Here is a 52,745-nt window from a genome sequence, read left to right as displayed (position 1 = left end):
ATGCAGAGAATTGTTTTCCATGCCGACCGGTGGTGAGCGCGGTCGTCAATTCCGCTGCCGTGCTGCGCGTCGCATCGACGAATTCCTTTCGCTCCACGCGCGTCGTCGCAGTGCGCAGTGGTCCCAGCTGCACCTCGTAGGCCGCGGTGCCGCTCGCGTCGAAAACCGGTGCCCCGAGATAACTCAGCGGCAATATGTCGTCCGAATCGAGCTCCGCCCGGGTGAACGGCCGGGAGGTGAGCACGGCGAGCTGGCGAAGAGCGCGAGTGCGCAAGTGCGGTCGCGGCAATTCGGATTCGACCGCGCCGAGCAGATCGGCGAGGAGATCCACCATGCCGGCATCGTCGGCCCGCGGACGGAACACCGCGACTCCGCGTTCACGCACGAGCGCCAGCAGTGCACCGGCCATAGGTCGGTCCGCGTCGGTGGCGGTCGCCAGCCAGATGTTCTGCTCGTTCGCCGGACGCCACGGCATCACACTCGCTCCGGCCGGGAACTGCAGCGGAATGCGATGGCCCACCGGGATTCCCGGCACGACACGGTCGACGCCGTGCCGGACGTCGAGCACGGTGAGCCGATCCGGCTCGATGCGGCTGAACGTGGCACCGTAGCCGGTACGGGCGGCCAAGCCGGCGAGAAGTTCGCCCACACCCTGGGGCAGCGCGGCACCGTGCAGCGCCACCAGCGCCGGACCGATGCCGTAGCCCCGGGCCGGATCGCGCACGACCCAACCGGCGGTATGCAATTCGGTGAGAATCGCGGTCGCGGTCGCGCGGGCGATGCCCAGCCGTTCGGCGATACCCGCGACGCTGATCGGCTCGCCCGACGTCGCCAGCAGCGACACGATATCGACGACGCGACGCGTGGGCGGCGACGCGGATCGGTCCGGCATGGCGGCTACCCCTTGTCCCGGCTCGGGTGAGCCACTTACGATGACGAATATTAGATTACCTGCTGTCGAATATTCGTCAGTCGGCGCGTAGGAGCGCGAATGATTCTGGATCGGTTCCGGATCGACGATCAGGTCGCCATAGTCACGGGCGCGGGTCGTGGCCTCGGCGCGGCTATCGCAGTCGCATTCGCGGAGGCGGGCGCGGATGTCGTCATCGCCGCACGAACCAAGAGCCAGCTCGACGAGGTCGCCGAGCGGGTCGCCGCCACCGGACGGCAGGCCCACGTGGTGCCCGCGGATCTGAGCGACGTGGAGGCGGCGGCGGCACTCGCCGCCGCGGCGGTCGAACGCTTCGGGCGAGTGGACATTGTGGTCAACAACGTGGGCGGCGCGCTGCCGTGCCCGCTGTTGGACACGACGCCACAGGCGCTGCGGGACGCGTTCGACTTCAATGTCTCCAACGCGCACGCGCTGGTCCGCGCCGCAGTGCCGCGCATGCTCGAAACAGCGGGCGGCGGCTCGATTCTCAACATCACCTCCACGATGGGGCGGCTACCCGGACGCGCGTTCGCGGCATACGGAACCGCCAAGGCCGCTCTCGCCCACTACACCAAGCTCGCCGCCCTCGACCTGAATCCGCGGATCCGGGTCAACGCCATCGCGCCGGGCTCGATCTTGACCTCCGCGCTGGAGGTGGTCGCCGGCAACGACGCCATGCGCACCGAACTGGAGTCGAAGACACCGCTGCACCGCATCGGCGACCCCGAGGACATCGCCGCTGCCGCGCTCTACCTGGTCTCGCCGGCAGGGAAGTACCTCACCGGCAAGATTCTCGAGCCCGACGGCGGCTTGATCGGCCCCAACCTCGACCTCCCGATCCCGGACCTGTGACATGACATGTCGCGTAGTGCAATGGGGCACCGGCAATGTGGGCAGGCATGCCTTGGCCGGCGTCATCGCCCATCCCGAGCTGGAATTGACGGGCGTGTGGGTGTCCGGTCCCGCCAAGTGCGGTACGGACGCGGGGACGCTCGCGGGGCTCGATCATTCTGTCGGTGTCACCGCGACGACCGACGCGGAAGCATTGCTCGCGTCGCGCCCGGACTGCATCGTCTACTGCTGCATGACCGACAACCGGCTGTTCGAGGCGGTACAAGATCTGCAACGGATCCTGGCCGCTGGGATCAATGTCGTCGCGTGCGCACCTGTGTTCTTCCAGTACCCCTACGGCGTGCTGCCCGATGAGCTGCTGAGGCCGGTGCAGGAAGCAGCCGCGCAGGGCAACTCGTCGCTGTGGGTGAACGGCATCGATCCCGGTTTCGCCAACGATCTGCTGCCACTCGCGCTCGCGGGGACCTGCTTGCGCATCGACCAGGTGCGCTGTCTGGAAATCGTGGACTACGCCAGCTACGACAACCGCGCGGTCATGTTCGACATCATGGGCTTCGGCAGGCCCATGGACGAGATCCCCATGCTCCTGCAGCCCGGCGTGCTGTCGCTCGCCTGGGGTGGGACGGTTCGTCAGCTCGCGGCCGGGATCGGGGTCACGCTCGATGCCGTCACGCAGTCCTATGAGCGCGTCCCGGCACCGGAGTCGTTCGACATCGCGACCGGGCACATCGCCGAGGGAACCGCGGCGGCGCTGCGGTTCGAAGTCCAGGGCATGGTCGGGGACGTGCCCGTCACCGTGCTCGAGCACGTGACTCGGCTGCGCCCCGACCTCTGCCCGGACTGGCCGCAACCGGCGGATCCCGCAGGCTCCTACCGGGTCGAGATCACGGGCGAGCCCAGTTATGCACTGGACCTGGTGACTTCGAGCCGCAACGGGGATCACAACTACGCGACCGTCCTGGCTACCGGCCTGCGCATCGTCAACGCCGTTCCCGCGGTGGTCGCCGCCCCCGCCGGAATCCTCACCGCGCTGGATCTTCCGCTGATCACCGCTCCCGCGCACCGCCGTGGCCGGTGAGCCACCTCGCGGCGCACGCGGAAATAACCGGCGTGTCCTGGCCGCCTTCGATGGCCACAGCTGCGCGGACAGCGCCCGCTGCAGGCCCTCGGCGGCCTGCGAGCTCCGGCTGCGGTTCGCTGCCCGATTCGGGTCTCCGACCGGCTGTGCGGCGCGGCCGCCGCGACTAACCGGCTCGCAGCGCGGACAGCGCCCGTTCGACGTCGTCGGCGCTGTTGTAGAGGTGGAAGGCGAACCGCAGACCGCCGCCGCGAGCCGACGCGATCACGTCCGCCTGTTCGAGCCGAGCCGCCAAGTCGCCCGCGCCCGGGACGGCGACGATCGGCGAGCGCGCCGAGACGGGTTCGAAACCCAGCTCGCGCAGCCCGTCCCGGAAACGGTCGGCGAGTTCGAGGTCGTGCGCGCCGATCGTGTCCACAGTGAGTTCCTCGATCAGCGACAACCCCGCCAGCGCCGCCACGACGCCGAGCCAATCGGGCGTCGTGTCGAACCGTCGTGCCGTCGCGGGCAATGCGGTCGGGCGGTAGAGCTCTCCCCAGCGGTCCTCGGCGGCGTACCAACTGGACCCGATCGGACGCAGCTGCGCGACGAGTTCGGGCGGCGTGGCGAGGAACGCGACGCTGCGTGCACCGATCAGCCATTTGAAACTGGCGCAGACCCAGTAGTCGGCCTCGGCGAAGCGCAGTGGCAGCCAGCCCGCGGCCTGGGTGGCGTCCACGAGCAGGCGCGCGTCGTTGGCTCGGGTGACCGCGCGCAGTTCGGTGAGATCGGCGACGCGGCCGTCCGCGGATTGAACCACGCTCACCGCCACCAGTGCGGTCTCCGGACGTACCTGTGCGGCCAGCTCTGCCAAGGGCGCGAAGCGCACGACGAGGTCGTCCCGGTATACGAAAGGCATGGAGACCGAGGCGAATTCGCCTTCCGGCAGCAGGACTTCCGCGCCTGGCGGCAGTGCGGCGGCCACGGGTGCGATCAGGCCCGCGACACCACTGCCGAGCGCGACGTCGTCGGCGGTGGCGCCGTCGAGCAGCCGGGCGAACCCCGCGCGCAGGTCGGGTACCAGGAGGTCCACTTGTGATGTGGGCCCGTTGCGACCGGTCGCCCAGCTCGCGCTCGCATCGCGCACCGCGGCCAAGGCGCGAGCGGAGGGCAGACCGAACGAGGCGGTGTTCAGGTAGGTGATCTCGGGAGTGAACTCGTCAGGCGCTAGCGAGGGCATGTTCGCAGCATCCGCCGGGCGCCGCTGGACCGTCCAGCGCCAGCGGGCGGACAGTGGACCGATTTCGCACCTGTCACTTACCCGGCGCCCACATAGTGGACAGCAATTGGAAGCTGGGTGTGTCCGACAGCGACTGCGTGGATTCGTAGATGCGGCGTAGGGTGTCGAACCCGCTCGACCGGGTATCCGGAGTGTGGGGTATCAGAGCCCCCAGGTACCGATTTCTTCACGACCAGGGGAATCCGCGATGACCGACCGTCCCGCCACCCATGAGCCGAACCAGGAAACCGCCCTCGATCAGGACGTCGCGCTGAAAGCGGCCGCGCAGCGCTTGGAGAGAGAATTCGGCGGTGTCGTGAGTGAAGCCGCGATCGAGGACCATCTCCAGGCCTCCTACGAGCACGTCGCACACCACGCCACCATCGCCAATTTTCTGCCGTTGCTGGCCGAGCGGCACACCCGCGAATGGCTGTTCACCCTTGACGATTCCACGCACGGGTCCGCATAGCGGCCTCTAAGCTCTACGCGAGCACGCGTGGAGGTTGGCAATGACGGTCGAGGTGATGACCGATCCCGAGCCGGGAGAGTTATCGACCGGATCCGGACAGGCAGCACGACCGAGCCGCCCCCCGGCATCGATGATCGAGCGGATGACGCTGATATTGGAGGCGTTCGCCGGCGCGACGCCGACGCTCACCCTCGTCGAACTGGCCGAGCGCACCGGGCTGCCGCGATCCACCGTGCACCGCATTCTCGACCAGCTCGTCCGGCTGCGTTGGCTGGCGCACGCACCCGGCGGCTATCGGCTCGGCCTGCGCACCCTCGAAATGGGTGGCCTCGCCGCCGGCCACAACGAGATCCGCGATGCGGTGAGCCCGCTGCTGCACGACGTGTGCCGGCAGGCCGGGATGGTCGGCCACCTCGGTGTTCTGGACGGGCGCGATGTGCTGTATCTGGACAAGGTCGGTGGCCGGATTGCCGCGAGCGTGCCCACCCGGTTCGGCGGGCGGATGCCCGCGCACAGCACCGCGCTGGGCAAGGCACTGCTGGCGACGCTGGACCCGAGCATCGTGGATACGTTGTTCCGGGATCGCCTGCCCCAGCTGACCACTCGCACGCTCGCCGACCGCGCTGAACTGCATCGTGAGCTCGGCCGCATCCGGAACCGCCAAGGGGTCGCCGTCGACAACGAGGAAACCGTGCCCGGAATCATGTGCGTGGCGGTGCCGATCCGCGGTCGTGGCGCGGCGGTGGCCGCGGTGTCGCTGTCGGGCCGCACCGGCGCCGACGCAGCGGTGCCGGACACCGCGCGGCTGGCCCGGGCGCTGGCCGAGATCGCCCGTGAGGCGGGAAGAACCCTCTTCCCTCGGCACGCGCACAGGTGCTAGCCGTGTCGGTGTGCCCGGGGCCGGCCGAATCATTCTGCGCTCACAACGGCGGCGTCGACGAGATCATGGCGGACATCGTCGGCCGGAACCGGATCGAATCGAGACCATAGGACGGAGAATCAGTCGACCTCGCCGGTGTCACCGACGGCGATACCGGCCGTGAACAAGTCGACGAACTGCGCCGCCACCGCATCGATCGAGCCCTGGCCGGGCCGGTACCAGCGGTACACCCAGTTGACCGCGCCGAGAACGAACATCGACGCGAGCGGGGGATCGATCGAGGCGCGAATACTGCCGTCGGCCTGTCCGTCCTCGATCAAGCTCCGAATGAGTCCGGTGTAGTCGAGCATCGACAGTTCGTGCTGGCGTGCCTGCGACAGCTGATTGAACTCGTGCAGGAACACTGTGGTCGCGGTGAGATTATTGGCGAGGTGGCGGATATGGCCGTCGATGGCGGCGCGGAGCCGGTCCATCCCGGAACCGGGGCCCGCGCTGTGCTGGCGCAGGTCGGCCACACCCTGCCAGTACACGGTGCGGATCACCTCGTAGAGCAGATCGTCCTTGGTTTTGATGTAGTAGTAGAGGCTGCCCTTGAGTAGGTCGAGCTCATCGGCGATGTGCTGCAGCGAGGTCGCGGCGTATCCGCGTTCGGCGAACATCCGGGCCGAGACCTCCAAGATCTCCGCCCACCTCTCGTCGGAGGTCTTCCGCACCGCGGTGTCGGTCGCCGGGGTGGCCGTGGCAGCCGACCGGCCGCGGCGGGACCGCTCCCGGCGCTCGACGTGGCGCGCTCTGCTCGTGTCAGCCATTTCCGAAGTCTACCATTCGGTTGGCAGGCAAAATTGCGGGTGACAAGGGGTGTCACGGAGGCGATCGAGCCTGGCTCATCTTGTCTACCGTCCGTTTGTTATCTAGATGCGAGGTGTCCCGGCCGCGGACCAGGACATCGATGCCGCCGCGATGGTGGAGGAACTGCGGCGTGGCGGTGTTACTTCCCGGTGCCGGTGCCGGCGCCCGCGTGAGGGCGCCCGTCGGCCGGCCCGGACGTGCTCAGGCCGACGCCGGCCCTAGGGCCCCGAGGTGGCTCGCGAGCCCACTGCCGAGATTCCTGGCGTGACGATGTCCGCGAAGGCCGTACCGAGACCACCGCACCCGGCCCGGTTCCTGGCGGTGCGGGGCCGAGCGCCGGCTTCTGTTCGCGCCGGAAACCGTTGTAACGGTGAGGTTATGGCACCCGTGGGGCGCGGCTTCTGGGGTCCGACGTCCGCGGGCGCCTGTCCGTGTCGGCCTACTCCGTGGGCACATCGGCCACCGTGGCCGCGACGACACCGCCGTCGACGAGCAGATCGGTGCCGGAGATGAAGGAAGCTGCGGGACCGAGGAGGAAGTCGGCGGCGGCCGCGATGTCGGTGGGCGTTCCGATCCGTTTCGCGTTGGAGGTCGCGATCATCTGCTTCATCGTCCCGCCGTGCTCGCCCGCCAGCTCGGCGGCCGCCATCGGGGTGGCGATCACGCCCGGGCTGATGGAGTTGATCCGCGCGCCCCTGTGGCCCCACGTGACACTGCCCGCCTTGACCCGGATCAGGTTGGCGTACTTGGCGAACGAGTAGGCCGCGCCGGAGTCGGGGAAGGCCTCCGGGCGGGCGATCGGCAGCGCGAGCAGCTCCCGCGCCGGCGACGATGCCAAAAGCGCTTGCTCGTCCGGCCCGACTCCGGGGAAGAAGTGTCCCGCCATGCTCGCGATCACGACTCCGGCCCCGCCGGGTGCGATCACCTTGCCGAATTCCTCGATCACCAGCGCCACGCCGAGGAGATCAACGGCGAGGATCGTCGATACCGCCGAGGTCGCGCCGGACACGCCCGCGGTATGCGCGACGGCGCGGATGTCGCCCAGCGCCGACGCCTGCTCGGCGAGTGCCGCCACCGAGTCCGGTGCGCTCACATCGACGACGATCGGCGTCACCGAGTACCCCTCGTCGCGCAGTGTCGCGCCGGTCGTCTCGAGATTGCGGGCATTGACATCGGCGAGTACGAGATCAACGCCGGGCCCTTGACGCCGGGCGATCTCCAATCCCATTCCGCCGGTGCCGATGACGACGGCGACCGGTCGCCCGGATCGCTCGCTCACCATGCGTTCGTCGGCTCAACGCCGCCGTCCACGTCGACGATCGCGCAGTCGACGTAACCGGCCTGCGGGGACGCCAGGTAGGCGACCACATCGGCGACGTCTTCGGGCAGACACAGCCGCCCCATGCACGCGCCGTAGGCGGCTTTGGTCGCGGAGGGTGACTTCGAGGCGCCCGAGGACATGTTGACGATAGAACCTCTCTGGCCACTGTCGATCATGGCCGGCACGGCATGGCATGGCATGGCGCGCACCCCGCACCGCGGCCAGGACGACGATGTCGAAGGTGCGCCGGCGGTGGCCGCCTCGGTGTCCGCCTCGATGTGCGCTGCGGCGTTGTTGTGCGACCTCCTGCGGTCGACGAGACTGTACCTCGAGTTGAGACTGGGTATCGAATTTGGTCTAGTCTTGACGGCATGCGATCGACAGAAGCCGCCGGAGCGATTCCCCTCCGGGCTCGCACCCGGCGGATCGCGCGGTCCCGGGTCGCGCAGATCGGCCTCGACCTCATCCTGGAGAAGGGCTTCGATCGAACGACGATGGACGACATCGCGAAAGCGGCGGGCACGTCTCGCGCCACGGTCTTCCGGTACTTCGCCACCAAGGAGGACATCGTGCTCGACACGCTGCCCGACATCGCGCGGCAGAGTGTCGAGGCCCTGGTTGCGCGGCCCGCGGGCGAGCGTCCATGGGTGTCGCTGCGCCATGCCCTGCAGCCGGCGATCCGGAAACGGGGAAATGATCTGGCGATCGGACTCCGCACGACGCGGATGATCATCGGTTCCCCCTCGGTCCGCGCACGACTCGGCGAGAGGAACCGCGCGTGGCGTGATCTGCTCGTTCCGGAGGTCGCCCGACGGCTCGGTGCCGCCGGTGAGCGCGAGGCCGACCTCGCCGCCACCGCGCTCGCCGCGACCGCATTGGCGTGCCTGCAGGTCGCGCTCGAAACTTGGCTGCACGAGGAGGGAAAGCGGTCGCTGGCCGAGGTTTTGGACGACGCGATGGCGCTGGTCCAGGCGCTGGACCGTGATGCGCCCTGACTGTCGCGCCGGTTGCGTCGAGGCCGTGTCGTGAGGCTCGCTGCGCGGCCGGCGCTCGGAGAAACACGTGTGCATCGCCAGGGCGCGGTGCTATCGAATCTAACGAATGTCTGGTTGGTTATGGCGGGCTCGCCTGCACTCCGGGAGGCTTCGACCGAAGTATTTCGGCGAGTGGTTTCTTGGGGTTCGGCAAATTCAGTAGCGTGCGGCGCGTCGCGCCCGGTATTTCGCGCCCGAATTCCCGTGGCCCGTCGCGGCCGATGTGTGACTGCGCTTCGAATATATCGCACAGGAGGATCAAAGCCTGGACAGAAGCCGAAGGCGACAGATCGAGTCCAGGTTCTCTGTGTGATGAGCGAAATAGTCCGAACCAGTGTCCGCCGACTGCGTCGATAAATTCTCTGTAGGTTCCGTTCGTCATGTAGCGGGGCGGCCCGCGTGGGCGCAGGCGGATCTTTCGCAGCAAGGGCAAGGCAATCTGCACGCTTTTCGCTCGCGTCGGGATTTATCGTTGCCCATTTCCCCGGCCGGTCGAGGCAAATGGCGACAGGTCGATCCGGAGCCGAGTACGCACTCGGCCGATTCACCGAGGCGACCGCGGCCGGCATGGCAAGAAACGGCAGGTCCTGTTGTGACCATATCGGTCGGATTCGGCGTCCTCGTTCCGGGCGTCTGGATGATGGTGCGTCACATCAAGCGCAGGGCTCATAATTCGGACCGGGAACAGTGAGCTGGATGTGGGAATGACAGCTGTCGCGCCGTCCCGTATCCGGTTTGACACGCCTGTAACAGACCAAACGTTTGACAGTTGGTTGAGTGCGTTCTACGCTCGGTGGGCCGCAGGTGGCGACCCCCCGCGGGCGAAGACGCAGGTAGGCAGGCCGGAACCGGGCCGCCTGACGCCGATATGTCCGTTACTCGCAGTCGCGGCGTCCCCTCGCCGCCTCTCAAGCCTCTTTTCCCCCGAAGGAGAAATCCGATGACCGGCACTCGCGCACCCAGCGGCGACATTCGTATGCGGGGCCGCTTCAGCGGAGAATTGCTGTTCCGGGTGAGCAAGGTGATCGCGGGAGTGCTGGCTCCCGGCTTCGACACGATGGAGGGCCTGCAGAAGGCTATCCGGAAGAACCGCGCGCAAGGCCCTGCCCGACCGTCGAAAAGGCTTCTCCGGAAACTGGATTTCAGTGAAGAGCGGCGTGACGGCACGCTTATCTTCCACGCCGCCCGCCGCGACGGTGCGCCACAGAAGCCGGTGAAGCTACTGTATCTGCACGGCGGTGCCTTCGTGCTCGACTTGCAGAGCATTCAATGGAACCTGGTCGCCGGCTTGCTCGACCAGGTGGACGCCGACGTGATCATTCCGATCTACCCGCTCGGACCCGAGGCGCAGTGGCGCGAGACGACGGAGTTCATCAAGTCGCTGTATCTGGAGCTCGTGCGAGAGCACGGGGCCGAGAATATCGTCCTGACCGGCGATTCGGCGGGCGGCGGTCTGTCGATGCTGCTGGCGCTGGCCATGCGGGACGAAGGTGGCCCCGCCCCAGCCGCGCTCGTGCTCTTCTCGCCGATCTTCGACATGGGTGCCAGTGGTGCGGACCAGCCCGCGCTCGAACGGCGTGATCCTTCGCTGTCGATCAACCTGGTGCACAACGCACACACTCTGTGGGCTCCGGACGTCTCGCCCGAGGACCCCCGAATCAGCCCGCTCTACGCGGATCAACGGGATCTACCCCCCACCCTCGTCTTCTCCGGGGATCGCGAGATCCTGCATTCGGATGCCCTGCGTCTGAAGAAGATCAACCCGGACATCGATCACCGATCGTATGCGGAGATGGCGCATGTCTTCCCGGTCGGCGGAACTCGTGAGGGAGCGGACGCCTTCGCGGCGGCCGCCGACTTCATTTCCGCGCACGCGGCATCGGGCCGCTGACCGTCGAGTTCGATACGGAGAAACCGGTGACCTTCCTGTACGACCTGCGTCGAGTCGATGCTCACGCCCGAGACGAAGCCGGGATACGCCCGACGGTCGCAGACGGGACCTGCTGTGCGTGAGGCGATGAACCCGAGCGAGACCGCCGTGTCGAGGGTCGCTCGGCGCGGACTCCAGCACGGGCGGAGTATCCGGACCCGCTTGCTGGCCATCGTGCTGCTGCCATGTGTCGCTCTACTGGCGGTCGGTACCATCGCGGTCGGGTACCTGGCGAACGACGCCCGCTACGCCGACCGATGGTCGCGATACCTCAATGCCCAGCTCGACCCGCTGCTGGGGCTCGTGACGTCCGTGCAGGCAGAGCGGGCCCTCAGCCTCCTGACCCTCGCAGGAGATCCCACAGCCCGAGCCGGACTCCCGGCCGCGCGGGCCCAGACCGACCAGGCACTGGGCGGGCTCGGTGTGCTCGCGCCGCAGCTGGTGGAACTGAGCCCGAAGGCGATCGAGAGTTTCCAGGGCCCCTTCGAGTCCCTGGTAGCCCGCTCGCCCGATATCCGCAGTCGGGTAGATCAGGGCCGGGCCGACGTCGCCGCGGTCGACGACTACTACAAGCAGATGGCGACTCTCGTCGTCACCGGCTTCGAAGCCGGATCCCGATACAGCCCCGACCCCACCACCTCGGCCGAGGAGTCGACCGCCGCGGATATGCTGCGGGTGGCCGAGCTGCACGCCCGCAGCGTGGCGCACGCCGCGGCGGCCGCGGCGTCCGGCGAACCTGTCCCAGCCGAAGAGCGACGGTTCATCGGACAACTCGTGGGCGGCTACCGCTATCAGCTCGAGGGGTTCGACGCGCGACTGACCGCCGAGGGGCGCCGGCAGCTGACCGAGCTGTTCGCAACCCCCGAATGGCGGACCGTGCTCGCAGCCGAGGACCAGCTCTCCGTAGCGGGTACCCTCCCGGTTCCCTACGAGCAGTGGCTTGCCGCCGAGCGAGTCGTCGGCGATCGGTTCGTCGCGCTGTTCAACACGCACATGCGCTATGCGAACGGGCTTGCCGTGGGGTCGGCGAACCAGGCTCTGGAGCGCTCGATCTGGGCCGGAATCGCGGTGGCCGTGATCGCGCTCTGCACATTCGCGCTGGCTGTCGTATCGGCTACCCAGCTGGTCCGGCGTCTCCGCTCGCTGCGGTCGCGAAGCCTGCAGCTGGCCACGGAGACGTTGCCGTCCATCATCGATCGTCTCCGCGACGGCCAGGAGGTCGACGTCGACAGCGAAACCACCCTGCTCGACCGCGGCGACGACGAAATCGGCGAGGTAGCAGCGGCATTCAGCGCCGCCCAGCGTGTGGCGATGGAGGCGGCCGCCGGCGAGGCACGGACCCGCGAGGGCTTCAACAAGGTATTCATGGATATCGCCCACCGCAGTCAGGTGGTTGTCCGCCGCCAGCTCGACGTTCTCGACCTGGCCGAGTCGAAGCAGCAGGAGTCAGAGCACCTCGAGTTGCTCTTCCAACTGGACCACCTGGCGACCCGGGCCCGGCGCAACGCCGAGAACCTGCTTATTCTCGGCGGCGGACACCCCGGTCGTCGTTGGCGGAACCCGGTGGCGCTCGAGCAGATCGTGCGTAGCGCTGTGTCGGAGACCCAGGATCTGAACCGGGTCAGCGCAGTTCGCCTGCCGCACACCTTCGTGATCGGTAACGCCGTCGCGGACCTTGTCCACCTGCTGGCCGAGCTGATCGACAATGCCACATTCTTCTCGCCGCCCCAGTCCCCGGTGTCGGTGCACGGCAACCTCGTCGGGCGCGGCGTGGTCGTTGAAATCGAGGACCAGGGGCTGGGTATTCGCGCCGAGGAACGGGAGCGACTCAACGCCTTGCTACGCGATGCCCCCGACTTCCAGGAGATGGCTCTGGCGGGTCAACGCCATCTGGGCCTGTTCGTCGTCGGTCGCCTGGCGAACAAGCACGGGATCTCCGTCACGCTGCAGGATTCGGCGTACGGCGGGGTGAAAGCAATCGTGTTGATTCCGGCCGCGCTGCTCGATGTCGAGCAGGCCGCCGACGCGGGTGCGGGTCCGGAGCCCCGGCGTCTCGCGCAGCCGGCGGCGCAGGCCCATCCCGCGCTGGAGGCGGTCGCGTGGCCTGCGGAGCCGGTGGTCCGATCGACCCATTTCAATGAATTCCAACTACCGCCGTGGCCCGGCTCGGACGGGACGAGCGGCGTTGATCCCGCAGTTCCGCCGGCGCCGATCACGAACCCGAGCCGGTCGCGCGCCGCCGCCGGATCCCACGAGCAGCGGCGTTCCCGGACACCGCTGCCGCGGCGGAGGAGGCAGACGCATCTGGCGCCAGAACTGCAGATCGAGCACGAACAGGTGGATCCGTACCAGCAGGTCCCCGACCACCGCTCGGCAGATCAGGTCCGCCGCTCCATGGAGGCACTGCAGCATGGCACTCGCCAGGCACGTGCGGACATCCCGAACTCCCACCACTAGCACGAACGGTGCCGAAAATGAACAACGAATCCACACTGCACGCCCCCAGCACGCTCGACTGGCTCCTCGGCAACCTGGTGAGCCGCGCGCCGGGATCCGAGCACGCCGTCGTCCTGTCCTCCGATGGCCTGCCACTCGCTCGATCACATGGGCTCGGCCGCGAGGACGCGGAACATCTGGCCGCCATGGCTTCGGCCCTGCACAGTCTGGCGCGCGGGGTGGGGACCCGGTTCGACAAGGGCGGGCTCCGGCAGACCGTCGTCGAGTTGGCCGGGGGCTATCTGATCGTCATCGAGGCGGGATTCGGTGCCTGCCTCGCTCTGCTGGCATCGATCGACGCGGATCTCGGACTGGTCGCCTACGAGATGAACGTCATCGTCGGGCAGGTTCGTGATCATCTGAGCGCCTCGCCTCGGATGGAGTCCGGTTCGCAGCACATGAATCCGAGACCGTGACTGCCTGGGACGATCAGGAATGGGCTTATGAGGACGATCCCGGCCCCTTGGTTCGGCCATTCGCCGTCACCCGTGGCCGGGCCGGACACGACCTGCACAACCTCGACTTGCTGACACTCGTGGTCGCGGTGCGCGCGGAGAGCGAAACCTCCGCACTCGATCGCGAGTACGCCGAGATCGTGCGGCTGTGTCAGGGTAGGCCGATCTCGATCGCCGAGCTCGCCGCGCACCTGAACCTCCTCCTCGCCGCGGTGAAGGTCCTCGTCAGCGACCTGATCCACTCCGGGCACGTCATCTACAGGTCCCCGTCGGCACCCACCGGTGGCGCCGATCCGACACTTCTGCAGGCGGTATTGGATGGCATACGCAGAATCTGACTTCGCCGGCGCTGCCGCGCTCGGTTCGGTCACCGCGGTCAAACTCTTGATCGCCGGTGGCTTCGGGGTCGGCAAGACCACGCTGGTCTCGACGGTCAGTGAGATCACCCCGCTGCGCACCGAGGAACGGCTCTCCGCGTTCGGTGCCGGCGTCGACGACCTGACCGGCGTGGAAGGTAAGACGACGACCACGGTCGCGCTCGATTTCGGCCGGATCACGCTGAATCCGCAGCTGGTGCTCTACCTGTTCGGCACGCCGGGACAGGATCGGTTCTGGTTCATGTGGAACGAACTGTCGGTCGGTGCGCTGGGCGCCATCATCGTCGCCGACACCCGGCGTCTGGAGGACTGCTTCGCCGCGGTCGATTACTTCGAGTCCCGGCGGATTCCGTTCATCATCGCGGTCAACTGCTTCGACGGAGCCGATGTCTACGACGAAGACGAGATCCGCATGGCGCTGGACATACCCGACGAGGTGCTGATCCGGCTCTGCGACGTCCGGGATCGGGAGTCGGCGAAACAGATCATCATCTATCTGGTCGAACATCTCATGAACATGTCGGTCCGGCACGGACTGGCCCGCTGATACTGCACTGCCGCGCGCGCTCGAACTCCCCGATTCGATAACGGAGGCGATCCGGCGGCTCTGCGGCCGCTGATCGTCGACTTCCACGGCCGTGGCCGGACACTCGGAACGCTGGATGGCAACGACTGGGTGTGCAGCCCGGTGGCTGCCGGAATCGGTGCCGTGCCCTGGTAGCCACGCCTGCGATCGCCACGGCAGTGGGCAGGCCTGGTGTCGAAATATGTCGAAGAATTTTCGTTCGCCGTGCGCGCGCGTGGCCGGGCTGCTTTCCTGGTGAAGTCAGGATGGACAGTCCGTGAGCAGCCGAGCCGGAGTCGGGGAAGCGATGCACCGGGTACCGATCCACGAGCGGCCATTCCGTTCCGAATGGCTATGGTTCGCCGCAGGCGCACTGGCCACCGTCGCGGTGGTCGTCTGGCTGGTGCGGCCGTCGGCGCCGACCTGCGCCGCGGCGCGTCCGCTCGACGAGGCTTCCTCGCCGTCCCGATTCCCGGTGTCCGCGGTGACTTTCGCGCCGATCGGGTCGGACATGTCCGCGGAGGCACGCTACTACGCATTCGGCAAACAGGTGTCGTGTTCGTTTCGCGAGCTGCCGTCGGACGGCTACTATGCCGGGCTGTCCACTCCCGACTACGGGCGCGCCGACCTTTGCGGAGCTTATCTGGACATCGCGGGGCCGCGCGGGTCGGTCCGGGCGCTGGTGGTCGACCACTGCGCGGCATGCGCGGTGGGACAACTGGATCTCAGCGCGGCGGCGTTCGAGCGGATCGCCGATCCGCGCGACGCAGTGGCGCCGGTCGGCTACCACCTGGTCCGTGACCCGCAACCGGCGCAGGAGTTGACCTACGAGGTGAAGGCGGATTCGTCCGCCTCCTGGTTCGGCCTCCTGTTCGGCGATACCGGAAACCCGTTGCGCGAGGCGGCTGTCCGCCCCGCCGAAGGCGGGCCGTGGCGACAGCTCACCCGCCGGGCGGACAACTACTGGATCCTGTCGGGTGCGGGGCCGGGCCCGTTCACCGCGCGGGTGACGGACGTCTTCGGCAACGAGGCCGAGATCACCGGCGTGCGGGTGGAGCCGGGACGGTACCCGACGGGTGCCCGGCTCTATTCCGGCGCGCCGTCGTTCATCTCGTCGCCGCCCGCGACGGGGCCGGTCACGGGCGCCTCCGGCTGCCGACAGTAGCGGTCAGGCGAGTTTCGCGGCCAGCGCACGCCCGGCGGCCCGGCCGGAGAAGATGCACCCACCGAGGAAGGTGCCTTCGAGCGCGTTGTACCCGTGCACCCCGCCGCCGCCGAATCCGGCGACCTCACCCGCGGCGTACAGACCCGGGAACGCCGTGCCGTCCGGCCTGATCACCTGAGAATTCAGGTCGGTCTGCACGCCGCCCAACGTTTTCCGGGTGAGGATGTTGAGCCGTACGGCGATCAGCGGACCCGCGGCGGGATCGAGGATCCGGTGGGGTTTGGCGACCCGGCCCGCCTTGTCGCCGAAGTACCGGCGCGCGTTGGCGATCGCCATCAGCTGGCTGTCCTTGCCGTATTTGTTCGCCAGTTCCCGGTCGCGTGCGACGATCTGGCGTTCCAGGTCGTCGTAGTCCAGCTGGGGGCCGCGCGCGATCTTGTTCATGCCCTCGACCAGTTCGCGCAGCGTGTTCGCGACGACGAAATCGACACCGTGCTGCTTGAACGCCTCGACCGGGCCAGGGGCGCCCTTGGCGACGCGGCTCTTCAGGGTGAGTGTGAGATCCTTGCCGGTGATGTCCGGGTTCTGCTCGGAGCCCGACAGCGCGAACTCCTTCTCGATGATCGACTGGGTGAGCACGAACCAGGAGTAGTCGTAGCCGGTCTTCAGGATCTCCTTCATCGTCGTGTTCGTATCGAATCCGGGAAAACACGGCGCGGGCAGCCGCTTGCCGTTGGCGTCGAACCACAGCGAGGACGGTCCCGGGATGATCCGGATCGCGTGGTCGGGCCAGATCGGATCCCAGTTGATGATGCCCTCGGTGTAGTGCCACATGCGGTCCCGGTTGACGATGGCGCCGCCGGCGGCCTCGGTGATGGCGAGCATCCGGCCGTCGACGTGCGCGGGCACGCCGGAGATCATGGTCTCCGGGCACGGGCCCAGCCGCTCGGTGGGCCAGTTGCGCCGGATCAGCTCGTGATTGTGGCCGATTCCGCCGGAAGCCACGATCACCGCTTCGGCGCGCAATTCGAACTCGCCGACTTCGGTCCGGGACGAGGCGCGACCGCGGTCCAGATCGGTGTCCTCGAGCACGGCGCCGCGTACGCCGACCACCGCGCCGTCCGCCACGATCAATTCGTCCACCCGGTGGCGGAAACCGAAACGAACCAGTCCGCGCCGCTCGCCCTCGAGCACGGGCTCGGTGAAGACCCGGACCACCTCGGGGCCGGTGCCCCAGGTGAGGTGGAAACGCGGCACCGAGTTGCCGTGTCCGTCGGCGCTGCCGCCGCCGCGTTCGGCCCAGCCGACCAGCGGCGTCACGCGCAGGCCGAGATCGCGCAGATAGTCCCGTTTCTCGGTGGCCGCGAACCGCACGTACGCCTGCGCCCACTGCCGGGCCCATTTGTCCTCGTCGTCGCGGTCGAATCCGGCCGAGCCGAGCCAGTCCTGCAGGGCGAGATCGTAGGAGTCCTCGATACCGAGCCGCCGCTGCTCCGGGCTGTCGACGAAGAAGAGCCCGCCCAGCGACCAGAACGCCTGGCCGCCGAGGTTGTTTCGGTTCTCCTGATCGAGCACGTGCACCGTGCGACCGGCCTTGACCAGTTCATGGGTGGCGACCAGGCCGGCCAGCCCGGCGCCGACAACGAGGACGTCCGCCTCGGGACTGCTGTGGGACATGTTCATCCTTCGGTTGCGGTGCTGTAGGCCAGCACGACGTGGCAGAAGAGTTCGGTGCGGCGCTCGCGGACGGCGTGGCTGTCCGGCTCCATCAGCACTTGGACGCTGGTGCCGTCGTGGACGGCGATGAGGGCTTGCCCGAACGCCTCCGGATCGGGCACGATGCGGCCGCCGCGGGCGAGCGCCGCGACGATCGTGGGCATGAGCGCCGCGACGATAGTCTCCTCGCGGGCGGCCATCACCCGGCGCAGCGCGGGGGTGCGCAGAGCGTGTGCGGTGAATTCGGCGGTGATCCGGTACCAGCCCTCGTCGACCGGGACCGCCTGTTCCAGTCGTTCGACCGCGGCGTGCACGTCATCGGTACCTTCTGCCGCGATCTCGTCCAGGATGGCGCTCGCCCGGGTGAGCATCGCCGTGGAGCGCTGCTCCCACATGGCCAGGAACAACTCGTCCAGCGAGCTGAAGTTCGAGTAGAACGCGCCGCGGGTGAACCCGGCACGCTCGCATACCCGCTCCACGGTGGCGCGGCCGAAGCCCTCCTCGGAAAACGCCTCGTACGCGGCGGTCAACAGCCGGTTCCTGGTTTCGGCGCGGCGGCGAGAGACCCGGACGGGCGCTACCTCGGACGTCATCGCGTACCTCCTCGGATCGGGTCGGTCCGGGCATTGGATACAGACATGTACTCGATACAGAAATGTATCAGACGTCGTCGGGCGGCGTGGCCGTACTGCCCGAGTAGGGTGATTTCGGCACAGCCGACGCGGTCGGGGTACGCCGTCGGTGTCGATCCGATCGGTGCGAGGTGATCCTTTGAGCGACGTCCACAGCGGTACCGCCGCGATGCGTTGCTGGCGGGTGCGCAGGCCGGCCCCGATCGAGAGCGGGCCGTTGGCCGCGGAGCGGACACCCGTTCCCGAACCAGGTCCCGGCGAGCTGCTGGTGCGTGTGCTCGCCTGCGGTGTGTGCCGGACCGACTTGCACGTGGCCGAAGGCGACCTTCCGGTGCACCGGCCCGGAGTGGTCCCGGGACACGAGGTCGTCGGCGAGGTGGTCGCGGTCGGGCCCGCCGCGGATGGGGAGGGTTTCGCGGTGGGACACCGGGTGGGCATCGCCTGGCTGCGGCACACGTGCGGCGAGTGCAAGTTCTGCCTACGCGGGGCGGAGAACCTCTGTCCGCAGTCGGCCTACACCGGCTGGGACGCCGATGGCGGCTACGCGGAATACGCCTGTGTACCAGCGGCGTACGCGCTGCACCTGCCCGCGGGTTACGCCGACGCCGACACCGCCCCGCTGCTGTGCGCGGGCATCATCGGGTACCGGGCGCTGCTGCGGTCCGCCGTACCGCCGGGCGGGCGGCTGGGCATCTACGGTTTCGGCGGCAGCGCCCACATCGCCGCTCAGGTAGCCGCCGCGCGCGGAGCGGAGGTGCACGTGATGACCCGGGATCCGGCGGCGCGGGAGCTCGCCGCCGCGCTCGGCGCCGCTTCCGTGCAGGGGGCGGCGGATCCACCTCCGGTGCCACTGGATTCGGCGATCCTGTTCGCACCCGTCGGTGAGCTGGTACCGCCTGCGCTGGCGGCGCTCGATCGGGGCGGGATCCTCGCCATCGCCGGTATCCATCTCAGCGACATTCCCTCGGTGAACTACCAGCGGCATCTGTTCCAAGAGCGAGAGATTCGCTCGGTAACGGCCAATACCCGCACGGATGCCCGCGAATTCCTGGCTTTCGCGGGCGAGCACCGGATACATCTGACCACGCACGGGTACTCCCTGGACATGGCCGATCGGGCGTTGGTCGATCTCGCGCACGGACGATTTGCCGGCGCGGCGGTTCTACTGCCGTAGAACACGATTCGGCGCTGACTGCGTATCGGTCGGATGGAGTTCCTTGACGGTCCGGCCGAGCCGTTCTTACCTTCGCGGATATAGCCGAGTAATTGTCACTGACAAGTGTCGCTCGGCTGTCTCACAACGGCGTGAGTAGGTGAGCGCGATGGCCAACCGGAAGGTGATCCAGTTCGAAAAGTGGCGTGTAGTAAGGGCGTTCGCTGTGCTACTGCTCGTCGCGGGTTTCGGGGCGGCGACGGGGATGCACGCATGGGCCGCGTCCTGTGCGGCGGTCGACGTCGTCGTCGCCAGAGGCACGCATGAACCCGGGTATCTGGGTTCGGTGGTGGGCGACCCGCTGTACGACGCGCTGTCGCGAGCGCTTCCGGTCGATTCGCAGGCCTACCGGGTGGACTATCCCGCCGACCTGCTCGACCCGTCCTCGATCAGCCGCGGCACTCAGGACATGACCGCCCATGTGATGGGGCAAGCGGCGAGGTGCCCGGACCAACGGTTCATCCTGGTCGGCTTCTCGCAAGGCGCGGTCGTCACCCACGGGGTGCTCGGCACCGGCATCGTGACCGTGCTCGGCGGCATGCACACGCTGCCTGCGGATCTGGAATCCCGGGTGGCCGCGGTGCTGTTGTTCGGCGATCCGATCCGGCTGATCGGCTGGAATGTGCCGGACCAATACGCCTGGCGAACCGGAAACTACTGCGCGAGTGGTGATCCGGTGTGCGAAGGCGGCATCCGCCCGGCCGCGCACACCGACTACCGATGGGCCATGAGGCCCGCGGTGGAGTTCGCGGTAGACCGGATGTGACATCCCGGGACGGGAAATTCGCGGGATGGGACCAGCCCCGAGGCCGGTCCCACCCCTAGCCGTGCACAGTTACCACTGCAAGCCCGGAACGACGCGTGCGACGCGTGCCGCGGGGCCGGGCAGCGCCATGAGCGGCATGATCACCGGAGCCAGCGCGGACAGCGCGCCGCCGGGCGCTTCGGAGGAGGCCGGCGATGGATCGGCCGAACGGCGGGACGAGTCGCCTCGCGCCGCCCGGGACTCTCCGAACAGTCGGAAACCCTGGTGCATGATCTGACGCTTCACCGATGGCATCAGCAGCTCGACCGCCTGAGCGAAGGTGCCGACCGGAGTGTCGATGCGATGCGGCCGGTCCTCGAGCGCACGCACCACGATCGCGGCGGCCTGATCGGGGTCCGGCACCGGAAGCGAGCGGTACAGGTCGGTCGGCGCGATCATCGGGGTCCGCACCAGCGGCATCCGCACCGAGGTGAACGTGATCCCGGCATCCCGGTTCTCCACCGCGGCGATGTCGCTGAAATTGTCCAGCGCCGACTTGCTCGCCACGTAGGCCGCGAACCGAGGCACCTTGGTCTGCACCGCGATCGAGGAGATGTTGACCACGTGCCCGAAGCGGCGCGCCCGCATCGACGGCAGCAGCCCGAGGATGAGTCGCACGGCGCCGAAGTAGTTCACCGCCATGGTTCGCTCGAAATCGTGCATCCGGTCGGTGGAGTTGAGCACGGAGCGGCGGATCGAGCGGCCCGCGTTGTTCACCAGGTAGTCGACGTGGCCGTGGTCGTCGAGGACGCACCGCACGAGCTTCTCGACCGCTTCGGACTCGGTGATATCGCACGGGTAGATATGCGCGACACCGCCTTCCGCGCGCACCGCCGCGGCGGCGGCAGCCAGGTCGTCGTGACCGCGAGCGACCATCAAGACCGTGGCGCCGCGCCGGGCGACGGCGTGCGCGGTGGCCAGCCCGATGCCGGAGGACGCTCCGGTGATGAGCACGATCCGTCCGGCGAGCGGATCGCCGGTGATCGATACGCGGCCGCGCTGCGGGTCGAGGTGGTCGCGCCAGTACTGCCACAACCGCTCGGCATAGCTGTCGAACGACGGCACGGTCAGACCGGAGCTGCGCAGCTGGGCTCGGGTGGAGTCACTGATGAACTCCGCGGAGAACGAGGTGTGCGGAGCCACCTCGGCGGGGATGTCCACCTGCTCGAGCAGGAAATCGCGCACGGCGGTGACACCGGGGATGTGCGCGAGGCCGCTTAGCGCCAAGCCGCTGCCCGGCACCGTGCCCACGCCGGTCGGGGCGCCCGCCGCGGCGGCGAGCGCGCGGTACACCTCGCCGAAGGGCTGTGGGGCGGGGTTGACCAGGTGGAAGGTCCGTCCGTCCAGGCCCGGGCGACGGATCAGTTCCCCCATCGCGGCCGAAACATAATCGACCGGAACGATATTCGTCGCGCCGAGATCGGGCAGCGGCAACGGCAGATCGGACGGCAGCGTGGCCAGCCGCGCGATCGCGCCGAAGAAGTAGTAGGGGCCGTCGATCTTGTCCATCTCGCCGGTGCGGGAATCGCCCACGATGATCGCGGGCCGATAGACCCGCCAGCGCACGCCGTGCGACTCGCGGACCAGCTTCTCGGCGGCGAACTTGGTGCGGTGATACGGCGAGGTCAGCCGCTGTCCGAGGTCGAAGTCCTCCTCGAAGAACTTGCCCTTGTGGTCGCCCGCCACCGCCACCGAGGACACGTGGTGCAGCACGGCGCCCAGTTCACGGGCCAGATCCAGCACCGAGCGCGTGCCGGTGACGTTGGCCGCGTGCGCGGTGTCCTCGTCTGCCGTCATGTCGTAGACGGCGCCCAGATGAACGATGTGGTCCACCCGCGGCGCCGCGCACGCCAAGCCGAGCCCTTCGGCGGTGAGATCGCCGATCAGCGCGTAGACCCGTTCGGCGCCGCGCCAGCCCGCCGCGATATCGGTGAATTTGCCGAGGGACGTCTCACGCACCAGCACATGGACGATCGCCGCGGCATCGTTGTCCAGCAGGTCTTGCACGACCCGCCTGCCCAGGAAACCGGTTCCGCCCGTCACGATGTAAGTGGCCATCGCACTCTCCTGCTGTTCAGTCGAACCTTGTTGTCGCACAAGTCATCCGGCATGCGGCAGTGGATGCGGACAGCGTCGATTCGGCCCCCGGCGACAGACGTCGGGCCGAAAGTGGGAACACCTTCATCCTGGCTTATTACCGAACAGTAATCGACCGCGTACGGTCCGGCAAGCTGTCGGGGGCCGTTCACCCTGTGTGGCTGGTCACCGTCTGCGCAGGTCAAACGGTATGTGTTACAAAGATTTTCAGTTACCGTGCTCTGGTCGGATGCCCAGCAACCGGACAGCGTCCGATTCGGCTACTTTTTTTCGACCCGGGCGGGCGGCGCTTGCAGTGGGGGTTTGTCGCGCAGGAAGGTCTCGAAGGCGTCCAAGTCGGTTGGGCCCACCGCGGTATCGGCACCCTCGGTGAAGACGGTGAATCCGTCGCCTCCCGAAGCGAGGAAATTATTGGTCGTGATGCGATACGTGGCGACCGGATCGAGTGGCCGACCTGCGATGCGGACGGTGTCCGCGATGACCTTCGCGCCCGGAGGAGCGGTATCGGAGTAGGTGTAGCCGATCCCTGCCGGGGACAGGATCGTCGACTTGCCGGAATTGTTCCACTGCTGCTCCAGCAGGCGCAGGATCTGGCTGCCGGTCAGCGTGAGTGTGACGACCTGGTTGCCGAACGGTTGGACGGTGAAGAGGTCGCCATAAGTGACCGGTCCCTGCTGCAGATCGGCGCGCACGCCACCGGGGTTCATGAAGGCGGCGACGGCGGCGGCCGGACCCGCCGTGACCGCCAACATGGAATCGGCGATCACATCGCCCAGTGGTGAGGTGCCCGCCGGGCGCGGGTCGTGCGGGAGGGCGCTCGCGGCCACGCCGACCACGCGGCCCGCGCGCGGCCGGGACTGCTCGGTGTAGAAATCGATCAGTGCGGTCGTCGGGGCGTCGGGTGTCACCTCGCGGGTCACCACGCGGTTGACCGCCGAGGCTTGCACACCGTCGCCGCCGAAACGCAGCGTGACGTCGGTGACCAGCCGCCCGTACGAGGCCGCCTGGGTGATCACCTTGCCGCCGACGGTGCACACATAGGGCTGGTGGCTGTGGGCGGTGAACACCGCCCGGACCGCGGGGTCGATCCGCTCGGCCAGTCCCGTCACGTTCGGGGTGATGTTCGCGCACCCGTTGTAGTCCAGCGCGGTGTTCGGCTCCGGCCGCTGAGAACCGCCGTCGTGCACCAGCGCAACGATCGCCTCGGCGCCCGCCGCCTTCAGTTCCGGCACGTAGCGGTTGATCGCGGCGGCCTCGTCGCCGAAGAGATAGCCCCGGATGCCCTCCGGCAGAACGATACTCGCGGTTTCAGGCGTGACCGTGCCGACGACGCCGATCCGATGGCCGCCCACCTCCAGCATCGTCCACGGGCGCAGGGCGGGGGGAAGGTTGCCGTGCGCGTCGGTGACGTTCGCCGCCAGATAGGGAAACTTCGCGCCGGTGAACGGGGCGCCGGGAGAACAGCCGTCGTAGGCACACCCGCCTTGTTGTAAGCGCGCCAATTCCAGCACGCCGTTGTCGAACTCGTGATTGCCGACCGCGGACGCCGCCACGCCCACATTGTTGAGGAAGTCGATCGTCGGCTCGTCGTGGAACAGGCTCGAGATCAGCGGGCTGGCCCCGATGTCGTCCCCCGCCGCCAGCACGGCGCTGGCCGGATAGGCGGCCTTCAACCGTGCGAGATGAGTGGCGAGATACGCGGCGCCACCCGCGTCGTAGTTCGCGATCTTGCCGTTGGATCCGCTCGGTGGCTGTAGATTCCCGTGCAGATCGTTGAAACCGAACAGGTGCACCTCGTCCGGTTGGGCCGCACGCAGGTCGTTCGTCGAGATCAAGGGCACGACGACCCGCGCCGCCGTGGACGGGCCGGGACCAGTGCCGGGATCGGACGTTGTGCCGCAACCCCCCACCAGACCGACACCGACAAGACCGACAAGAATCACGGCGATGCGGCGGCGCGCTCTCATACCATGACTGTCCCACGTCCGCGACGTTCGCGCACGGCGGCCGAAAAGCCTGCTGTGGCAGCGCACCGTGCCCGAGGCCGCTACTGCGCGGCCGGGAATTCCTCGGCGAGCTCCTCGAAGACCGCGGTGTTCATCGCGAAGGCGCGCCTGCCCTCGTCGAGCACGCGGCGGCGCTCCAGATCGTTCAGACGCAGCTGATCGAGCAGGCCACGGTATTCCCGTTTGAACGCCGCGGGATTGCCGACGCCATCGAACACGTAGAAGCGGACGCCGTCGCCGCGATGCGGCAGGTTCCACAGCTTCTCCGCGGTGCCGCGGATGACCTGCCCGCCCGACAGGTCGCCGAGGTAACGGGTGTAGTGATGAGCGATGTACCCGGCGGGCCAGTCGCGCGCGCACTCGTCGATGCGTTCGGCGTAGGCGGCGGTGGCCGGCAGCGGTTCCAGACCGGTTCGCCAGCCGGGACCGAGCAGATGCGTGAGGTCGCGCTCGAGTTCGGCGGTGCGGGCCAGCTCGGGCCGGATGAACGGCCCGGCCACCGGGTCGTCGGCCAGCGTCGCCCACCGCTGTTCGAGCGCGCGGTAGATGAACCAGAGCTGACCGGTGTAGCGGTGATACGAGTCGACGCCGAGCGCCCCGCCGAGCATGTCGCTCATGAAGCGGGAGTTCTCCGCCGCCGCATGCTGTTGCGCGGTGGCGGTGCGGATCTGCGCCGAGAACGGTACTGCCTCCGACATATCCGAACCACCTCACCTCACCCCGGGGCCGCCACCGAATCGTGTGCCCTGACCAGTTCGATAAGAGGGTACCGGGCCGAGGTTCGGCGCGCATGCGCCTCGCGGGTCAGTGCGCGGGTGACGATCGGCGGCGGCGCCGGACGATCGGGCGGCGCAGCGAGCCGAACCGGCGCAGTATCCGCGGCCTGCGCACGGTGCGGTCGCACCACTCGCCGAGGGTGACGCCCGCCGCCAGCGCGCAGCCGATACCGAAAGCCGACAGCAGCTGGTTGCCTCCGATCAGCAGTTCGTCGTTGAGCAGCGCATAGAGCCCGCGGTAGACCTTGAGGCCGGGAAGCAGTGGCGTGATGCCCGCTACGGCGACGACCAGCGGTGGTGTCAGCGCGCGGCGGGCCATCAGGCCACCGGCCAGGCCGACCAGTGTCGCGGCGACGCCGGAGGAGATCACCGGGCCGAAACCCGCCTCCTGGATGAGGAGGAAGCAGATGATGCCCGCGGCGCCGCTGCCCGCCGCCGCGGCCAGCGCCCGGCGTTCGGCGTAGCAGGCGAGCGCGAACGCCAGGGCCGCCACCGCACCGGCCAGGATCTTCACCGGCAGGTCGGTGATGTCGCGGGCGGAGGTCAGGTAGACCGGCGGCACGGTGGCGTCGACGAGATCGGCGATGCGCAGGGTGAGCGCGATACCCGCGATGATGCCGCCGGTCATCATCATCACCTCGAGCATGCGCGCCGTCGCGGTGATAGGTGCGCCGGTGATCGCGTCCTGCACCGAGCCGACCAGTTGCAACCCACTCAGCAACACGGTGATCCCGGCCGCGATGATCAGGGTCGGGTCGACATCGATCCGCAAACGCGCGGCCAGACTCGCCAGCACGATGGCCGGGATCGCCGCGATGGCGCCGCCGACCATGTGCTGGAAGAAGAACGGCAGCCCGTAGCGATTGAGAATGCGATTGGTGCGGTCGATCGCCGCGGTGGTCGCGAAACTGACCGCGGCTACAAGGGCGCCGCCGCCGAGCAGCGCGGCGATCGCCGCGGCCATCAGCGACCACGCCGCGGTGGCGGTCCAGCGGTGGTACGGGTGCGGCGCCGAGGTGATCGCGTCGAGTGCGGAGCGGGCCTGATCCGGGGGGACCACCTCGTTGCGGATTCGGCGGGTCAGCCGGTCGACGGCGGCGAGCCGGGTGAAGTCCAGGGCGCGGTAGTGCACGATCCGCATGGTGCTGGCCGGTGGCAGCGCGGGGCCGCGGTCGGCCCAGATACGGATGGCGTCGTAGGTGACGTCGATGCTGCAACGGGACAGCCCGTAGGTGGCGGCGATGAACCGCACCGTCGTGGTGGTGTCCACCACGCCGGTGCCGGAGGCGAGCACCACTTCGCCGACCCGGACCGCGAGGTCGAGGACCTCGGCGACCCTGGCGTCGTCGGTGAGGTCGATCGGCTGCAACGGCGTCGGCGCGGTGACGATGGTGTCCGCGGTCGCCTGCCGGTCCGCGACCAGCATGCCGACGGCCTGGGTGACGACCGGAATCGGCCGGGCGCGCCGCAGGCGAAGCCCGCGCCGCCAGCCGAGGTGATCCACCCGTCCGGTGCTGACATCTTCTACGGAAGTTGCCTCAGGACTCATGGACGCGAACCTAGTCATCCGATGACTTCTCGGCATCCGTGCGGGTAGCGGCGGGTGCGCCGCCCGCTACCCCCCTTGGTCGGACCGCTTCTTCCGTGGTAGAACTTGTTCTAATTCCGGCGATGGGAGCGCGTACGGTGCGGTACGGAATCGTGTTGTTCACCAGTGACCGGGGCATCACCCCCGCGGATGCGGCGGTGGCCGCCGAGTGCGCCGGATTCGACACGTTCTATGTACCCGAGCACACGCATATCCCGGTGGTCCGGGCGGCGGCGCATCCGCGCACCGGCGACGCGAGTCTGCCGGACGACCGTTACCTGAGGACCTTGGACCCGTGGGTGGCGCTGGGCACCGCCGCGTCCGTGACCGAGCGCATCGGGTTGTCCACCGCGGTGGCGCTGCCCGCCCAACACCATCCGATCACGCTGGCCAAGACCATCGCCTCGCTGGATCATCTGTCCGGTGGCCGGGTCCGCCTTGGTGTCGGATTCGGCTGGAACACCGACGAACTGGCCCACCACGGCGTACTCGCGGGCAAACGCAGGACGGTGCTGCGGGAGCATCTGGAAGCCATGCGCGTGCTCTGGACCGAGGAGGAAGCGGGCTTCGCCGGCGAGTTCGTCACCTTCGGCGCCAGCTGGTCCTGGCCGAAGCCGGTGCAGAAGCGCATTCCGGTACTGCTCGGCGCGGCGGGTACCGAGAAGAACTTCACCTGGCTGGCGAAGCACGCCGACGGATGGATCACCACGCCCACCGAGGACGACCTGGACCAGAAGATCGCTCTGCTGCACCGGATCTGGTGCGACCAAGGGCGCCCGGACAGTCCCGAGGTGGTCGCGCTCGCCGGGCGGTACGAGGCGGCGCGTCCGGCACGCTGGGCCGAATCCGGTGTCACGGAAACGGTTTTCGGACTGCCCGACCGTCCCGCGGACGACGTGCGGGCCTACCTCACGCGCCTGGCCGGGAAGCTGGGGATCGAGCACGCCGGGTGACACGCTTCGGTGCGGCGGCGCCACCGGCCGCGTCTGCGGAAACGGTCGGCGCGTACCGTGGCGGCCGGAAGTGGCCCGCGCGACGCGAGTTCGCGCGGGCCGCGGAGGAGGCCGTCAGCGCAGGTCACGCCGACGGAAGGCGGTGATGCCGATGGTGAGCAGAACGGCGGCGGTCGCGAGCAGCCACAGCAGTGGCCGGGCCTGGAATTCGGCGCCGGGCACCTTCGGTGGGTGGACGAACGGCACGAGGTCGAGCATCCAGTGCGGCAGGCCGTCGAGCGAGCCGACGAAGAAGATCACCACCATGGCGCTGAGCACACCCCACGCGACCGGGGCGAACCGTGGTGCGATGCCGTAGAGCGCGACCGCGATGCCGGTGACCACCCAGACGGCGGGCACCTGCACGGCGGCTGCGCCGAGCGACTGGCCGAGCTTGGTACCGAGATCGCCGTCGCTGATGCCGTACACTATGCCGATCGCCGTGCCGGAGACCAGCAGTGCCGCCGCGGGACCGAGCAGCGCGAAGCCGATGTGGCTCAACGCGTAGCGGACCCGGCCGACAGCGCCGGACAGGGTGGCCTCGACTCTGGCGCTGGTTTCCTCGTCGTGCAACCGCAGGGCGGCGGAGATCGAGTAGGCGGCCGCGGCCGCGGCGAGCATCGTGATCGCGTAGGTGATGAAGGACTGCTGCAGCTGCTGGGAGCCGCCCATCTTGGTGACCATGTCGCGGATGGACGCGCTGCCGTCGAGCATGTCGCCGACGCTGTTGACCGCGCCGCCGATCAGCAGGCCGTACAGCGCGAAGCCCACCGTCCACGCCAGCAAGGTGCCGCGCTGCAACCGCCAGGCCAGTCCGACCGGGCCGGCCAGCATCGCCGCCGCCGCGGACGGCCCGGGACGCTCGGCGATGAGCCCGGAACCGACGTCGCGATGGCCGAGCAACGCGTAAGAGGCAGCGGTGCCGAGCACCGCGAGGGCGGCGAAGAGCAGCAGCACCCACCAGCGTTCCTCGGCGTACGGGCGGATCTGCAGCGACCAGCCGATCGGCGAGAACCAGGACAGCACACCGTTTCCGGCATCGCCGACGGCCCGCAGGGCGAAGGCCGCGCCGAGGGCGCCGAACGCCACCCCGCGCGCCACCCTGGCGCCGGCGCTGACCTGGGCGGCGACCGCCGCGACGGCCGCCCAGACGATGCCGGACGCCGCCAAGGCCGAGCCGAAGGCCACCGATCCCGCGCCGGGCAGACCGGTGCTGTAGAGCGACACGGCGCACACGACGCCGGCGAGCAGCGCCCCCGAGTAGGTCATGAGCAGGGTGGCGGTGAGACCGGCGTAGCGTCCGATGCTGGTGGCGCCCACCAGTTCCGCGCGGCCGGTCTCCTCCTCGACCCGGGTGTGCCGGATCACCGTGAGCACCGTGGCGATGGCGATCATGGTGTACATGGCGCCGGCCTTCCAGGTGCCGATCGACCCGAGCGCCGAGCTGAATACCGGGCCGTACATGGCGATCAGCGCGGGACTGTCGGCCGTGGTCCGCGCGAAGCTGTCCAGCGACGCTTGGTTGTCGTAGAGACCCTTGATACTGACGATCTGGAACGCGGGCATCAGGCCGATGAGCAGCGTCCACAACGGCAGCACGATCCGGTCGCGCCGCAGGTACAGCCGCAGCAGTTGCCCGGTGCCGGCGAAGTCGCCGGATACGCCGAATGCCGGCGCCGCGGCACGGCCGGCGGTGGCGGTGGTCATGCTCGCACCTTCTCCCCGGTGGCCGCGCCGGATTCGGCGCCGTGGCCGTCGACGTGGTAGTGCCGCAGGAACAGCTCCTCGAGCGTCGGCGGCGTGCTGGTCAGGCTGCGCACTCCCGCGTCGCCGAGCACCCGGATCAGCTCGCCGAGGTGCTCGTTGTCGACCTGGCAGCGCAGCGTGTGATCGTCGAGTTCGATGTCCTCGACACCTGGAATCCGGCTCAGATCGCCCGCGTCCCCGACCAATTCGGCGGTGATCGACGTGCGCGACAGGTGGCGCATATCCGACAGCGACCCGCTCTCCACCGTGCGCCCGGCCCGGATGATGGTGACCCGGTCGCACAGCGCTTCGACCTCGGACAGGATGTGGCTGGACAACAGGACGGTCGCGCCGCGCTCCCGCGCCTCCCGCACGCACTCCCGGAAGACCTGCTCCATCAGCGGGTCCAGCCCCGAGGTCGGCTCGTCGAGCAGCAGCAGCGGCGCGTCGGAGGCCAGCGCCGCGACGAGCGCGACCTTCTGACGGTTGCCCTTGGAATAGGTGCGCGCCTTCTTCCGGGGATCGAGATCGAAGCGATCGATCAGCTCGTCGCGCCGTTTCTCGTCGAGGCCGCCCCGCATCCGGGAGAGCAGATCGATGGTCTCCCCGCCCGAAAGCGACGGCCACAGCGTGACATCGCCCGGCACATACGCCAATTCACGGTGCAGCGCGACCGCGTCGGCCCACGGGTCGCGGCCGAACAGCCGAGCCTGCCCGCCGCTGGCGCGCAGAATGCCGAGCAGAACCCGGATGGTGGTGGACTTGCCCGCCCCGTTGGGGCCGAGGAAGCCGTGGATCTCGCCTTCGGCGACCCTGAGATCGAGGCCGTCCAGGGCGGTGACGTGACCGAAAGTCTTACGCAGATCGCGGACTTCGATGATGTCGGACATCACTTCTCCTTGGTGAATGTGTCCAAGATTGTGGGATCGGTGAGCAGTCCCTGGGTGTAGAACTCCAGGGCCGGTGGGGTGAGTTCTTCGGTGAGCTCGCGAATCGCCTTGCGATAGTCGATCGTCTCGTCGCGGTTCTGGCGCATCTGCATGTACAGCATGGTCGCGCCGACGTTCAGCATCGTCAGGTATCGGGCGCGCGCCGCCGGGTCCCGGCTCGGCTTGATCCTGCCCGCCGCGACCGCCTTCTCCAGGTAGCCCTCGGCATCGGCGGCCATGTGCTCGAACAGCGATTCCGCCATCGGTCCGCCCGCCTGCAGGCTGCGCACCATGTAGGCGACCAGCGGCGCGTACGACTCGATCTCGGCCAGCGCGTCGAGCATGCCCGCTTTCACGGACGACGCGGTGATCGCCTTGACCTTCTCATCGCGGATCAACTGCAGAACCCGGTCGTCGCAGGCGGCGCGCAGGCCGTCCTTGGAACCGAAGTGATGGTTGACCAAACCCGGGGAGACGCCGGCGGCGGCGGCGATCTTGCGGACTCCGACCTGGAATCCGTGTTCGCCGAACACCTCGATCGCGGTATCGCGAATGCGGGCCGCGGTGGTCAGATCCTCGGCGGATCCTTGCGGAACGGGCTGTTTGCTAAACACATGTTCAGTATATTAAACAGTCGTTCAACCGGCTGGCAAGGGGTGCCGCCGACTTGTCGTGCGTCACGGTGTGCCGCCCGTGTACGCGGCTATCGTCGAGACATGACTCGTGGCACGGCAACGACAGCGGACCACCTGCGCACGGCACTCGACGGCCCCTGGGCGGCCGTCCGGGAGGAAGCCCGGACGCTGCTGGCGGGGGAGGAGTTCATCGCCGATCCGTATCTGGACTACAAGGCCGCTCGAGCGCGGGTGCTCGAACAGATGAAGGCGATCGCCACGATGGGCTTCGCCGAGCGCGGCTTCCGCCGGGAGAACGGCGGTACCGGTGAGCCGGGCGCCGCCGTGGTCGGTCTGGAGATGCTGGCGTACGCGGACCTGTCGCTATGGGTGAAATCGGGCGTCCAGTGGGGTCTTTTCGGCGGCGCCGTGGAGAATCTCGGCACCGAACGGCACCGGGAGTACATCGAGCGATTGATCTCGCTGGATCTGCTCGGCTGCTTCGCCATGACCGAGTCCGGGCACGGCAGCGACGTCGCGAATCTGGAGACCACCGCGACCTACGACCCACAGGCGCAGGAGTTCGTGGTGCACTCGCCGACGCCGTCGGCGCGCAAGGACTACATCGGGGGCGCGGCCGAACACGCCAGGATGGCCGCGGTGTTCGCGCAGCTGATCACCCAGGGCGAGAACCAGGGGGTACATTGCCTGCTGGTTCCGATCCGGGACGAGAACGGCGCCGACCTGCCGGGCGTGACCACCTCTGACGACGGACTCAAAGGCGGCTTACCGGGCGTCGACAATGGGCGCATCGTCTTCGACCACGTGCGCGTGCCCCGGGAGAACCTGCTCAACCGCTATGCCGACGTCGCCCCGGACGGCACCTACAGCTCCGAGATCGAGAACCCGAGCCGCCGGTTCTTCACCACGCTCGGCACCCTGGTCCGCGGCCGGGTGAGCGTGGGGGGCGCCGCCGCGGCCGGCGCGCGCGTCGCCTCGAGCATCGCGGTGCGCTACGCGCTGCGGCGCCGTCAGTTCTCCGACCCGGACACCGGGGTGGAGACCGTGCTGCTGGACTACCGCAGCCATCAACGCCGCCTGCTGCCGCTGGTCGCGAAGTCCTACGCGCTCGCGTTCGCGCAGAACGACCTGGTGCGCCGGATGCACGCGGTGCAGACCGGCCAGAACCGCGACGCGGGGGCGCAGCGCGCGCTGGAGAAGCGCGCCGCGGGTCTGAAGGTCGCGCAGACGAAACACGCCACCCGTGCCATCCAGGAATGCCGCGAAGCGTGCGGAGGCGCGGGCTATCTCACCGAGAACCGGCTGGTCACGTTGAAGGCCGACACCGACGTGTTCACCACCTTCGAAGGTGACAACGTCGTTTTGACCCAGTTGGTGGCGAAGGAACTGCTCACCTCCTACGCCGACGAGGTGCGCGACCTGGACGCGCTGGGCTGGGTGCGGTTCGCCGCGACCATGGCCGGTGACGTGGTGCGCAAACGGTCGGGCGTGCGCCAGCTGATCCAGACCCTCCGTGACCGCGGCGACGAGTCCGTCGACGAGGGCGATCTGTCCCGCCGGGCGGTGCAGTTGCAGTTGTTCGCCGACCGCGAGGACTACCTGGTCCGCACCGCGGCGCACCGTTTGCGCGCCAGGGCCGAGGAGACCGGGCCGTTCGAGGCGTTCAACAACGCCCAGGACCACATTCTGGCGGCGGGCTCGGCGCACATCGACCGTTTGGTGCTCGAGGCGTTCATCGAGGGGATCTCCGACATCGAGGATCCGGCCGCGCGTGAACTCGCCGGCTGGATGTGCGATCTGTTCGTCTACTCCACCATCGAGGAGAACCAGGCCTGGTACATCATGCACCGGTTCATGTCGGTGGACCGGGCGAAGGCCGTGCGCCGCGGCGTGAACGAACTGGTCGACCGGCTGCGTCCGCATGCTCTGACCCTGGTCGAGGGCATGGGTGTGCCGGAGACGATGCTGCGCGCGGCCATGCTCGGCGACGCGAGCGTCGTCCAGCGGGACCAGCCGATCTCGGCGTCGTCGTAGCGGCCGGGCCGCCGCGCTCGTGGGCGGCCGGTCAGCCCGGTCCGTACGTCGCGAGCGCAGTGACCACGAACCACACGACCCAGACGAAGGCGATGACCATGCCGATGGCCAGGACGGTGCGCATCACCGCGCGACCGAAGTCCAGGTCACCGGATTCACGAGGGTACAGCTTCCACGGGCTGTACCAGGGCGCCCGGATCACGAAGGCGGACGCTTGCGCTTCCCGCTCGGCCTGCGCGAGTTCCTCCGCGTAGGCCTCGGCCTGCGCCTGGTTGGGCCCGCCGTGCCAGAGCGTGATGTCGATCGGGCCGAGGAAGCCCTCGTTGAGCAGCTCCTGCGGCGCGGGCAGGTAGGGCAGGATGCCGAGGCCGCGGAACGCGACGGCGACGTCGTTGGCCGTCCAGAGGAACTTCTCCTCGGTGGCGAGCGCGTCGAAGTAGTGCCGGAGCCGGCCCGGGTCGTTGCCGATGATCACATCGAAACTCGGGTCGGCCCATCGCTGTTCGAGCTGCAGCTGAGCGCCCGGCAGCGGGACGAGCAGCGCGACGCCGTGCACCACCCGCTGCCCGAGGCCGCGCGCGGCGAGCCACTCCTGCAGCGCGAAGGTGTGCTCGCGGGACTTGTCCAGCGGTGTGCGACGGTCGCGGCTCTCAGTGGCCACCGGCTCGCCGTTGATGGTCCATTCGCCGTTCAGCGGGACCTCCAGCACACCGTCCTGGCGGGCCACCAGCGCGTCGGCCTCGATCACCACACAGCTGGTCGGGGTCCAGACCACGGCATCGAACTGGTGCAGTCGATCCTTGTGGAACAGGCTGCAGGTGATCGTCGCGACACCATGCGGACTTGCGGGGTCCTTCCAGGTGCGCAGCCAATCGATCAGCGCCCGCTCGGCATTGGTACCTGCGGCGTTCTGGACTCGCACGAGCATTGGCGGCCACCCTTCACGTCGACACTCGACAGGATATTAGGTGCCGCAACGGATTCGCCGCGCCCGCGCCGAACGACGGCGTGTCGGGGGTGATGGATCGCGGCGCGGCTACTCCGGTTCCTCGGCGTCGATCCGGCCCGCCCGCACGGCCTCGGCCAGTTCGGCATGGTCGGCTTCGGTGCGGTCGGCGTAGCGCACGGCGAAAGCGGCCACCGCATCCTCGAAGCGCTCGTCGCCGTCCAGATATCCCGCGAGCAACCGCGGATCCAGCGATCGGGAATGGGCCCTGGCCAGTAACGCGCCCGCCAGTCGCCCGTAGTCGTCCAGATCGTCGGCGGGCAGCTCGGCGGGATCGATGCTGCCCTTCATGTTGCGGAATTGCCGAACGATGAACGGCAATTCGGTGCCGTCGGCCGCCGGGTCGAGGGACGTCCACCCGAGCAGGATGTCCGACTCGGCTTGAACGAGCCTGGCGCCCTGTACGATTCGCTCACCCTCGTGCCGGACGGCGGGCGTCGGCAGGAACGGGGCGAGCGCCGCCCCGGCGGCCTGCTTCACGTGCAGGACCAGTGCCTCGCCATCGTTGCCGTGCAACAGCACCAGATAGCTGTGCAGGCCGACGCTGCCGGTCCCGACGATCCGGAACGCGATGTCGGAGACGGCGAACCGGGCCAGCAGATGGCGCCGCGACTCGGGCAGCGTGTCGGCGTAGCGCTCCAGCCCGCCGATCACCGCCTTCGCGACGCGCTCGTCCACCGCCGTCAGAATCGGGGGATCGCTGACGAAGCGGTGCTTGCGTATGCCGGTCTGGTGGTCCTCGAGGTGTTCGGTCCACTTGGCCACCACCTTGGCGCTGGTGTTCTTGCGCGCCTTCTTGGCCGCCTTCTTGAAGTCGTCGAGCAGGTCGTCGGCCTTGGCCCGGGCGAGCACCGACTCGTCGGGCAGCGCGCACCAGGACGCCATGAACGGCATCGCTGCCAGCTCGGCCACGGCCAGGCGGTAGGACCGAGCGGCGTCGCGCGCCGCGGTGCGGCACTCGTCCTCGTCGGCGCCGGCTTCGCGCCCGGCCAGCACCAGGCCGGCCGAGAGGCGCTCCAGATCCCACTCCCACGGGCCAGGGACCGACTCGTCGAAATCATTGATGTCCATGATGATCTCGCCGCGCGCGGTGCCGTAGAGGCCGAAGTTGGCCGGGTGCGCGTCACCGCACAGCTGGGCGGTGAGACCACTGTCCGGGCCACCCGCGAGATCGGCCGCCATCAAACCCGCGGCGCCCCGGTAGAAGGTGAACGGCGAGGTGATCATCCGTCCGATCCGCAGCGGTATCAGATGCGGCAGCCTGCCCGCGTTGCTCGCCGCCACGAAGTCGAGCACGCCGGGACGCCGGACACCGATGGCCTCCCGGTCCCTGGCGATGACCGGAACCCGCTCACGCAACGCGCGTCCCCGGGCGCGTACCTCCTCCGCGGGCACGTAGGAGCGCAGGTCGATACCACTGTCTGACACAACGGATCACGCTAGCCGGTGGCAACCGTCCATGCCGCGTGGTGTCGGCCTCACTTCGCCGGGATCCTCACTTCGCCGGGATACCGAGCGGGCAGGTTCGATCGGCAACCGCAGCGGCGCGCGCCGTGGGAGGTGCGGGCGGCACCTGAGCGATGCGCCGATCGGGCGAGTCCAGTTCCGGCCGCGGGGTCGGCATCGTCGTGGTCGGGTCGCAACGCCATCGCGCGCTCGGCCCGTGATCGTCAGCGACGGGTTCACGCCGGGATCGGCGGTCACCGCCCAGCCGTCCGCCAGGTGCAGGCCGGGTTGACCGTGCAGCCGCTGGTACGGGTCGGCCACGCCGGTCCGCGGGCTGTCCGATCACGTATCCGCCGAGGTAGTGGGCCGTGGCCGGGATGTCGAACACGTCCGTGATCAGCCCGTGGGTGTCGCCGTCGACCTCGGTCCGAGTGCGGGCACCACTTCCGCGCGCTCACCGGCCACGCGGTGAGAGAGATTTCAAATCATTCTGTCACCGTCGCGTTGTGGTGGAGCCCATCCTCGCACGGGCATGCCGCGCCGATATCCGGAAATTCGGCGCGCGGAGATGGCGAGGAACGGGGTGGGTGGGGTATGCACGGGGCGTGACAACCGAATCGGGCACAGCCCAACCGGAGGAACGCGCCGCCGACGGCGGAGTGCGGGGAGTCTTCGCCGACCGCATCCTGACCGTGCCGAATGTGCTGAGCGTGCTGCGCCTGCTGGGCGTCCCGCTGTTCCTGTGGTTGCTGCTGATCGAGCGGGCCGATGGCTGGGCATTCGCCCTGCTGGTCGTCAGCGGCATCACCGACTTCCTGGACGGCAAACTCGCCCGGCTGCTCGAGCAGTCCTCGCGGCTGGGAGCACTGCTGGATCCGTTCGTCGACCGGCTCTATCTGGTCACCACGCTGGTGGCCTTCGTGATCCGCGGCCTCATCCCGTGGTGGGTGGCGGCGCTGCTGGTGGGGCGCGATCTCGTGCTCACCGCGACCCTGTCGGTGTACAAGCGCCGCGACCTGCCCCCGCCGGAGGTGATCTATCTGGGCAAGGCGGCCACCTTCGCGCTGATGTCCGCGCTGCCCTGGCTGCTGGCCGGGCAGATGGACTGGGCCGGCGCCGGTTTCGGGCGGGCCCTCGGTGGGGCGCTACTGATCTGGGGCACCGCGGTCTACGTCTGGACCGGCGTGCTCTATACCGGCAAAGCCATAGCGGTCGCAAGAGCGATACCGGCTGTGGGGCATCGGACGGCGTAGCCGATAGAGTTTGCGTGCAACGTTCAAACGAAAGGACGGCCTGTGACCCAGACCCCCGAGGATCTGCGCTACACCGAGGAGCATGAGTGGGTACGCCGGATCGCACCGACCCGGGTGCGGGTGGGCATCACCGACTACGCCCAGTCTCAACTCGGTGACGTTGTGTTCGTGCAGCTGCCCGAGACGGACGCGGACGTGGCCGCCGCGGACAGCATCGCGGAGGTGGAGTCGACCAAGAGCGTGTCCGACATCTACGCGCCGCTGAGCGCGAAAGTTGTTGCGGTGAACGACAAACTGACCTCGGCGCCGGAGACGTTGAACACCGATCCCTACGGTGACGGATGGCTGTTCGAGTTGGAGGTGGGCGATGCGGCCGGCCTCGACGTGACGCTCGGTGAACTGCTCGATGCCGCAGGTTATCAAGGAGTTATCGGGGGCTGAAGCAGCCTTCCCAGTTCTACCTGCACGGGTGCGGCCCGGCAGGGTACGGTCAATGCCAACAGATGCACCCGGCGGCTGTGCCGGGAATCTAGAGACTCGACGGCAGGTCGTGGTGCCAGAGGTATCACCTGCTTGCATGGATAATCAGGTTCGAGGAGGAGAGAAACGGTGAGCGAGAACAAAGACCCGGGTTACGGGGAGACCGCGGCCGAGACGACGTCGGTCTTCCGCGCGGATTTCCTGAACGAGGTCGACGCGTCGCGCTCCGGAGAGCCGACCGGCGAGCAGCCGGTCCAAGGGGTCGAGGGTCTGCCCGTTGGCGCGGCCCTCCTGGTCGTCAAGCGCGGCCCGAACGCGGGCTCGCGGTTCCTGCTGGATCAGCCGACCACGTCGGCGGGGCGCCACCCCGACAGTGACATCTTTCTCGACGACGTCACCGTCAGCCGTCGGCACGCCGAGTTCCGTCAGGACGACGAGTCGTTCCAGGTCGTCGACGTGGGCAGCCTGAACGGTACATATGTCAATCGGGAGCCGGTGGACTCCTCCGAACTGCAGAACGGTGACGAGGTCCAGATCGGCAAGTTCCGGCTGGTATTCCTGACCGGACCGCGCGCCCAGGTGTCCGACTCGTCGGCGGGCGCGGGGAGTCTATGACAGCGTCGGCGCCGGGTCGCGCTCTCATGAAAGGCTCGGTGTCATGAAGGACCTGGCGCTGTGACCGGTGCGGCGCAGTGGGCACGCGGAGGTATGTCGATCGGCTCCGTGCTCGACCTGCTGCGCCCCGACTTTCCCGACGTCACCATCTCCAAGATCCGCTTCCTGGAAGCGGAGGGGCTGATCCGGCCGGAACGGACACCTTCGGGCTACCGGAGGTTCTCCGTAGCAGATGTGGAACGGCTACGGTTCGTATTGACCGCACAGCGCGATCAGTACCTGCCGCTGAAGGTGATCAAGGAACAGCTCGAGGCCATCGACAGCGGTGCGGCGACGCTCGGTGTGCGGGAGGCCCGCGCCCGAGCGCACTCCGTCCGGCCCGGGGCGCCGGAGTCCGGGCCCGGCACGCCGGACACCGAACCGGCCGTGCCTGCTTCCGAACGTGGCGTGCGCCCGGTGGCCGCGCCTCGTCGGCTCGGCGTCGTGCCGAGCGAGATCTCCCCGGATGATCTGCGGTTCGATCACGAAATCCGGGTCACCCGGGCCGATCTGCTCGACCAGGCCGGGATCGAGGAGAAATTCCTCAACGACCTCATCCGGGCCAACCTGATCGCGCCCGGCCCCGCGGGCTACTTCGACGCGGACGCGGTCACGCTCGCCAAAACCGCGCGGGCGATGGCCGAATTCGGTTTGGAGGCACGGCATCTGCGTGCGTTCAAGCTCGCCGCCGACCGCGAAGCCGCGCTCGTGGCGCAGATCGTCGCCCCGATCGCGAAGAGCCGGGACGCGGGTGCGCGCGCCCGCGCGGAGGAGACGGTGCGCGAGCTGGCCGCGCTGTCGCTGACCCTGCACACCTGTCTGGTCAAGTCCTCGGTCCGGGGCTCGCTCGGGGGCTGACCCCGGCAGGCCCCGCGGGTCCGTAGGTCGCGGCGAGTCGACACCCTGATTTCTGCTGTGCAGACGGATCGCTGGACCGGTGCGGGTTCGCCTAGACTCGTGGTACGGCGAGCTCTGCAGCGGTCATGCCGGGCCGGCGGCGAGTATGGGAGGCAGTGCGATGAGCGAAATGCGCGTGATCGGCATCCGTGTCGAGCAGCCACAGAACCAGCCCGTGCTGTTGCTCCGCGAAGCGGCGGGCGACCGGTATCTGCCGATCTGGATCGGGCAAGCCGAGGCGACGGCGATCGTTCTGGAGCAGGAGGGGGTGACTCCGATTCGTCCGCTGACGCACGATCTGATCAAGATCCTGATCACCGAGCTGGGGCACACCCTGAAGGAAGTGCGGATCGTCGATCTGCAGGAGGGCACCTTCTACGCGGATCTGGTCTTCGACAACGATCTGCGGATTTCGGCGCGGCCGTCGGATTCGGTTGCGATCGCCTTGCGGGTGGGTTGCCCGATTCATGCCGAGGAGTCGGTGCTCGAGGAAGCCGGCCTCGTCATGCCGGACGAGCGCGAGGACGAGGTGGAGAAGTTCAAGGAATTCCTGGAGTCGGTGTCTCCCGACGACTTCAAGGCCACCGACAGCTGAAGTAGAGGTCGAGACTTTTCCCGCGCGTCGCGTTTGGCTCGATGACGCCGCCGGCTGGACAATCGTGGGGAGTAATCTCGACAGTTGGGCCACGACCGTTTCGGCCGAATCCGCACCGATTCGGTCGGTGACGGCGCCGGGTCATCGATGAGGCTGGGAATGCGTCGGCGAAGCAAGGGAGTGGTCAGTGGCAGAGCAATCGCAGGATGTGGTACAGCCAGGACTGTTCCCCGACGACTCGGTACCTGACGATCTGGTCGGCTATCGCGTTCCCAGTGCGTGCCAGGTGGCCGGTATCACCTACCGGCAGCTCGACTACTGGGCGCGCACCGGTCTGGTGGTGCCCTCCATTCGGAGCGCCGCGGGCTCGGGCAGTCAGCGGCTGTACTCGTTCAAGGACATCCTGGTCCTGAAGATCGTCAAGCGGCTGCTCGACGCGGGCATCTCGCTGCAGAACATCCGGATCGCCGTCGATCATCTGCGCAGCCGCGGTGTGCCGGACCTGGCGGGAATCACCCTCTTCTCCGACGGCACCTCGGTGTACGAATGCACCTCGGCCGAGGAGGTCGTCGATTTACTGCAGGGCGGGCAGGGCGTGTTCGGGATCGCCGTGAGCGGTGCCGTGCGTGAGCTGACCGGTGCCATCGCGAACTTCCCCGCGGAGCGCGCGTCGGCGATCACCGAACGTCCGGAGGACGAGCTGTCGTTCCGTCGCAAGGCGCGGATGAACCGCAAGACGGGATAGGATTCGCGGTTCAGCGAACACAATGAACTAAATCGCTTTCACGGCCGGGTAAGGCGTGCAGCCTCCCGGCCGTGGTGCGTGACAGTGCCGTCGGCGGCGGGCAGGGCCGGGGCGGCAGCGAGAGGGGGCGGCGTGCGGGCACGCGACATCACCGGGCTCGTGGGGCCGATCGACCGGATCGACGCGTTCCCGACCGTCGATGAACTGAACGCCTTCGCCGATGCCCTCGCCGCCGGTCACCCGGACCGGATCTCGATCACCGAGCTCGGACGTTCCCGCGGTGGCGACCCGATTCGCGAGGTGACGGTGGGATCGGGCGACCGGCACATCCTGGTCTTCGGCAATCCGCATCCCAACGAGCCCATCGGCATGGCCACGATTCGCCATCTGCTCGGCCGGATGGCCGCGGACGAGACGGTGACCGTGGGCGCCACGTGGCATTTCCTGCTGTGCGTCGACCCGGACGGAACACGGTTGAACGAGAGGTGGTTCGCCGGCCCGCACACCAGGACCGGCGTCGCCCGCGGCTTCTACCGGCCGCCCGCGGCCGAGCAGCCGGAATGGTGCTTTCCGACCGTCTGGCGCGGCCGGCATGTCGGGGTGCCGCTCCCGGAGACGAAGGCGATGATGGCGCTGATCGACCGGACCCGGCCCGCGCTGATCGCCTCGCTGCACAACGCGGAGTTCGGCGGCGGGTTCTTCTACACCTCCGGCGGCGACCCCGGGTACTGGTCGGCGCTGACCGGCCGGCTGCACGCCGCCGGGGTCCCGATCTACCAGGGGGAACCCGACGCGCCGGGTGCCCGCACGCTCGCTCCGGGAGTCTTCGAGCTGCCGCTGTTCGCGGCGATGGCGGACCTGCTCGCGGCCCAGGGCCTCGACTCGGTCGCCGCACTGGGCGGTGGCGGCTGCCGGGACTACGCGGCGCGCTACGGTACGGCGATCCTGGTCTGTGAATTGCCGCTATGGGTGGACTCGCGCATCGGCGACGGCTCGGCGGGCGATCGCGTGCTGGGCGACCTGCTGGACGCCACGGCCGCCGACTATCGGGCCATGGCCGAGGTCGCCGCCGAGGTGCTCGTCCGCGTCGACGGCCGATTGAGCGGTAGCAGTCCGTTCGAGCGGTCGGTGCGCGCGCTGGTCGCCGGGTTGCCCGGTCTCGCCGTGAGCAGGCAGTCCGTGCCGGAACGGAATCGGATCGCGACTCGAGGTGAGATCTTCGTCGAGCAGTACGACTGGACCGCGATGTTGCGCCTACGGCTCGGCGGCATGCTGTTGCGCCTGCTGGAGGACGAATACGCGTGCGGCGGCGATGCGGTGCTGGCCGCCGAGCGCGACCGGTTCGCCGCGATATTCGACCGATGGTGCACCGACGTGGAGCAGAACGCGCCGGGTATCGCGGTGCCGCTGGCTCGGCTGGTCGGCGTCCAGGCCGAGTCGATGCTGCTCGCCGCGACGAGGCTGCGCGCGGGGCTGGCCATCTGACGGGTGATCCCGCGTCGTGCTCGAGTGACCAGAACGACACGGTGCGCGGTGGGTCCCGTGGCGCGCTGCGGCGTGTCGTCGGCTTAGACTGGCGGTGCGTCGCCGCCGTGCGGGAGAGCCTCGATCTCGAAACGAGTCCGAGCGCCGAAGGAGCAGCACCTCCCCGTCAATCTCTCAGGCAAAAGGACCGTGCGGGCTTCGGCGCCTCTGGAAAGCGGCGGCTTCGAGCCGCCCGCCCATGGGGAAAGGGGCTCGGCCATCGGTCGTGGCTACCCGAATCTCTCAGGCGCCACGACAGAGGGGGAGGGCCGGTACCCGTCGACCGCCCGGTCGACCCCGCCCGACCTTGGGAGCTGTTGTGACTCGCTCGTTCGCCGACCGCCATATCGGACCCGACCGGGAGGAACTGGCCCGGATGCTGGAGGTCGTGGGCGTGTCGTCGCTGGATGAGCTGGCGGCCGTCGCGCTGCCCGCGAGCATCCTGGACGGCGACGGCTCGGCCGGGCTGCCCGCGGCGGGCTCCGAGCACGAGGTGCTCGCCGAACTCGCCGCACTGGCCGCGTCCGATACCGTGGCCACCTCGATGATCGGGCTCGGCTACTACGACACGCTCACCCCGCCGGTGCTGGTGCGTAACCTCCTGGAGAATCCGGCCTGGTACACCGCCTACACGCCCTATCAGCCCGAGATCAGTCAGGGCAGGCTCGAGGCGCTGCTCAACTTTCAGACGATGGTGTCGGAGCTGACCGGCATGGACGTCGCCAACGCCTCCATGCTGGACGAGGCCACCGCCGCCGCCGAGGCGATGACGCTGCTGCGCCGGGCGGGCCGATCGAAATCCTCCCGCCTGGTCATCGACCGCGACCTGTTCCCGCAGACCAGAACGGTCCTCTACACCCGAGCCGAACCGCTGGGCCTGGAGATCGTGGAGGCGGACCTGTCGGCCGGCGTGCTGCCCGACGGAGAGTTCTTCGGTGTGCTGGCGCAGACACCCGGGGCTTCCGGTCGGGTCGTGGACCTGACCGAGATGATCGCCGCGGCACACGACCGGGGCGCCTTGGTCGCGATCGGGGCCGATCTGTTGGCGATGACGCTGATCACGCCGCCCGGTGAGCAAGGCGCCGACGTGTGCTTCGGCACGACCCAGCGCTTCGGTGTCCCGCTCGGTTTCGGCGGCCCGCACGCCGGATACCTCGCGGTGCGGCAGGCGCAGGCCCGTCAGCTGCCCGGCCGTCTGGTCGGCGTCTCGGTGGACGCGGACGGCGCCGTCGCCTACCGGCTCGCCTTGCAGACCCGCGAGCAGCACATCCGCCGGGAAAAGGCGACCTCCAACATCTGCACCGCGCAGGTGCTACTGGCCGTCGTGGCCGCCATGTACGCCTCCTACCACGGCGCCGACGGGCTGCGGGCGATCGCCCGCCGGGTGCACGGGCATGCCGCGGCGATGGCGGCCGGGCTGGACGGCGCGGTCGTGCACGACAGCTTCTTCGACACCGTGCTCGCGCACGTGCCCGGCGGCGCGGAAGCCGTTGTGGCGAAAGCGAAGTCGCGTGGCATCAATCTGCGCGCGGTCGACGCCGACCACGTCGGCATCGCCTGCGACGAGGCGACCACCCACGCGCATGTCGCCGCGGTGCTCGAATCGTTCGGTACCACGGTGTCGGCCGAGCCGGGGGCGCCCGCGCCGGTAGCGGCAATCGAGAACCGGACCTCGGAGTTCCTGACCCACCCCGCGTTCACGAAGTACCGGACCGAGACGGCGATGCTGCGGTATCTGCGCGCACTGTCCGACAAGGACATCGCACTGGACCGCAGTATGATTCCGCTGGGCTCCTGCACCATGAAGCTCAACGCCACGGCCGAGATGGAGGCCATCACCTGGCCCGGTTTCGCACGTGTGCATCCCTACGCGCCGGTCGAGGACGCGCCGGGCCTGCTGAAGGTGATCGCGGACCTGGAACGCTGGCTGTCGGACATCACCGGCTACGACTCGGTGAGCCTGCAGCCCAACGCGGGCAGTCAGGGGGAGTACGCGGGGTTGCTGGCCATCCGCCGCTATCACCTCGATCGCGGCGACACCCAGCGCGACACCTGTCTCATCCCGTCCAGCGCACACGGCACCAACGCCGCGTCGGCGGCGATGGCCGGTCTGCGTGTCGAGGTGGTGAAGTGCCGCGGCAACGGCGACGTCGACCTCGACGACCTACGCGCCAAGATCGCCGATCACGCCGATCGCCTGGCCTGCATCATGATCACCTATCCGTCCACGCACGGCGTCTACGAGCACGAGGTCGCCGAATTGTGCGCGCTGGTGCACGACGCGGGCGGTCAGGTCTACGTGGACGGTGCGAACCTGAACGCCCTGGTCGGCCTCGCCCGGCCGGGCCGGTTCGGAGGTGACGTGAGCCACTTGAACCTGCACAAGACGTTCTGCATCCCGCACGGTGGCGGCGGCCCCGGCGTCGGCCCGGTCGCGGTGCGCGCGCACCTGGCGCGGTATCTGCCCGGCGATCCGCTGGAGGCGGGGTCGCACGCGGTGTCGGCCGCGAAGTACGGCTCGGCCTCGATTCTGCCGATTACCTGGGCCTATATCCGCATGATGGGCGCCGACGGGTTGCGCCGCGCCACGCTGTCGGCGATCGCGTCGGCGAATTACATCGCGCGGCGGCTGGACGAGTACTTCCCGGTGCTCTACACCGGCGAGCGCGGCATGGTGGCGCACGAGTGCATCCTGGACCTGCGCGAGATCACCAAGCGGACCGGCGTCACCGTCGACGATGTGGCGAAGCGCTTGGCGGACTATGGATTCCACGCGCCGACCATGAGTTTCCCGGTGGCCGGTACCTTGATGGTGGAGCCCACCGAGAGCGAGAACCTCGCCGAGCTGGACGATTTCATCGAGGCGATGATCGCGATCCGGGCGGAGATCGACCAGGTCGCCGCGGGCGTGTGGCCGGTGACCGACAACCCGCTGCGCGGCGCGCCGCACACCGCGGCGTCGCTGGTGGGGGAGTGGGACCACCCCTACAGCCGGGAAGTCGCCGTGTATCCCCGAGGTCTCGGGCATGCCAGGGCGAAGGTGTGGCCGCCGGTGCGCCGGATCGACGGCGCCTACGGCGACCGGAACCTGGTATGCGCCTGTCCGCCGCTGGAGGCGTACGCGGACTGAGCGTCGGCCCGGTCGCCCGGCGGGCTCATCGTGCGGCGGCCGCCTTCGCGTAGGTAGTGGTCAGGTCCGGCCAACCACCCGCACTGCCGACGGCGTCGTGCATGGATTCCCAGCCCGGCCCGTGCTTGTCGAAACCGGAGTGCACCAGGGTGACTGCGGTGCGGTCGGGGGTGACGGCTGAGAAGGTGACGTCCACGCGGCTGGCCCGCTCCGGATCGGGGTCGTGCTTCCAGTCCAGTCCGATCTCCCACGAGAACGCGAAGTGGGTCGGCGGCTGCCACACCAGTACCGTGCCCCACGGACATTCGGTGCCGTCGTCTTCGCGGCCGAGGCACCGGCCGCCGACACGTGGCTCGATCACCTCCTCGGCGAGTCGGCCGGTGCCGATATGGTGCGCGCGCGGCCACCAGCTGTCGATGCCGGTGGTGAACACCTCGTAGGCGGTCTCGATGGGTGCGTCGACGACGAGTTCGACGCGTACGTCCTTGTCGCTGGTCTGCTGTGTCATGACTGCTCCTGGTCGATGGCTCGTTCTTCGGCGGCCCGGCGGGCGACTTCGTCCTGGAAAGCCGACATCGCGGCGGTCCAGAACCGGGTGAAGTACACGCGCAGCGCGTCGATACCGGTGGGATTCAGGCGGTACACCCGGCGGGTGCCGACCGCCTCGTGGGTCACCAATCCGGCCTGCTCCAGCACCTTGAGGTGCTGGGACACCGCGGGCCTGCTCACCGGCAGGCCCGCGGCCAGCTGCCCTACCGCGCACGGCCCCTTGCCGAGGCGCTCGAAGATCGTCCGCCTCGTCGGGTCACCCAGCGCGTCCAGCGCGGCATCTCGGTAAGTCCCCACGAACCGTAAGCCTATACTTACCAATAGGGGTTGTCCATAGTCCGGGACGGGAGTCCGTCTTCGGTCGAGGACGCGCGCTACGGCGTGGTGAGTGCCTGGACGACGGCCGAGCCGAAGCCGATGTCGTCGGAGGTGGCCAGCCGGGTGTACTTACCGCCGGTCTGCTGCGCGAGGGTCTGGAGTGTCTGGGTGCGGCTGCCCCCGATCACGATGACGTCGACACGGACCGGTCGGTCGCGGTCGGTCGCGGTGGTGATGTCCGCGGCCAGTTGGGCGCCGGTGACCGTGGACTCGTCGTCGGGGCCGGCGGTGATCAGCAGCACCGAGTTGGTGCGGCCCGGCGTGTACCCGGCGACGGCGCTCTTGTACGCCGCGATCAGGGACGGGTAGGCCGGACCGGACCGGCTCTCGCTCGGACGGACCGAGTTCAACGCGGTACCGATCTTCGTGCGCTGTTCGGTGGTCAACGGGGCGGTGGCGGCGGCCACCTGGTACGGCGTGCTGCCGTCGAGGTTCTTGCCGAAGGTCCACACGCCCAGTCCGAAGTCGGGCGGCATGACCGTCATCGTGGAATTCAGCGCGGCCAGGACGTTCGCCAGTCGCGTCGTGGCGCCCTCCGCGGTACCCATCGACGCCGACACGTCGACCAGGACCGTGGACCGCACGCCGAGCACGGGGTCGGCCAGGGTGGCGCGTACCTTGTCGAGCGCGCCACGGGGCGGGACGGCGGCCGCGGTCTGCGGCGCACCGGCGAATCCGGCCGCGACGAACGCTTGCGCCTGCTCGGGCTTACGCAGGTAGTCGGTGAACCGTCCGGCGATGAGGTTCTGGGTCTTGTCCACCCACGCGCCGGACATCAGCGCGGCCGGGTAATCGGCCACGAGCGCGGACCCGGCGGGGCGAAACGCGACCACGCCGGGCAACCCTTTCAGTTGCTGTTCGGTAGCGGCAACCGCGTGAATGGGCGCGTCCTGCGCCCTGAGCTCCGTCAGCGCGGCCGCGGCGCCGGACGTCTCGGGAGCATCGACGGCGAGCCCGGAGACCGCGGCGACCACCTGACCGGACTGTGCCGCCTGCTCGCTGAGCGGTTCCGCACCCGAGACCGCGGAGCCGACCGCCGTGGCCGCGGCCAGCGTGGCGTCACCCGCGGGCAGGGCCATCCGCAGTCCGCCCCATCCGTTCAGGCCGATATCGCCGAGGGAACCCTGCTGCAACCGCGGCAGGTCCGCCCAGGACACGTCGGCCTGCTCCAGCGCGCGACGCAGGTCATCCGGCACCGCGAGCACGATCGGGCTGGCGGCGATGGGCACCGGCGTGCCCTCGATCAGCCCGGGAACCCGCATGGACTCGATGGATCGGGTCGAATCGGCGATCCACAGCGCCGGTTGCGGGCCGAGCGCCCGGTCCCACGGCTTGCCGCTGGTGAATGCGGCGACGATGGCGGCGGACGGCTGCGCGGTCACATCGACCCGCGCACAGTGGTCGCGCACCTTCGGGTGGGTGGCGTTGTACCCGTCCGCGGCGGCCCGCACCTGCGTAGCGATGCTGGGGTCGGCCGTCACGTACAGCGTCGCGGGCCCTTCCACGCATTCGGCCGCGGCCGCGCTGTCCTGATTCGCCGCGCGATCGCGCAACTGGAACCAGCCGACTACGATCGCGGCCAGTAACGCAACGGCGACCACTGCGATAACCGGACCTTTGCTGACGCCCCGGGATCTGGTTGCGCTGCGATGAGTGCCCACACGCCCCAGTGTATGGTCACACGCACCGGACGACGTCGGCGAGGCTTCCCCGCACGGGTGCAACGCTGTCGCGCTGCTCCGCCGCCGTGCCGGACGGCGCGACGGCGGAATCCCTCACTGGCGGATCACTCGCCCGCGGTCGAACTCGTGCCCGCCCCAGACGCCGGATTGCCCGGTGCGCGCGGCGAATTCACCACAGGCGTCCCGGATCGGGCAGCGCGCGCATACTTCCCGGGCGTAGTCGAAGTCCTGGGACGGGTACGGGAACCAGGCTTCGTGGTTCGGGTCGCCGCGGCAGGCCGCCCGGTGCCACCCTCGGGAATCCGAGAGCGGGAGCAGCTCGGCCAGGGTCAGCTCCGCGACGGCGGAGGTCTCGGTGCGCGTCATCGCGATCTTCTCCTTTCTCGGGTCGTGGTCAGGTCGTGGCGAGTTGCTTCCAGATCCGGCGCTGCTGCCGGATCCGATGGGTGGGTGCCTTCGGCTCCCACAGCAGGCGCATGCCCGCCTCCTCCGGGGTGCGGTCGGCCTTGGCCGTGTTGCACGGCGCGCAGCAGGCCACCAGGTTGCTCCAGGTGTTCGGGCCGCCCCGCGACCGCGGCCGGATGTGGTCGACGGTGCGCGCCCACCCGGCGCAGTAGCCGCACCGGTTCCGGTCGCGGCGCAGCACGCCGGCCAGGGTGGCCCTGCTCTCGTCGTGCACCGGCACAGTGTGCTCGAGGTAGACGTAGCGCAGCAGCCGAATGGTCTGGGGCAGCGCGATTTCCACGTGCCGCGACCGGATCGGGAAATGCGGCTCGCGGTCGGCCACGGTCTCCGCGGCGCCGGCGACCAGCAGCACCACGGCCCGGTCGGCCTTGATCTCGTCGAGAGCCTCGTAGGAGGCGTTCAGGACGAGCACCCCGGTGTGTATCCAAGTGTCGGCGGTAATCGCCGCCTGGTCGGCGGCACAGCGGAACGTCATGGGAATCACCATGTTTCGTGCGAGGTCGAGCGAAGAAGGAGAGCGATGCGGCGATCAGCCGAGGACCTGAAGGCGGCTGTCGTCCGGTTCACCGTGCCGTGCGCGCAACGGCCTGCCGAACGCGTCGCCCGCGGCCGACGATGGCGCCGCCAGGGTGTTCATTCGCTTGGTCGTCTCCGGAATCACTGCCGCCCCTCCTCTCCACTGCTCGGCGACCACCTCGAGACGGTGGCCGGTGTCGACACACATGGTGGCACAGCGTGCCCACTGTTGTCGGGTCATTTTTCGGCTGTGCTGCGGGCGATCACCCGGGGTCAGGCAGGTCGCACTTCGGCCGCGCCGAAGGACACGTCGAACCGGTCGCACCAGATCGCGACGCTGGTCAGCCGGGCCAGGTCGGCCTCGGCGGGGATGGGGTAGTTCTGATCGCCCTGGTTGCCTTTGAGCCGGCCCAGATCGGTGTGGCTGCCGTCGTCGAAGACGAACCATCCGTCGCGGCCCGCGCGCACCGGCGCGTCGGTGAGCCAGACGTGCAGGTCGGGGCCGTCGGACGTGTCGAGGTTCTCCAATCGCAGCACTCTGCTGCCGTCGGGCAGCCGCAGTACGGCGACGGTGCCCGCGGTGGCGTGCTCATGGGAGATGAACGTGCCCCGGGCGATGGTGTGCGGCCGGGATTCGGTGCCGTCCGGACCCGGCGCAGCGGGAGCCGACGGCGCGGCCTCCTGCACGGTGGTGTCGGTGAACAGCCGCCACGGCTGGAACACGGCCAGCCCCGCGCCCAGGCCCACGATCAACAGCACCACAACGGCCCACGTGATCGGCGATCGAGCGATGGCCCGTGTGGACACCATGGCTTCTCCTCGGAGTGTCAGTAAACTCGCCCCCATTCGATTATGGGGGCGAGTGGGGTGGCGTTCGACCGAAAAGACGTCATCCGATCGGAGTGTGTCCGAGTGACACGTGACCGGTGAAGTGGGTCTGCTTTGCCCGGGGCAGCGGATGGAACAGGCAGCCGTGCACGTCGCGGTAGCGCATCTCCAACTCGCATTCCCGCGAATAGCCCAGACCACCAACGGTTTCGATGGCCAAACGCACCGTGCGCACCAGTGCGTCCGCCGCGGCGGTCTTGCGGCTGAGCGTCCGGCTCGCGTAGTGATCGGTGTCGGCGAATCGCAGGTTCTGCGACCCGGTGAACATGGCCTCGACGAGATCGCCCGCGGTGGTGTGTGCGGTGACCATCTCGCCCGCCAATTGGACGGTCGGCGCGTCGGCCCGCCCGGCGGCCAGCGTGGTCGCGAGCTGGACCGCGCCGTCGGCGATACCGAGGTAGGCCGCCATCACCAACGGCATCGCCGCGCCGATCACGACGTTCAGCAGCGGCGGCCACACGGACGCCGGGCGGATCAGCGACACCGCCGCGTCGGGCACGAACACCCCCTCGAGTACCACGGTGTGCGAACCACTTGCCCGCAAACCCAAAGTGTCCCAGGTCTTCTCGATCCGGACCCCGTCGGCTGCGAACGGAATGGCGCAGTGCAGCACCTGCGGCCCGTCGGGCGCGTCGTCCCAGCGCACGCTGGTCACCAGGACGGTGCCCGCCTCGCATCCGCTGGCAGGCGCTTTGCGCGCGTGCACCCGGTAGCCACCCTCGACCCGCTCGGCTCGGCCGTTGGAGCCGACCCAGTCGGATGCGCCGGTGCTGACCAGGATCGCGCCGGCGACCACCTTGGCGAACAGCGGTGCGGCATCGATGCCGTGGTTGTGCCGCCACAGCTGGGCGGCGACCAGGTGGGTGTGCATCGCGAAGGCGACCGCGGTGGAAGGGTCGTGGCGGCCGAGCTCGCGCAGGATCGCGCCCATCTCGCGGTGGGTGACCCCGCCGCCGCCGAACTCGGTGGGGACGAGTGCCGCGGACAGCCCGCTGTCGCGCAGCAAGTCGAACGCGGCGAGGGAGATCTCGCCGGAGTGGTCTCGTTCGGCGACCTCGGGTCGCAGGGTTTCGCCGACGCGGCGTGCGCGGCCGATCCAGTCGGTGGTGGTGTCGGTGGGGGCAGGAGCTGTAGTGGTCATGTTTCGAAGTTAGGAACGGCCGCGATAACCGGATAGTGCAGAAAGTGGACCGCCCCGGTCCAGAAACGAGACCGCGTTCGCGAGGTGCCATGACGAGTTCGACGCCGAGTTACGGCCAGTACTGCCCGATCTCCCGGGCCCTCGACGTGGTGGGTGAGCGCTGGTCGCTGCTGATCCTGCGTGATCTGCTGCTGGGCACCATCCGGTTCAACGACCTCGCCCGCGGCCTACCCGGCCTGTCGCGCAGCCTGCTCGCAAAACGCCTGCGGCAGTTCGAGCGAGCCGGGCTCGTGGAGAAGATGGCCGGGGAGTACCTGCTCACCGACGCCGGGCGGGAGCTGGAGCCGGTCCTGTTCGGGCTCGGCGAATGGGGTGCGCGCTGGAGTTTCGGCGCACCGCTCGACGACGAGCGCGACCCCGCCCTGCTGGTGTGGTGGATGCACACCAGGGTCGACACCTCGTCGTTTCCGGGCCGTCGCCACGTGCTGCAGGTGCGTTTCACCGACGACCCGCGCCGATTCTGGATCGTGATCGAGGCCGGTGTGCCCTCGGTGTGCGAATCCGATCCCGGCTATCCGGTGGACGTCGCGATCAGCTCCGATGTCGCCTCGCTCTACCAGGTGTGGCTGGGGCGGCTGCCGTTGGCGCATGCGCTGCGGACGGGTCGGGTGGCGTTCACCGGCTCGCCCGCGCTCACCCGCCGGATGCCATCGGTGCTGCGGCTCAGTCCTGTTGCCGAGTACGCGGACACCTCGCACCTCGAGGCGCCCCGGCGCGCGTCCTGACCTCCGGCTTGCGGAGATCGCATGATGCACCCGCCTACCGGGTCTGCGCCACGACGATGCCCTCGCCCTCGACGCCCAGCAGGCGATCGGCGGGAACGCGGACTCCGCGTTGGAGTCGAACCACTTCCCGCTGTTTATCACCCACTCGTCGCCGTCGCGCACCGCGCCGGGGCGCAAGAGCGTCGGGTCCGAGCCGCCGGGGGTTCGGCCATCACGTAGTCGGGCCGATCTCCCCGGCCGACAGCGGCTCGAGTCCGGCGACTTTTGCCCACTCTGTCGGCCCGCTCGCCGAACATCGTGTCGCCGGGCGCGACCGGGCCCGCCGTACCACGCGGTGGGTGCGTTGTCGGTGGCACCGTGACTGCTGTAATTCGGCCGCGCGCTACGATCGAGGAGCTGTCCGGCCGACCGCCGACGGCTCATGACCCGCCGGGTGCTCGACCAGCTCGCATCGGCGTGGCGGACGGATTCGGGCACAGGCCCTGGGCGACTCGGCGCGCGGCGACACCGCTACCCGCGGGTAACATGGCACTGTTTTCCCACTCGGCTTTCTCGGAAGTGAGGCAGTAGATGACAGAGCGGATTCAGGTCGGCGGGCTCCAGGTGGCACGCGTTCTCCACGAGTTCGTCGAGAACGAGGCGCTCCCCGGTTCCGGCGTGGATTCCGCCGCGTTCTGGGCCGGCGCCGAGCAGGTCATCAATGATCTCGCTCCACGCAACCGCGCTCTGCTGGCCGAACGCGACGAGATCCAGGGCAAGGTCGACGCCTGGCACGCGGAGCACCCCGGCGCCAACTACGACAAGGCGGCCTACAAGCACTTCCTGACCGAGATCGGTTATCTGCGGCCGGAGCCCGCCGATTTCCAGATCACCACCCAGAATGTGGACGAGGAGATCGCCGCCACCGCGGGACCGCAGCTGGTGGTGCCGGTGATGAACGCCCGTTTCGCCATCAATGCCGCCAACGCGCGCTGGGGTTCGCTGTACGACGCGCTCTACGGCACCGACGCCATCTCCGAGGCGGGCGGCGCGGAGAAGGGCGCCGGCTACAACAGGGTGCGCGGCGACAAGGTCATCGAGTGGGCGCGCAACTTCCTCGACGACTCGGTCACCCTGATCACCGGTTCGCACATCGGCTCGACGTCCTACAAGATCGTCGACGGCGAGCTGGAGGTCGGCCTGGAGGACGGCACCAGCATCGGTCTGGCCGACGCCTCGCAGCTGGTCGGCTACCTCGGCGACCCGGAGGCGCCGAGTTCAGTGCTGCTCGCGCACAACGGTCTGCACATCGAGATCCAGATCGACCCGCAATCCCCGATCGGCAGCACCGACACCGCGGGCGTCAAGGACATCGTGCTGGAGTCCGCGGTCACCACGATCATGGACTTCGAGGACTCGGTCGCTGCCGTGGACGCCGAGGACAAGGTGCTCTGCTACCACAACTGGCTCGGGCTGATGAAAGGCGACCTCGCGGAGAAGGTCACCAAGGGCGAGAAGACCTTCACCCGCACCATGAACCCCGACCGTGTGTACACCGCGCTGGACGGCGGCGAGCTGGTGCTGCACGGCCGTTCGCTGCTGTTCGTGCGCAACGTCGGTCACCTGATGACCTCGGACGCGATCCTGGACGCAGAGGGCAACGAGGTGCCCGAGGGCATCATGGACGGGTTGATCACCTCGCTGATCGCCAAGCACAGCCTGGCCGACGACGTGCAGTTGCGCAACAGCCGCACCGGCTCGGTCTACATCGTGAAGCCGAAGATGCACGGCCCGGACGAGGTC

General features: G+C 68.8%; 49 protein-coding genes and 1 riboswitch (1 of these 50 only partly in view). Of the genes, 25 read left to right on the top strand and 24 right to left on the bottom strand.

Annotated elements, in window-relative coordinates:
- Positions 1 to 892 (bottom strand): helix-turn-helix domain-containing protein (locus tag ACT89H_RS26315; protein WP_445111343.1); only part of this gene is annotated, 892 nt, incomplete at its 3' end.
- 99 nt (positions 893 to 991) lie between these two features.
- Here ACT89H_RS26315 and ACT89H_RS26310 point away from each other — a divergent pair.
- Together ACT89H_RS26310 and ACT89H_RS26305 are read left to right on the top strand one after the other, a co-directional pair.
- Positions 992 to 1,783, top strand: a complete 792-nt coding sequence (locus tag ACT89H_RS26310) for an SDR family oxidoreductase (protein ID WP_445111342.1) — start codon at positions 992 to 994, stop codon at positions 1,781 to 1,783.
- 1 nt (position 1,784) lies between these two features.
- Positions 1,785 to 2,861, top strand: a complete 1,077-nt coding sequence (locus ACT89H_RS26305) for an NAD(P)H-dependent amine dehydrogenase family protein (RefSeq protein ID WP_445111341.1) — start codon at positions 1,785 to 1,787, stop codon at positions 2,859 to 2,861.
- A gap of 166 nt (positions 2,862 to 3,027) precedes the next feature.
- Here ACT89H_RS26305 and ACT89H_RS26300 read toward each other — a convergent pair whose 3' ends face one another.
- Positions 3,028 to 4,080 (bottom strand): aminotransferase class V-fold PLP-dependent enzyme, encoded by a 1,053-nt coding sequence (locus ACT89H_RS26300; protein WP_445111340.1) that lies wholly within the window; start codon positions 4,078 to 4,080, stop codon positions 3,028 to 3,030.
- A gap of 247 nt (positions 4,081 to 4,327) precedes the next feature.
- On the opposite strand from ACT89H_RS26300, the gene ACT89H_RS26295 reads away from it, so the two are divergent.
- Both ACT89H_RS26295 and ACT89H_RS26290 read left to right on the top strand, forming a co-directional pair.
- A complete protein-coding gene (locus tag ACT89H_RS26295; protein WP_445111339.1) occupies positions 4,328 to 4,588 on the top strand; it encodes a three-helix bundle dimerization domain-containing protein in 261 nt (86 codons plus the stop codon).
- 142 nt (positions 4,589 to 4,730) lie between these two features.
- Positions 4,731 to 5,468, top strand: coding sequence for an IclR family transcriptional regulator (locus ACT89H_RS26290; protein ID WP_445111338.1), 738 nt, complete (start codon positions 4,731 to 4,733; stop codon positions 5,466 to 5,468).
- Between the two features lie 119 nt (positions 5,469 to 5,587).
- Here ACT89H_RS26290 and ACT89H_RS26285 read toward each other — a convergent pair whose 3' ends face one another.
- The 3 genes from ACT89H_RS26285 to ACT89H_RS26275 form a co-directional block, all read right to left on the bottom strand.
- Entirely contained in the window at positions 5,588 to 6,277 is a 690-nt protein-coding gene (locus ACT89H_RS26285) for a TetR/AcrR family transcriptional regulator (RefSeq protein ID WP_445111337.1), read from the bottom strand.
- Positions 6,278 to 6,756: 479 nt separating this feature from the next.
- The gene (locus ACT89H_RS26280; protein WP_445111336.1) at positions 6,757 to 7,596 is read right to left on the bottom strand and encodes an SDR family oxidoreductase; all 840 of its coding nucleotides are present in this window, start codon (positions 7,594 to 7,596) and stop codon (positions 6,757 to 6,759) included.
- Positions 7,593 to 7,778: an SDR family oxidoreductase gene (locus ACT89H_RS26275; RefSeq protein ID WP_445111335.1), complete on the bottom strand. Its 186-nt coding sequence runs from the start codon at positions 7,776 to 7,778 to the stop codon at positions 7,593 to 7,595. The genes ACT89H_RS26280 and ACT89H_RS26275 overlap by 4 nt, the downstream gene beginning before the upstream one ends.
- 231 nt (positions 7,779 to 8,009) lie before the next feature.
- Between ACT89H_RS26275 and ACT89H_RS26270 the strand changes: the two genes are divergently transcribed.
- The 7 genes from ACT89H_RS26270 (at position 8,010) to ACT89H_RS26240 (ending at position 15,660) form a co-directional block, all read left to right on the top strand.
- Entirely contained in the window at positions 8,010 to 8,633 is a 624-nt protein-coding gene (locus tag ACT89H_RS26270) for a TetR family transcriptional regulator (RefSeq protein WP_445111334.1), read from the top strand.
- A gap of 979 nt (positions 8,634 to 9,612) precedes the next feature.
- Positions 9,613 to 10,563, top strand: a complete 951-nt coding sequence (locus ACT89H_RS26265) for an alpha/beta hydrolase fold domain-containing protein (RefSeq protein ID WP_445111333.1) — start codon at positions 9,613 to 9,615, stop codon at positions 10,561 to 10,563.
- A 147-nt stretch (positions 10,564 to 10,710) separates the two neighbouring features.
- The gene (locus ACT89H_RS26260; RefSeq protein ID WP_445111332.1) at positions 10,711 to 13,059 is read left to right on the top strand and encodes a sensor histidine kinase; all 2,349 of its coding nucleotides are present in this window, start codon (positions 10,711 to 10,713) and stop codon (positions 13,057 to 13,059) included.
- 17 nt (positions 13,060 to 13,076) lie between these two features.
- On the top strand, positions 13,077 to 13,514 hold the full coding sequence (locus ACT89H_RS26255; protein WP_445111331.1) for a roadblock/LC7 domain-containing protein: 438 nt from the start codon (positions 13,077 to 13,079) through the stop codon (positions 13,512 to 13,514).
- Positions 13,511 to 13,891 (top strand): DUF742 domain-containing protein, encoded by a 381-nt coding sequence (locus ACT89H_RS26250; protein ID WP_445111330.1) that lies wholly within the window; start codon positions 13,511 to 13,513, stop codon positions 13,889 to 13,891. The genes ACT89H_RS26255 and ACT89H_RS26250 overlap by 4 nt, the downstream gene beginning before the upstream one ends.
- Positions 13,872 to 14,477, top strand: coding sequence for a GTP-binding protein (locus ACT89H_RS26245; RefSeq protein ID WP_445111329.1), 606 nt, complete (start codon positions 13,872 to 13,874; stop codon positions 14,475 to 14,477). The genes ACT89H_RS26250 and ACT89H_RS26245 overlap by 20 nt, the downstream gene beginning before the upstream one ends.
- A 295-nt stretch (positions 14,478 to 14,772) precedes the next feature.
- The gene (locus ACT89H_RS26240; protein ID WP_445111328.1) at positions 14,773 to 15,660 is read left to right on the top strand and encodes an expansin EXLX1 family cellulose-binding protein; all 888 of its coding nucleotides are present in this window, start codon (positions 14,773 to 14,775) and stop codon (positions 15,658 to 15,660) included.
- Between the two features lie 3 nt (positions 15,661 to 15,663).
- On the opposite strand, the gene ACT89H_RS26235 is transcribed toward ACT89H_RS26240, so the two are convergent.
- Together ACT89H_RS26235 and ACT89H_RS26230 are read right to left on the bottom strand one after the other, a co-directional pair.
- Positions 15,664 to 17,343, bottom strand: a complete 1,680-nt coding sequence (locus tag ACT89H_RS26235; RefSeq protein WP_445111327.1) for an FAD-binding dehydrogenase — start codon at positions 17,341 to 17,343, stop codon at positions 15,664 to 15,666.
- Positions 17,340 to 17,969 (bottom strand): TetR/AcrR family transcriptional regulator, encoded by a 630-nt coding sequence (locus tag ACT89H_RS26230; RefSeq protein WP_445111326.1) that lies wholly within the window; start codon positions 17,967 to 17,969, stop codon positions 17,340 to 17,342. Before ACT89H_RS26230 ends, ACT89H_RS26235 begins: the two co-directional genes overlap by 4 nt.
- Positions 17,970 to 18,177: 208 nt before the next feature.
- On the opposite strand from ACT89H_RS26230, the gene ACT89H_RS26225 reads away from it, so the two are divergent.
- Both ACT89H_RS26225 and ACT89H_RS26220 read left to right on the top strand, forming a co-directional pair.
- Complete coding sequence (locus ACT89H_RS26225) at positions 18,178 to 19,182, top strand: zinc-binding alcohol dehydrogenase family protein (RefSeq protein WP_445111354.1); 1,005 nt, start codon at positions 18,178 to 18,180, stop codon at positions 19,180 to 19,182.
- Positions 19,183 to 19,330: 148 nt separating this feature from the next.
- A complete protein-coding gene (locus tag ACT89H_RS26220) occupies positions 19,331 to 19,987 on the top strand; it encodes a cutinase family protein (protein WP_445111325.1) in 657 nt (218 codons plus the stop codon).
- 69 nt (positions 19,988 to 20,056) lie between these two features.
- Here ACT89H_RS26220 and ACT89H_RS26215 read toward each other — a convergent pair whose 3' ends face one another.
- The 4 genes from ACT89H_RS26215 to ACT89H_RS26200 all read right to left on the bottom strand — a co-directional run bounded on the left by ACT89H_RS26215 (position 20,057) and on the right by ACT89H_RS26200 (position 26,331).
- Complete coding sequence (locus ACT89H_RS26215) at positions 20,057 to 22,084, bottom strand: SDR family oxidoreductase (RefSeq protein WP_445111324.1); 2,028 nt, start codon at positions 22,082 to 22,084, stop codon at positions 20,057 to 20,059.
- A gap of 299 nt (positions 22,085 to 22,383) precedes the next feature.
- Positions 22,384 to 24,090 (bottom strand): bifunctional metallophosphatase/5'-nucleotidase, encoded by a 1,707-nt coding sequence (locus ACT89H_RS26210; RefSeq protein WP_445111323.1) that lies wholly within the window; start codon positions 24,088 to 24,090, stop codon positions 22,384 to 22,386.
- A gap of 80 nt (positions 24,091 to 24,170) precedes the next feature.
- Entirely contained in the window at positions 24,171 to 24,827 is a 657-nt protein-coding gene (locus ACT89H_RS26205) for a biliverdin-producing heme oxygenase (protein ID WP_445111322.1), read from the bottom strand.
- Positions 24,828 to 24,933: 106 nt separating this feature from the next.
- On the bottom strand, positions 24,934 to 26,331 hold the full coding sequence (locus ACT89H_RS26200; protein ID WP_445111353.1) for a threonine/serine exporter family protein: 1,398 nt from the start codon (positions 26,329 to 26,331) through the stop codon (positions 24,934 to 24,936).
- A gap of 260 nt (positions 26,332 to 26,591) precedes the next feature.
- Here ACT89H_RS26200 and ACT89H_RS26195 point away from each other — a divergent pair, with 260 nt between their 5' ends.
- A complete protein-coding gene (locus tag ACT89H_RS26195; RefSeq protein ID WP_445111352.1) occupies positions 26,592 to 27,446 on the top strand; it encodes an LLM class F420-dependent oxidoreductase in 855 nt (284 codons plus the stop codon).
- A 114-nt stretch (positions 27,447 to 27,560) separates the two neighbouring features.
- Here ACT89H_RS26195 and ACT89H_RS26190 read toward each other — a convergent pair whose 3' ends face one another.
- From ACT89H_RS26190 to ACT89H_RS26180, 3 genes are read right to left on the bottom strand one after another with little or no spacing between them, the layout of a single operon-like run.
- Positions 27,561 to 29,192, bottom strand: coding sequence for an ABC transporter permease (locus tag ACT89H_RS26190; protein WP_445111321.1), 1,632 nt, complete (start codon positions 29,190 to 29,192; stop codon positions 27,561 to 27,563).
- Positions 29,189 to 30,121, bottom strand: a complete 933-nt coding sequence (locus ACT89H_RS26185; RefSeq protein ID WP_445111320.1) for an ABC transporter ATP-binding protein — start codon at positions 30,119 to 30,121, stop codon at positions 29,189 to 29,191. The genes ACT89H_RS26190 and ACT89H_RS26185 overlap by 4 nt, the downstream gene beginning before the upstream one ends.
- Positions 30,121 to 30,774 carry a TetR/AcrR family transcriptional regulator gene (locus tag ACT89H_RS26180; protein ID WP_445111319.1) on the bottom strand — a complete coding sequence of 218 codons (654 nt, stop codon included), beginning with the start codon at positions 30,772 to 30,774 and terminating at the stop codon, positions 30,121 to 30,123. The genes ACT89H_RS26185 and ACT89H_RS26180 overlap by 1 nt, the downstream gene beginning before the upstream one ends.
- 102 nt (positions 30,775 to 30,876) lie before the next feature.
- Between ACT89H_RS26180 and ACT89H_RS26175 the strand changes: the two genes are divergently transcribed.
- Positions 30,877 to 32,829, top strand: coding sequence for an acyl-CoA dehydrogenase family protein (locus ACT89H_RS26175; protein WP_445111318.1), 1,953 nt, complete (start codon positions 30,877 to 30,879; stop codon positions 32,827 to 32,829).
- A 31-nt stretch (positions 32,830 to 32,860) separates the two neighbouring features.
- Here ACT89H_RS26175 and ACT89H_RS26170 read toward each other — a convergent pair whose 3' ends face one another.
- Positions 32,861 to 33,757 carry a nuclease-related domain-containing protein gene (locus ACT89H_RS26170; protein WP_445111317.1) on the bottom strand — a complete coding sequence of 299 codons (897 nt, stop codon included), beginning with the start codon at positions 33,755 to 33,757 and terminating at the stop codon, positions 32,861 to 32,863.
- 108 nt (positions 33,758 to 33,865) lie between these two features.
- Positions 33,866 to 35,263 carry a DUF2252 domain-containing protein gene (locus ACT89H_RS26165; RefSeq protein WP_445111316.1) on the bottom strand — a complete coding sequence of 466 codons (1,398 nt, stop codon included), beginning with the start codon at positions 35,261 to 35,263 and terminating at the stop codon, positions 33,866 to 33,868.
- Positions 35,264 to 35,940: 677 nt separating this feature from the next.
- Between ACT89H_RS26165 and ACT89H_RS26160 the strand changes: the two genes are divergently transcribed.
- The 8 genes from ACT89H_RS26160 to gcvP all read left to right on the top strand — a co-directional run bounded on the left by ACT89H_RS26160 (position 35,941) and on the right by gcvP (position 44,559).
- Entirely contained in the window at positions 35,941 to 36,534 is a 594-nt protein-coding gene (locus ACT89H_RS26160) for a CDP-alcohol phosphatidyltransferase family protein (RefSeq protein ID WP_445111351.1), read from the top strand.
- Positions 36,535 to 36,576: 42 nt separating this feature from the next.
- The gene (gene gcvH, locus ACT89H_RS26155) at positions 36,577 to 36,975 is read left to right on the top strand and encodes a glycine cleavage system protein GcvH (RefSeq protein ID WP_445111315.1); all 399 of its coding nucleotides are present in this window, start codon (positions 36,577 to 36,579) and stop codon (positions 36,973 to 36,975) included.
- A 168-nt stretch (positions 36,976 to 37,143) separates the two neighbouring features.
- Complete coding sequence (odhI, locus tag ACT89H_RS26150) at positions 37,144 to 37,629, top strand: oxoglutarate dehydrogenase inhibitor Odhl (protein ID WP_445111314.1); 486 nt, start codon at positions 37,144 to 37,146, stop codon at positions 37,627 to 37,629.
- Positions 37,630 to 37,722: 93 nt separating this feature from the next.
- Complete coding sequence (ftsR, locus tag ACT89H_RS26145) at positions 37,723 to 38,526, top strand: transcriptional regulator FtsR (RefSeq protein WP_445111350.1); 804 nt, start codon at positions 37,723 to 37,725, stop codon at positions 38,524 to 38,526.
- 160 nt (positions 38,527 to 38,686) lie between these two features.
- Positions 38,687 to 39,160 (top strand): bifunctional nuclease family protein, encoded by a 474-nt coding sequence (locus ACT89H_RS26140; protein WP_445111313.1) that lies wholly within the window; start codon positions 38,687 to 38,689, stop codon positions 39,158 to 39,160.
- Between the two features lie 187 nt (positions 39,161 to 39,347).
- Entirely contained in the window at positions 39,348 to 39,905 is a 558-nt protein-coding gene (locus ACT89H_RS26135) for a MerR family transcriptional regulator (RefSeq protein ID WP_445111312.1), read from the top strand.
- 132 nt (positions 39,906 to 40,037) lie between these two features.
- Positions 40,038 to 41,390 (top strand): M14 family zinc carboxypeptidase, encoded by a 1,353-nt coding sequence (locus tag ACT89H_RS26130; protein WP_445111311.1) that lies wholly within the window; start codon positions 40,038 to 40,040, stop codon positions 41,388 to 41,390.
- 100 nt (positions 41,391 to 41,490) lie between these two features.
- Positions 41,491 to 41,590: riboswitch (glycine riboswitch) on the top strand.
- 158 nt (positions 41,591 to 41,748) lie between these two features.
- Positions 41,749 to 44,559: an aminomethyl-transferring glycine dehydrogenase gene (gcvP, locus tag ACT89H_RS26125; protein WP_445111310.1), complete on the top strand. Its 2,811-nt coding sequence runs from the start codon at positions 41,749 to 41,751 to the stop codon at positions 44,557 to 44,559.
- A gap of 25 nt (positions 44,560 to 44,584) precedes the next feature.
- Here gcvP and ACT89H_RS26120 read toward each other — a convergent pair whose 3' ends face one another.
- From ACT89H_RS26120 to ACT89H_RS26085, 8 genes are all read right to left on the bottom strand, one after another.
- Positions 44,585 to 45,067 (bottom strand): SRPBCC family protein, encoded by a 483-nt coding sequence (locus tag ACT89H_RS26120; RefSeq protein WP_445111309.1) that lies wholly within the window; start codon positions 45,065 to 45,067, stop codon positions 44,585 to 44,587.
- Positions 45,064 to 45,405: an ArsR/SmtB family transcription factor gene (locus ACT89H_RS26115; RefSeq protein ID WP_445111308.1), complete on the bottom strand. Its 342-nt coding sequence runs from the start codon at positions 45,403 to 45,405 to the stop codon at positions 45,064 to 45,066. Before ACT89H_RS26115 ends, ACT89H_RS26120 begins: the two co-directional genes overlap by 4 nt.
- A 77-nt stretch (positions 45,406 to 45,482) precedes the next feature.
- Positions 45,483 to 47,147: a VWA domain-containing protein gene (locus ACT89H_RS26110; protein WP_445111307.1), complete on the bottom strand. Its 1,665-nt coding sequence runs from the start codon at positions 47,145 to 47,147 to the stop codon at positions 45,483 to 45,485.
- 114 nt (positions 47,148 to 47,261) lie between these two features.
- Positions 47,262 to 47,534: a WhiB family transcriptional regulator gene (locus tag ACT89H_RS26105; protein WP_445111306.1), complete on the bottom strand. Its 273-nt coding sequence runs from the start codon at positions 47,532 to 47,534 to the stop codon at positions 47,262 to 47,264.
- Between the two features lie 28 nt (positions 47,535 to 47,562).
- Complete coding sequence (locus ACT89H_RS26100) at positions 47,563 to 48,108, bottom strand: HNH endonuclease (protein ID WP_445111305.1); 546 nt, start codon at positions 48,106 to 48,108, stop codon at positions 47,563 to 47,565.
- Between the two features lie 54 nt (positions 48,109 to 48,162).
- Positions 48,163 to 48,357: a hypothetical protein gene (locus ACT89H_RS26095; RefSeq protein ID WP_445111304.1), complete on the bottom strand. Its 195-nt coding sequence runs from the start codon at positions 48,355 to 48,357 to the stop codon at positions 48,163 to 48,165.
- A gap of 65 nt (positions 48,358 to 48,422) precedes the next feature.
- Positions 48,423 to 48,959, bottom strand: a complete 537-nt coding sequence (locus tag ACT89H_RS26090) for a DM13 domain-containing protein (RefSeq protein ID WP_445111303.1) — start codon at positions 48,957 to 48,959, stop codon at positions 48,423 to 48,425.
- 79 nt (positions 48,960 to 49,038) lie between these two features.
- Positions 49,039 to 50,178, bottom strand: a complete 1,140-nt coding sequence (locus tag ACT89H_RS26085) for an acyl-CoA dehydrogenase family protein (RefSeq protein ID WP_445111302.1) — start codon at positions 50,176 to 50,178, stop codon at positions 49,039 to 49,041.
- Positions 50,179 to 50,267: 89 nt separating this feature from the next.
- On the opposite strand from ACT89H_RS26085, the gene ACT89H_RS26080 reads away from it, so the two are divergent.
- Positions 50,268 to 50,963 carry a winged helix-turn-helix transcriptional regulator gene (locus ACT89H_RS26080; RefSeq protein WP_445111301.1) on the top strand — a complete coding sequence of 232 codons (696 nt, stop codon included), beginning with the start codon at positions 50,268 to 50,270 and terminating at the stop codon, positions 50,961 to 50,963.
- 570 nt (positions 50,964 to 51,533) lie between these two features.
- Positions 51,534 to 52,745, top strand: partial view of a malate synthase G gene (locus ACT89H_RS26075; protein WP_445111300.1) — the 5' portion only. Its footprint extends 966 nt past the window's final position; only the first 1,212 of its 2,178 coding nucleotides appear in the window; the start codon lies at positions 51,534 to 51,536; its stop codon lies off the right edge, out of view.

Source organism: Nocardia aegles, assembly GCF_052545135.1.
The sequence above is the reverse complement of the archived record's forward strand: the minus strand, read 5'-3'. Positions and strand labels throughout refer to the sequence as shown.

Bases quoted from the DNA above. Each gene is read 5' to 3' on its own strand.
- ACT89H_RS26310 (WP_445111342.1), top strand. From the start codon at position 992: ATGATTCTGGATCGGTTCCGGATCGACGATCAGGTCGCCATAGTCACG.
- ACT89H_RS26305 (WP_445111341.1), top strand. From the start codon at position 1,785: ATGACATGTCGCGTAGTGCAATGGGGCACCGGCAATGTGGGCAGGCAT.
- ACT89H_RS26300 (WP_445111340.1), bottom strand. From the start codon at position 4,080: ATGCCCTCGCTAGCGCCTGACGAGTTCACTCCCGAGATCACCTACCTG.
- ACT89H_RS26295 (WP_445111339.1), top strand. From the start codon at position 4,328: ATGACCGACCGTCCCGCCACCCATGAGCCGAACCAGGAAACCGCCCTC.
- ACT89H_RS26290 (WP_445111338.1), top strand. From the start codon at position 4,731: ATGACGCTGATATTGGAGGCGTTCGCCGGCGCGACGCCGACGCTCACC.
- ACT89H_RS26285 (WP_445111337.1), bottom strand. From the start codon at position 6,277: ATGGCTGACACGAGCAGAGCGCGCCACGTCGAGCGCCGGGAGCGGTCC.
- ACT89H_RS26275 (WP_445111335.1), bottom strand. From the start codon at position 7,778: ATGTCCTCGGGCGCCTCGAAGTCACCCTCCGCGACCAAAGCCGCCTAC.
- ACT89H_RS26270 (WP_445111334.1), top strand. From the start codon at position 8,010: ATGCGATCGACAGAAGCCGCCGGAGCGATTCCCCTCCGGGCTCGCACC.
- ACT89H_RS26265 (WP_445111333.1), top strand. From the start codon at position 9,613: ATGACCGGCACTCGCGCACCCAGCGGCGACATTCGTATGCGGGGCCGC.
- ACT89H_RS26255 (WP_445111331.1), top strand. From the start codon at position 13,077: ATGAACAACGAATCCACACTGCACGCCCCCAGCACGCTCGACTGGCTC.
- ACT89H_RS26245 (WP_445111329.1), top strand. From the start codon at position 13,872: ATGGCATACGCAGAATCTGACTTCGCCGGCGCTGCCGCGCTCGGTTCG.
- ACT89H_RS26235 (WP_445111327.1), bottom strand. From the start codon at position 17,343: ATGAACATGTCCCACAGCAGTCCCGAGGCGGACGTCCTCGTTGTCGGC.
- ACT89H_RS26230 (WP_445111326.1), bottom strand. From the start codon at position 17,969: ATGACGTCCGAGGTAGCGCCCGTCCGGGTCTCTCGCCGCCGCGCCGAA.
- ACT89H_RS26225 (WP_445111354.1), top strand. From the start codon at position 18,178: ATGCGTTGCTGGCGGGTGCGCAGGCCGGCCCCGATCGAGAGCGGGCCG.
- ACT89H_RS26220 (WP_445111325.1), top strand. From the start codon at position 19,331: ATGGCCAACCGGAAGGTGATCCAGTTCGAAAAGTGGCGTGTAGTAAGG.
- ACT89H_RS26215 (WP_445111324.1), bottom strand. From the start codon at position 22,084: ATGGCCACTTACATCGTGACGGGCGGAACCGGTTTCCTGGGCAGGCGG.
- ACT89H_RS26210 (WP_445111323.1), bottom strand. From the start codon at position 24,090: ATGAGAGCGCGCCGCCGCATCGCCGTGATTCTTGTCGGTCTTGTCGGT.
- ACT89H_RS26205 (WP_445111322.1), bottom strand. From the start codon at position 24,827: ATGTCGGAGGCAGTACCGTTCTCGGCGCAGATCCGCACCGCCACCGCG.
- ACT89H_RS26200 (WP_445111353.1), bottom strand. From the start codon at position 26,331: ATGCTGGTCGCGGACCGGCAGGCGACCGCGGACACCATCGTCACCGCG.
- ACT89H_RS26190 (WP_445111321.1), bottom strand. From the start codon at position 29,192: ATGACCACCGCCACCGCCGGCCGTGCCGCGGCGCCGGCATTCGGCGTA.
- ACT89H_RS26185 (WP_445111320.1), bottom strand. From the start codon at position 30,121: ATGTCCGACATCATCGAAGTCCGCGATCTGCGTAAGACTTTCGGTCAC.
- ACT89H_RS26175 (WP_445111318.1), top strand. From the start codon at position 30,877: ATGACTCGTGGCACGGCAACGACAGCGGACCACCTGCGCACGGCACTC.
- ACT89H_RS26170 (WP_445111317.1), bottom strand. From the start codon at position 33,757: ATGCTCGTGCGAGTCCAGAACGCCGCAGGTACCAATGCCGAGCGGGCG.
- ftsR (WP_445111350.1), top strand. From the start codon at position 37,723: ATGTCGATCGGCTCCGTGCTCGACCTGCTGCGCCCCGACTTTCCCGAC.
- ACT89H_RS26140 (WP_445111313.1), top strand. From the start codon at position 38,687: ATGAGCGAAATGCGCGTGATCGGCATCCGTGTCGAGCAGCCACAGAAC.
- ACT89H_RS26120 (WP_445111309.1), bottom strand. From the start codon at position 45,067: ATGACACAGCAGACCAGCGACAAGGACGTACGCGTCGAACTCGTCGTC.
- ACT89H_RS26105 (WP_445111306.1), bottom strand. From the start codon at position 47,534: ATGACGCGCACCGAGACCTCCGCCGTCGCGGAGCTGACCCTGGCCGAG.
- ACT89H_RS26100 (WP_445111305.1), bottom strand. From the start codon at position 48,108: ATGACGTTCCGCTGTGCCGCCGACCAGGCGGCGATTACCGCCGACACT.
- ACT89H_RS26095 (WP_445111304.1), bottom strand. From the start codon at position 48,357: ATGTGTGTCGACACCGGCCACCGTCTCGAGGTGGTCGCCGAGCAGTGG.
- ACT89H_RS26090 (WP_445111303.1), bottom strand. From the start codon at position 48,959: ATGGTGTCCACACGGGCCATCGCTCGATCGCCGATCACGTGGGCCGTT.
- ACT89H_RS26085 (WP_445111302.1), bottom strand. From the start codon at position 50,178: ATGACCACTACAGCTCCTGCCCCCACCGACACCACCACCGACTGGATC.
- ACT89H_RS26080 (WP_445111301.1), top strand. From the start codon at position 50,268: ATGACGAGTTCGACGCCGAGTTACGGCCAGTACTGCCCGATCTCCCGG.